The sequence below is a fragment of the Ferrovum myxofaciens genome (assembly GCF_000735045.1).
Taxonomy (GTDB): Bacteria; Pseudomonadota; Gammaproteobacteria; order Burkholderiales; family Ferrovaceae; genus Ferrovum; species Ferrovum myxofaciens.
Genome location: NZ_JPOQ01000009.1, coordinates 1 through 55335 on the forward strand (window position 1 = coordinate 1; position 55335 = coordinate 55335).

The window sequence follows — 55335 nt, forward strand, 5'->3', positions numbered from 1 at the left end:
ATGTGAAACGGCGTAGCCGTATCAGCAGACCTCTCGCGTTGAAGCAGGAAACATCTCTCGCAAGGGATATGCGGCTGGTCTTCGTAGATCAGGAATCCCTACCCTTCCCGTGCTTGCACGGCAGCCTCAAGGCTGAGGGCGGGGAGGATGTCAACGTCCGGGCATCAGGTTGCGCATGCCCCGCATCATTTTGGTCATTCCCCCCTGAGAGAGCATTTTCATCATTTTCTGCATTTGTTCGAACTGGGCCAGGAGACGGTTGACTTCCTGTACCTGCACTCCGGAGCCCAGTGCGATGCGTCGTTTGCGTGATGCCTTGAGGAGCTCGGGTCGCCGCCGCTCGAGGGGGGTCATGGCGTTGATAATCCCTTCGATCCGGCGCAACGCATGGTCATCGGGGGCGGCGGTGCCGGGCGCGAGGCCCCGGCTCAACTGAGCCGGCAATTTGTCCATCATGGCTCCAATTCCACCGGCTTTGCGCATCTGTTGCAATTGGGATTTGAAGTCCTCCAGGTCAAAACTCTGTCCTTTCTTGAGTTTCTTGGCCAGTTTTTCTGCTTCTGTTTTGTCTACGGAGCGTTGAGCCTCTTCGATCAGACTCAGGACATCGCCCATTCCCAGAATGCGCGAGGCCATTCGTTCCGGATGAAAGGCCTCGAGCCCGGTCAATTTTTCACCCACCCCGATGAACTTGATGGGACGTTGCGTCACATGGCGTACCGACAGGGCGGCCCCACCCCGCGCATCGCCATCCAGTTTGGTAAGAATGATCCCGGTGAGGGGCAGAGCTTCCCCGAAGGCGCGCGCCGTATTGACCGCGTCCTGTCCTTGCATGGCATCCACCACAAAGAGTGTTTCCACGGGGTGGATGGTTTGGTGAAGCCGCTGAATTTCCTGCATCATGGCTTCATCGATGGCCAGACGTCCGGCGGTATCCACGATCAGAACGTCATGGTAATGATGGCGGGCATGATCCAGGGCTGCGAGCGCAATCTCTTCAGGTGCCTGATGAGCGAAAGAAGGGAAGAAATCCACCTCAATGGATTGAGACAGAATCTGGAGTTGTTCGATGGCCGCAGGCCGGTAAATATCGCAACTCACCAGGAGAACTTTCTTTTTTTGCTGTTCCTTGAGCCACTTGGCCAGTTTTCCCGCAGTGGTGGTTTTACCCGCACCCTGCAAACCCGCCATGAGAATGACGGCGGGGGGCTGGGTAGCGAGATTTAGCCCCTCGTTCTGTTCCCCCATGAGGCGGGTCAGTACTTGATGGACGACTCCAATGAAGGCCTGGCCCGGCGTCAAACTGCTCAATACCGCCTGTCCCAGGGCTTCGCGGCGCACCGTATCGACAAATTCCTTGACCACGGGCAGCGCCACATCGGCTTCCAGCAGTGCAATTCGGACTTCACGCAGGACATCCTGAATATTGGATTCGCTCAAACGCGCCTGTCCGCGCAAGGTTTTCAGAGCGCCTGTCAGACGTTCGGTAAGTTGATCGAGCATGGAAGGAGAAGCCTCATTAAAGGTTGGGAGTGGTAAACTATCGACACTATGGTCAATACCTCCCTCTATTTTATCACTGCAGCGCTTTATCTTCTGCTGGGGCTGCGGGATCTCGTTTCCCGACAGCCGGTGCCGGTGGAAACCACCAATTGCCGGTCATCGTGGCGCGCTCAGGGTTTGCTCTTTTTGACTCTGGTGGTGCATGCCGCGTTATTGCACCGGGTTCTCTTTGCTTCCCACCAGATGGTTTTGTCCCTGGGAAATTCACTGTCCCTGGTGGGTGCGGCAACCGTTGCCATGTATTGGCTGGCCAGTTTTCGCTGCCGTCTGGGTGTCCTTCAGTCTGTCCTGATGTTGATCGTTGCAGGACTGGTGCTGGCTCCCCTCGTTCTGCCTGCCGAAAAACCGGTGGAATACAGCCATTTGCTGACCTTCAAGATTCATCTGGTGGTTTCCTTGATGGCCGATGGATTGTTTGGCGTGGCGGCCCTGCACGCCGTACTCATGAGCGTCATGGAACAGCGCCTGCACAACCATGATCGCCCCTTCACTCCGCTGGGGGCTCTGCCTTCATTGGTGGCCATGGATGCGCTGCTCTTTCAGATGATCTGGGTGGGTTTCCTCCTCTTGACGGCGACCTTGGTCAGCGGGATTTTCTTTTCCGAAGCCCTCTTCGACAAACCGCTGGTATGGAATCACAAGGTGATTTTTTCCCTGCTGTCCTGGATCATCTTTGCCGGGCTGTTGATGGCCCGCCAACTTTGGGGGATCCGCGGGCGGCGGGCGGCGCGCTGGACCCTGGCAGGGTTTGTCCTGCTTTTGGTGGGGTATCTGGGCAGCAAGTTTGTGGTGGAGATCCTGCTTCATCGTGGATGAGCTCTCCTGGGGCTGGATGTTGGCAGGACTGGTTTTGCTGCTGGTCCTGTCGGGGTTTTTCTCCATGGCCGAAACCAGCATGATCGCGCTGGATCGCTATCGCCTCAAGCACCTGGCGGCGCACCGTGCGGGTGCCCGCCGGGCCCAGTCCCTGTTGCAACAAACGGAACGTTTGCTGAGCATGTTGTTGCTGGGAAACAACTTGCTCAATGCGGCGGCGGCCTCCATTGTTACGGTGCTGGTAATGCGCTGGGTTGGAGGCGGCGGAATGACTCTCACCATCAGTACGTTACTGGTGACGCTGGTCATTCTGGTGTTTTCCGAAATCACGCCCAAGATCATCGGTGCCACCTGGCCCGAGCCCATTGCGCTGCGCATCAGTTTCATTCTGGTCGGGTTATTATGGGTGTTTTCCCCGATCATTTGGTTCATCAACCTGTTCGTGCGGGCATTGCTGTTCCTGATGGGCTTGCGTCGACGTTCCCAAATCCGGGCACAGGGGTTGGGCCTGGATGACTTGCGCCTGCTGGTGCTGGAGGGTGGGGGATTTTTGACGGGCAACCATCAGGATTTGATCCTCAATCTGCTGGAATTGAACCAGATGACGGTGGAGGATGTGATGACGCCCCGCTCGCGCATCGAAGGGGTTGACATCGATGCGGATATGGTTGAAATCATGGCGCAGTTGGGGACGGCTCGCCATACCCTCCAGTTGTTGTATCGGGGGACACCGGATGCGGTGGTGGGCGTGGTTCATGTGCGCAAGATTTTCAATCTCTTCCAGCAAGGAGGAATCACCCGTGAAGGTCTGATGAGCGTGATGCGCCAACCCTATTTCATTCCAGAGGGAACGGCGTTACTGACCCAACTTCAGAACTTCCAGAAAACCCAGCATAAAGTTGGGCTGGTGGTGGATGAGTATGGAGAATTGCTGGGGTGGGTCACCGTGGAAGACATTCTGGAAGAAATTGTTGGAGAGTTCAGCGGGCGCTCCCATCACCGGGATTTGTTTACCCGCGAGAGCGCACACACGGTGTTGGTGGATGGAGACTGTTCCTTGCGGGATCTCAACCGGAAAGTGGGTACACTCTTTCCGGTCACCGGTCCTAAAACCCTGAATGGGCTGATCCTGGAAATTCTGGAGGACATTCCGGAGCCAGGAACAGCCCTCAAGGTGGCGGGTTATCCCGTGGAAATCGTGCAGACCCAGGACCGTCGGGTGCGGGTAGCGCGGGTACATGTGACGGAGGCGAACTCTGCTTCTGCCGCAGCACCCCAGGAGGCAGGGGAGTGATGCCGTTTCTGAATGGGTTGGTGGCTGCCCTGTTGGGGTTTGGGTTGGCCCATTGGGGGCAAGGGCACCTGAATCGCTGGATCCATGGGCTCGATGAGGCCCGGATTCCCTGGATGAATCAGCAAACGGTCTGGGTTCATGATTTCAGGACCCGTCATCCACATCTTTTCCCTGGTTTGGTGGCATCCAGTGCTCTGACCACGCTGTGGCTGGGCCGGGCAGACCTGCAAGGCTGGGCCTTTGTCGGGTTACAATGGGGGCTGTTGTTGCTGGCGTTCATTGACCTGGAAACCCAATTGCTTCCCGATGGGCTGACTCAACCCTTATTGTGGTCGGGCTTGATTTTTCACGGGCTAGGAGGGGGAGTTTCCCTGGAACAGGGCCTCTGGGGCGCGGTATTGGGGTATTTGATGCTGGCCGGGGTGTATTGGGGTTTTCGTGGGTGGACGAAGCGGGAAGGCATGGGACTGGGGGATGTCAAGTTGCTGGCGGTGATTGGGGCCTGGATGGGCGCTGCACAATTGCCCTTGATCTTGATGGGGGCCGCATCCCTGGGCGTGGTGGGGGGGCTGTGCCTGGGGTGGCGCAAGGGAAGAAATATCGCCTTCCCCTTCGGTCCCTTTATGGTTTTGGCTGCCGAATGTATTTTGTGGATGAATTTGCAAGGGAGAGGAGCATGAGCAAGTTTATTGTGGGCGTGACCGGGGGCATAGGGGCTGGAAAATCCACGGTGGCCAGTTTATTTGCCCGGTATGGGGCCGGACTGGTGGATACGGATGCCATTTCCCGTCAAATGACCGCCCCGGGGGGCGCTGCCATCCAGGCGATCCGGGAGAAATTCGGAGAAGCTTTCATCAGTGAGGATGGCAGTCTGGATCGGACGGCCATGCGCAATCATGTATTCAATCACCCTCCCGCGCGCAAGCAGTTGGAAACCATCATGCATGGACGGATCCGGGAAGCGGTTCATGCGGCACTGGATGCGGCAACTCAGCCCTATGTCCTGCTGGTGGTTCCGTTGCTGATCGAGGTGGGTTCCTATCGCCCTCTGCTCTCCCGGGTATTGGTGGTGGATTGTGAGGAAGACCTTCAGGTTCGGCGGGCCTCCCAGCGGCCGGAAATGACGCCGGAGACGGTGCGGGCCATTATGGCCGCCCAGACCGATCGTAAAACCCGCCTGCGCGTGGCGGATGACGTGATCGACAACAACGGAGACTTGCAAAGTCTGGAGACGGTGGTAAAAAAACTCGATCATCAGTACCGCTTCATGGCTGGAGAACAACTTCGTTCCCTGAATGTTTCCTGAATCGGCGGGGGACTTGCATATCTCCCTTGTTTGCGTCAGAATCTCAAGATTGCTCCGAGGGGCCCCCCGGTGATCCTTTACGACTTTCCGTTGAGTGAGCAGGTCCGTGTATTTTTGCGCCTGACCACGCTGTTCCGGCATGTTTTCCATTTCTTGCAGCGGGACGATCCACTGGATCATCACGCTGCCCTTCTTTCTCTTTTTGAAATTGTGGATGCAACGGCCCGTGCCGACGTCAAGTCCGACTTGCTACAGGGACTGGAGCGGCAACGAGGGATATTGTCGTCTCTGCGACGCAACCCGGATGTGGATGCGGGCACGCTGGACAAGACCTTGAGGGACCTCGATGAGGCCATCGAGAGTTTGCATGCGTCCAAGGGAAAGTTTGCAGAATACCTGCGCAATCATGAAGGTCTCATGGCCATCAAGCAACGGGCCAACCTTCCCGGAGGGGTGTGTGATTTCGACATGCCCACCTATCATTACTGGTTGTCCCTGCCGGTGGAGGTGCGTCGAAGCCATTTTAGTGCCTGGGTCGCCCCCCTGCTTTCCACACAGACCGCCTTGGAACTGCACATCCGATTGATGCTGGAAAGCGGCAAGTCCTTCCATCTGGAGGCGCGCAACGGACTCTATCAACAGAAAAAGGTGGGTGCCGATGCGCGCCTGTTGAGAGTGGGCGTCGAAGAAAAATTTCAGTGTGTTCCAGAAATCAGCGCCAACAAATATCAACTCAACATTCGCTTTCTGGAGATGGACGAAACCACGCGCACTGGCGTCGTGTCCACCCTTGTCCCCTTTGAACTCGTTTTTTGCAGTTTCTAGCCGGAGGGCGGGTTAGGCCGGTTGAGGCGTGGGGAGCAAAGTGGCGCGAATCTTTTGTAAAGCCCGAACCTCGATTTGACGCACCCGCTCGGCTGAAATTCCCCATTCGTCGGCCAGATCATGGAGCGTGATGGGGGGGGCGTCTTCGTCCCGCAACCAGCGGTCCTCGATGATCTTGCGACTGCGGGCGTCCAGTCGATTCAGGGCCTCCTGCAGTCCTTCATGGCTATTTCGAGCATTTTCATTGGCTTCCAGGGTTTCCCGTGGTCCTGCTCCTTCGTCGGCCAGATAGGCCACGGGACTGACCCAGTGTTCGTCATCTTCCGGTCCGGGGTCCAGCGAAATATCCTGACCTGCCAGGCGAGTTTCCATTTCGCTCACATCTTCCGGGCGAACTCCCAATTGTTCTGCAATTTTGCGGGTTTCCTGCGGAGAAAGGGAACTGAAGCCGGGTTTGAGACTGCGCAAACCGAAGAACAACTTGCGCTGTGCCTTGGTGGTGGCGATTTTAACCAGACGCCAGTTGCGGAGGATATATTCATGAATTTCCGCCTTGATCCAGTGTACGGCAAAGGAAACCAGACGAACCCCGCGCTCGGGATCAAAGCGTCGGACGGCCTTCATGAGACCCACATTGCCTTCCTGGATCAAATCCGCCTGGGGTAAACCATAGCCTCTGTACTGGCGGGCAATGGAGGCCACCAGACGCAGATGGGAAAGGATCATGCGTTGTGCTGCGCCCAGATCATGGTGATCGCGCAGGCGCCGGGCCAAACTGGTTTCCTCTTCGGCACTCAGCAAGGGAACCCGTGCAATCCTTTGCAGGTAATCTTCCAGACTTCCCGAATGGGTGGGAGTCAGATAGTGGTCAGCGGTTAATTCCATGGACTCATATCCTCCTTGACAAGGGTATTTTAGCACTCTTTGCGTGAGAGTGCTAAGTGGCTCGTGAGTTCCCTTGACCCAGCAAAGATGCAAAAATCCCTCCCAGAGTAGAGAGAAGGATGAGCATACCCCCGTCCCGCAGGTCCAGGGGAGGGAGGTCGAGGGTGATTTGGAATAAAGCCCCGAATGCATGGATGAGGGGGGTGATCAGCGTGAGTGCCCAATAGATGCCCGCCCAGGCCAAAAGACCGGCGCTCGCTCCCAGCAGGGCGCCGTAGTAGGCGAAGGGGCGACGCTGGTAGGAAGGGGGAGCGCCCAGCAGGTTCAGCAGGGAACGCATCTCCTGTTGACGTAACGCTTGTTGATGCGCCTGGTGGGCAATGAAGAGAAAGGAGAGAATAGCGAAAAGAAGAGCACAGAAACCCAGAATCGATTCGGCCAGTGTGCTGACGGTTTCCAGTCGTTCGGCCCAGAGACGGTCACTGCGGATTTGGGCGACCCCCTCTCGATGGGAGAATTCCTGCTCCAGTTGATTGAAACGGGAGGGGCTGGGGTCGCGCAGATGCAACACAAAGGCGCCCGGCAGGGGATTTCGATTCAAAACCTTAAGTGCCGGGGCGAGGTCGGGGGAGTGACGCAAGGAATCCAGTGCCTGGTCGGGGGAGATGTATTCAAAGGCGCGGATCTGGGGATTGGCGGCCAGGGAATCCCAAAGTGCGTGCATCTGGGTTTCATTGGCCTGATCGGTCATGAACAGGGTCAGAGTAGGTTCGGGAAGCGTGTGTTGGACCCAGTGGTTGATTTTTTGCCAGAAAAATCCGGTACTCAGAGCCAGGGCGATCAGCATGCCCAAAAAAAGTATGGATACCCCATGGCGCAGGGGTTGACCCAGGATAAAAGACCGGGCCTGTCGGAAAGCACGGGCGTGATGATGGAACCAGATCCTCATGTGTCGATCTCGATACGGTGGGGGGCAGGCGTGCTCAGCGTGAGGGTACGCGCCTTGGGCGAAAGCAGGTTTCCCCCCGGCAGGCTGGCAACCACCACGGTCACCCCGCCCTGATGGAAACTGCCCAGCAAATTTTCCAGCGATTGCCGTTGTTCCTGAGGCCAGCCATGGTAAAAGTCATCCACCAGTAATAATACCGGATACCCGCTGATGGCCCGGGCGACCATCAAGCGTTGACGGGCATTTTGGGATAACTGCCGGGCTCGCAGGGAAGACTGGTTTCCCAATCCCACGCGCTGCAGCGCATTCTGCGCCCGGGTCAAGCATTCCGCTTGGGGCAGTCCCTGGATTTCCAGAGGGAGGGCGACATTGTCCAGCAGGGAATGCCCTTCCAGAAAAACGGGGTCGGGAAAGATCAATCCCATGCGTTGGCGCAAGCGACTGCGCGCCGAGGCCCTCAGTCGATAAAGGTCCTGTCCATGGAAGGTCAGGGTGCCCGAGGTGGGTTTCTCCAGGCCAGACATCATGCGCAGCAGGGTGGATTTGCCACTGCCCGGGGGACCCACCAGATTCAGCCACTCCCCCGCCCCCAGGGACAAGGAGAAGTTCTCGAACAGATTGGGGTGTTCGGGGTAACGTTTGAAAATCTCCTTGAATTCCATCATTCGATCAGGGCATCCACATAGGCATCCGCGCTAAAGATATCCAGATCTTCCGGTCCTTCGCCCACGCCCAGAAAACAGACGGGAATGGGCCGTTCACCGGCAATGGCCGCAATAACCCCCCCCCGTGCGGTGCCGTCCAGTTTGGTGATGATCAGACCGGTTAATTGAAGGGCATCGTCAAAGGCTTTAACCTGGGTCAGGGCATTTTGACCGGTATTGGCATCGAGGACCAGCAGGATTTCGTGGGGGGCGGTGGGGTCGGCTTTGGTCACCACCCGTTTGACCTTCCGAATCTCATCCATCAGGTGTAATTGGGTGGGTAGCCGTCCCGCCGTATCCGCCAGGACGATATCGATGCCCCGCGCGCGCGCAGCCTGGATGGCATCGAAGATGACCGCCGCCGAGTCTCCCTTTTCCTGAGTGATGACGGGCACATGGTGGCGTTCACCCCAGGCCACCAATTGAGCCACGGCGGCGGCGCGAAAGGTATCTCCGGCGGCCAGCAGCACCTTTTTATCCTGATTCAGGAAATATTGGGCCAGTTTGCCGATGCTGGTGGTTTTTCCGGCGCCATTGACTCCCACGAACAGAATGACTTGAGGACCCTCTGCCGGCGGCGGGGACAAGGACCGCTCCAGAGGGCGCAGAAGCGCCATCAGTTCACCCTTGAGCAGAGGTTTCAAGGCGTTCCCCTCTTCGATGCGCTGCCGCCGCGCTTCTTGTTGCAGGGCGTGAATCAGGCGCCGGCTGGTGGAAACCCCCACGTCGGCAAGGATCAGGGTCTCTTCCAGGGTTTCAAACCACTGGTCGTCCAGTTTTCGCCCGAACAAACCAGAGAGCCCCTGCTGCAATTTATCCCGACTCCCCCGCAATCCTGCCTTGAGACGACCCAACCAGGAAGGTGACGGGGAGGGAGAAATGTCCTGGGGGGCTTTTTTGAACAGACCAAACATTGGACAATAGCCATCTGACGGAAAAACAAAAGAGGATTTTACCCCAAATGAAAGGAGAAGTTCGGATTATCGGGGGGCAGTGGCGGGGTCGACGGCTGGCATTTCATGACCGTCCCGGACTGCGTCCAACCCCCGCTCGAGGCAGGGAAACCCTGTTCAACTGGCTAGGACAATCCCTGGTGGGATGGCACTGCCTGGATTTGTTCGCGGGCAGCGGTGCCCTGGGCTTTGAAGCAGCCTCCCGGGGGGCTGCGCAGGTGGTGCTGGTGGAGCAGGATCGGTTGGCCTGCGTGGCCCTGCGTGCCAATGCCCAACGTTTGGGAGCGGAGGGTGTGACCGTCCGGCAAGTTCAAGCCCATGAGTGGTTGGAAACCAGTGGGACGACTTATGATCTGATTTTTCTGGACCCGCCCTTTGACAGTGAGGAAATGAGTCGGGTATGGTCTGCATTGTCCACCCATTTGCGTCCAGGAGGGTGGATTTACTGTGAATCTTCCCGAGGTATGTCAGAATCGGACCTCTGGCGCGAGGTTCGGTGCACGAAAGTGGGGCAGGCTCGGTTACAATTGTTTCAACGGCGCTGAGTGAGTCGATCCGGCCTGCGGTCGGACGAACGCGTACTTTGATAGAGGATCCATGGGCCAGCATACATTTATCCGTGCCGTTTATGCCGGAACCTTTGACCCGATGACACTGGGACATGAGGATCTGGTGCGGCGCGCCTGCGGGTTATTTGATGAAGTGGTGGTGGCGGTGGCAGACAGTCGCCCCAAACGCCCTTTGTTTACCCTGGAAGAACGGGTGGAAATGGCGCAAGCCTCCCTGGCCCGTTTTGAAAGGGTGGTGGTGGTGGGTTTTTCCGGCTTGCTGGCAGATTTTGTGCGTTCCAGGCAGGCCCGGGCATTGATCCGGGGGCTGCGCGCCGTTTCCGACTTCGATTTTGAATTTCAAATGGCCGGAATGAACCGACGCCTGCAACCAGAGGTCGAAACCTTGTTTTTGACGCCTGCCGAACAGTATCTGTTCATTTCGTCCACGATGATTCGTGAAATTGCCGGGCTGGGTGGAGAAGTGTCGGAATTTGTCAATCCACTGGTGCATCAAAGGTTGTTGGATAAACTGAAAGCAGTTGGGTAACCGAGGACAAGTATATGGCGTTGATGATTACCGATGAATGTATCAATTGTGATGTCTGTGAACCGGAATGCCCCAACGAGGCAATTTCTCAGGGAGCCGAGGTTTATGAAATTGATCCGGGCAAGTGTACCGAGTGTGTCGGACACTACGATACGCCTCAGTGTCGCGAGGTGTGTCCGGTGGATTGCATTCCCATGAATCCGGATTATCGGGAAAGCAAGGCAGAACTGGAAAAAAAATATAAGCGCTTGATGAGTGCCAAATCCTGAAGGGGAACCGCCGATTATGAAAACCAAGGCACCCAAGGGTGTGAAACAATGGAAGTTGGGATTTGCACTGGTCCTGTTGGGAGGAGTGTCCGCCCTGGCCCATGGGGAGACGCCGGGGGCGGTGGGGCCGGTTCCGGCCCCAGCACCGGTCATCGCCACTGCGCCGGTTCCTGAAACCGTTCGTGCACGGCCACTGCCGATTCAGGAATTGACAGCGCGTTGGGTTTACCAGTTGTTATTGGCGGAAATCGCTGCCCAGCGTGGTCATCTCGGTCTGGCGACCAAGACCTACCTGGATCTGGCCCGCACCACCAAGGATCCGCGCGTTGCCCGTCGGGCTACGGAGGTGGCGTTGTACGCCCATGATTTGCCCGCCGTTCAGACTGCCCTGACGTTATGGTTGAAAGAAGATCCCAAGTCGCCTTCGGCTCGTGAAACCCTGGGTGGGCTGATCCTGTCCCAGCCCAATCTGATCGATGCCCTGCCCATTCTGGCTCCGTTGATTGCCGTGGATCGCAGCAGCGCCGGTGATGATTTTCTGGGTTTGGATGTCGTTCTGGTTCAGCATCCAGACCATGTCCATGCCCTGTCATTGGCGCAACGTTTGACGGAACCCTATCCGGACGTCCCTGAAGGACATTATCTGGTCAGTACGTTGGCGGCCCAGGACGGAAAAATTGACCTGGCGCTGACGGAAATTCGCAAAGCCCTGCAACTTCGTCCCGACTGGGAGATGGGCGTGGCGCTGGAGGCTCAGCTTCTGCAGAAGAGCGATCCTGCCCAGGCACAGAATCTGTACCAATCCTTTCTTGCCAAGCATCCTGAAGCGCGCGAAGTGCGCTTGCAATACGCGCGTTTCCTGGTGGAGCAGAAGGACTACGCCGGGGGGCAACGGGAATTCCAAACCCTGCTGCAGGCCGATCCAGGTCAACCGGATTTATTGCTGGCCGTGGGGTTACTGGATATGCAGTTGAAGGATTATCCCACCGCCGAGGAAAAATTCAAAAAGGTTCTGGCGGGAGAATACCGCGATCCTGACCGGGTCCGGTTTTATCTGGGACAGGCCGAAGAGGAACAGCACCATTGGGAACAGGCCATTCAGTGGTACGAGGCCATTTCCTCCGGGGAGCAGCATCCCCTGGCCCAGATCCGGGTGGCCTTGATCCTGGCGCAGCAGGGGCAGACCCAGAAAGCTCTGGATATGCTGAGCCGTATGCCCGCCCCTTCTTCTGAACGGTTAGAGCAGAGAACTTTGGCGCAGGAACAGATTCAGCGCGATGCCGGCGATGATCAAGGCGCTTTCGATACCCTCAGCCAGGCTCTGGCCACCCTGCCGGATTCCACCGACCTGTTGTATGAGCGGGCCATCGTGGCAGACAAGTTGAATCGGTTCGATGTTCTGGAAAAAGATTTGCGCCGCGTGATTGCCCTGCGTCCGGACTATGCCCATGCCTATAATGCGCTGGGGTATAGCATGGCCGAACGCAACATACGTCTTGACGAGGCAGGCGACCTGATCCGCAAGGCGCTGTCCCTTTCTCCCGACGATCCGTTCATCATCGACAGTTTGGGCTGGGTGCAATACCGTGAAGGACATTTCCATGAATCCGTGGATACGCTGAAACGCGCCTTTGCCGCCGATCCTGACCCGGAAATTGCTTCCCATCTGGGAGAGGCGCTCTGGGCTTCAGGAGATCAGACCGATGCCCGTCAAATCTGGGAAAGCACCCTCAAGGATCATCCGGATAATGCAGCATTGCTGGCGACTGTCCATCGCTTCCTGCATTGACGTGAGTGTCATGAAAAAGGGGACGTGGACGGTTCTTTGGTGCGCGCTCTCCCTTTTGAGTGGTTGCGCTCTGTGGAGTCCCGGTCCCCAAGGGGATTTGACTCTGGGACAAGGCACGGTGCAGAGTTGGCGACTGGAAGGGCGCATCGCCGTGCGGCAACCGACGGGGAGCGAGAGCGGCCAGTTGGAATGGCAGTTGCGCGGAGGGATGGAACAGCACCTGGAGTTGCGTTCGCCTCTGGGTACCACCGTAGCCCTGGTGGACAGTTCCCCCTTGCAAACCCATTTGATCCTGTCGGATCATCGTGACTATCGTGCCGGCGATCCTGAAACGTTGACACAAACCGTTCTGGGGTATGCCCTGCCCCTGCAAGGGTTGCCCTGGTGGTTGCGCGGCCAGGCGGATCCCGGTTTGCCCGCCCAGGTCGAACGGGATGCCGAGCATCATCCACAGCGCCTGTCCCAGCAGGGTTGGGTCATGACCTACGCCGACTGGCGTGCCGTGGGCGGTGAATGGTTGCCGGGGACGATTCGCTTGGTGCGGGAGGATTTGCAGATCCGGATCAAGGTTGATCACTGGGTGCTGGAACAGAAGGAATGAACGGGGGCCGAAAAAGCGAAGGAGCCTGGTGGCAGGCACCCGCGCCTGCCAAACTCAATCTTTTCCTGAAAGTCACAGGACGGCGTGCGGACGGCTACCACACCTTGCAGACGCTCTTCACTTTTCTGGATTTTGGGGATACGCTCGACTGTGAAGTGCTGGATTCGGGGCGGATCGAGCGGGCGGAAATGATTCCAGGAGTCCCCGAAGTTCAGGATCTGACCCTGAAAGCGGCGCGACTGTTGCAGGAACAGGCCGGCGTGAGATTGGGCGCACGGCTGCGTTTGCACAAGCGTATTCCCATTGGCGGCGGGTTGGGTGGCGGTAGTTCGGATGCGGCGACAACCTTGCTGGTTTTGAATCAACTTTGGGGAATTCATTGGGCACGTGCCCGTCTGGCCCGTCTGGGGCTTGAATTAGGCGCGGATGTGCCGGTTTTTATCGGCGGAGAAAGTGCATTGGCGGAGGGGGTGGGGGAAGCCTTGGCGCCGGTGCCGGTGCCGGAACGCTGGTACGTCATTGGCGTGCCGGGCGTTTCCGTGTCGACCCAGGCCGTGTTCTCCTCTCCGGATTTGACAAGAAACTCATTACCCGTCAAAATACGGGACTTTTCTGGAAGGAAGATCGGCAACGATCTGGAGCCTGTGGTCCGGCGTATGCACCCTGAAGTGGCGCGTTTGCTGGATTGGATGGGGGAATTTGGAGTTGCCCGGATGAGTGGGTCAGGCGGTTGCTGTTTTCTGGATTTTTTGACCTGCCACGAGGCAAACCAGGTGTTGAAGAGGTTCCCTCCGGAGTATCGGGGTTTTGTGGCACGCGGACGACAAGGTCATCCGTTGTGCACGACAGGGTAGTGCTGCAGGGGAGTCGCCAAGTGGTAAGGCACCGGATTTTGATTCCGGCATTCGTAGGTTCGATCCCTACCTCCCCTGCCATCCATTCAGTTTAGCCGTCGTTTGTCAGGAGTTTCATGTCTTCTACCGATTTGATGGTGTTTACCGGCACCGCCAATCCCAAACTCGCAAGCGAAGTCGCGGCTTACCTCAACATTTCCGTGGGGCGTGCCACCGTGGGGCGCTTCAGCGATGGAGAGGTCATGGTGGAAATCCTCGAAAATGTGCGGGGACGGGATTGTTTCATTCTCCAGTCCACTTCTGCACCCACCAACGACCATTTGATGGAAATCATGGTGATGTGTGATGCGTTGAAGCGTGCCTCCGCAGCCAGGATCACGGCGGCCATTCCCTATTTTGGTTATGCCCGTCAGGATCGGCGCCCCCGTTCGGCCCGGGTGGCCATTTCGGCCAAGGTGGTGGCGAACATGCTGCAAGGCGCAGGCGTGGATCGGGTATTGACCATGGATTTGCATTCTGATCAGATTCAGGGTTTTTTTGATATACCCGTGGACAACGTGTATTCCACGCCGCTTTTGCTGGGGGATATCTGGCGTGCCGGTTATCAGGGTCTGACCGTGGTTTCTCCCGATGTGGGCGGAGTGGTACGTGCCCGGGCCTTGGCCAAACGTCTGGAAGCGGATCTCGTCATCATCGACAAACGTCGTCCCAAACCCAACGTGGCTCAGGTCATGAATGTAATTGGCGATGTGGCGGGGCGGACCTGCATCATTCTGGATGACATGGTGGATACGGCCAATACACTGTGCGCCGGAGCGCAGGCCCTCAAGACCCATGGGGCGGAGCGGGTCCTGGCCTATATTACCCACCCGGTTTTGTCGGGCGGTGCCGCCCAGAGGATCGACGAGTCTGCTCTGGATGAAGTGGTGGTGACAGATACCATTCCTCTGGTGGGCGCTTCTCTCGCCTGCAAAAAAATTCGCCAGATCGGCATCGCAGAACTCATGGCAGAAACCATGCGCCGAATCAGCGATGAGGATTCGGTCAGTTCCCTGTTTATGGAATGATATTTTTGTACGTCCCTCCGGCTGGTCGCGGTCGGGGGTTTTAAACACTCAATCACTAAAGGACGAATCATGGAAATTACGATTACACATCGCACTGCGCAGGGCACCGGAGCGAGCCGCCGCCTGCGCCGGGCCGGCCGGGTACCCGGTATTTTATACGGGGATAACCAGGAAGCACTGGTTATCGAGTTCGATCATAACGAACTTTTTCACAAGTTGCGTCAGGAAGCCTTTCATTCTTCCGTGATTTCCCTCGATCTGGACGGGAAGTCCCATCCGGCCTTATTGCGCGATGTTCAAAGACACCCATTCAAATCCCTGATCCTGCATGTGGATTTTCAACGGGTGGATGTGAATCGCAAGTTGCACACCAAGGTTCCGCTCCACTTCATCAACGGCGATAACTCTCCAGGGGTCAAGCAGTCCGGGGCCATCATCAGCCATATCCTGACGGAAATCGAAGTTCTTTGTTTGCCGGGCGATTTGCCTGAGTACATCGAAGTGGATCTGCATGATCTGACGGTGGCTCATCCTTTCCATCTGGCTGATCTGAAAGCGCCGGCTGGCATCGAATTTGCCGCCCTCCATAAAGGCGAAAACCCTGCGGTGGTGGCGGCGGTTCTACCCCGTGCAGCCCGTGCCGAGGAAGATCTGGTGCCGGCAGTGTCGGTGGCGGATGTTCCCGCCATCAGCCAGAAAGCGCCTGCCGATGCCGCCAAGGGAGCAAAGAAGTAAGCGCCGTCTCTTTATTAACCGGCATGAATGGGTGAGGGAAGGTGCCCATCCGTCTGATCGTTGGGTTGGGAAATCCGGGGGCGGCCTATGAGGACACTCGCCATAATGCCGGGGTTTGGGGAATCGAAGCCCTGGCCCGGCAATGGCGTCTGGATTGGCGCCGCGAATCCCGCTTCCAGGGGCGGATGGCCAAGGTTGAAAATCCTTTTTCCAGTTGGTTGCTGTGTCCTGAAACCTTCATGAATTTGAGTGGGCGGTCGGTGGCCGCCCTGGCCAATTTCTATCGGATCGAAGTGCCGGAAATTCTGGTGCTGCACGATGAACTGGACCTGCCCCCTGGGGTGGCCCGCTTGAAACAAGGCGGAGGGTCCGGGGGACACAATGGATTGAAGGATCTCATCATTCAGTTGGGGCGTCCCGACTTCTGGCGTCTGCGCATCGGTATCGGTCATCCCGGACAGCGCCAACCGGTGGCGGACTATGTTTTGCACCGTCCCTCGAGAGAGGAGCAGGCTGCCATCGAGCAGGCTCTGGAACGTGGCCTGTCTGTTCTTCCTTTGGTGATGACGGGGCAATTTCACCCGGCCATGAACGAGTTGCATAAACCGCTGCCCCCTCCTTGAGGAGTATGGAATATGAGTTTGAAATGCGGGATCGTTGGATTACCCAACGTGGGGAAGTCGACCTTGTTCAACGCCCTGACCAAGGCGGGAATCGCCGCCGAGAATTACCCCTTTTGTACCATCGAGCCCAATGTGGGCGTCGTGGAGGTTCCGGACCCTCGTCTGGTGGCCTTGGCAGACATTGTTCGTCCTGAACGGGTGGTGCCTGCCGTCACCGAGTTCGTGGATATCGCGGGATTGGTGGCGGGGGCCTCGAAGGGGGAAGGTTTGGGGAACCAGTTTCTGGCCAATATCCGGGAAACCGATGCCATTGCCCATGTGGTGCGGTGCTTTGAAGATTCCAACGTGATTCATGTGGCGGGACGGGTGTCGCCTCTGGAGGATATCGATACCATCGATACCGAGTTGGCCCTGGCCGACCTTTCCACCGTGGAAAAGGCTTTGGTTCGAACCCAGAAAATGGCCCGTGCCGGGGATAAGGAGGCCATACAGTTACAGGGGTTGCTGACGCAGGTGGAGGCACGATTGAATCAGGGACATGCGGTACGGGCCCAGGGATTAGACGAGGATCAGTTGCAAGCCCTGAAACCTCTGTGCCTGATGACGGCCAAGCCCCTCCTGTATGTGGCCAATGTGCTGGAGGACGGATTTGCCCATAATCCGCTCCTGGCGCAGGTGGAGGAGCGTGCCCGGCGCGAGGGCGCCTGGGTTGTGCCGGTATGCGCGGCGCTTGAAGCCCAGATGGTGGATTTGGAACCAGAGGACAAAACCTTGTTTCTGGCGGATATGGGAATTGAAGAGCCCGGATTGGATCGGTTGATTCGGGCGGCCTACCGTTGTCTTGGACTGGAAACCTATTTTACGGCGGGCGTCAAGGAAGTGCGGGCCTGGACCATTCCGGTGGGAACCACCGCGCCGCGAGCCGCTGCAGTCATTCATAACGATTTTGAGCGGGGTTTCATTCGCGCCGAAGTGATTTCCTATCCGGATTTTATTGCCTGTCGGGGTGAAACCGGGGCCAGGGAAGCCGGGAAAATGCGTCTCGAGGGTAAAGACTACCGGGTGCAGGATGGGGATGTCATGCACTTCAGATTCAATGTGTGATTCATCTCTGTATTGTAATGAAACAGTTGGGACCTGGATTTTAGAGTAGGATGAAAGGTGTTTCTGGTGGGTGATATTCCCATCAATGTTCGGGAGGTGGATCATCGAAACGATACACATGGAAGGCAAGGGGAAGGGGGCCGTATTGCTGTTACATGGCTTGTACGGAACGCCCCAGCAACTCCAGTATATTGGCCGCAAGTTATGTGTGGTGGGGGGGTATACCGTGCATATTCCCAATATTCAAGGCTATTCGGTATTTGATGAAGCCGTGCCCAGTGGCACGACACCCTGGACCTACTGGAGTGAGCAGGTAGAGGCGAATTTCGATTTATTGCGCCGGGAACATGATCAGGTCAGTGTGGCAGGTTTGTGTATTGGCGCCAATCTGGCTCTGAACCTGGCAACCCGGCGCAGTAGTGATCTGCATGCGTTGTGCCTGTATTCGGCACCCCTGCGTTATGACGGCTGGAATGTGACGCGCATGCGTTGGCTCAAGTATCTGGGTTATTACACGCCGTTCCGTTATTTTGTGTCTTTGGCAGAGCGACCGCCCTATGGCCTGAAGGATGAGCGAATTCGTCAATGGGTAGCGACCCAGATGGAAAAACGAGGAACTTCTGCCATCGGTTCCTCCCGTTCTCCCCTCAAGGGGGTCTTCGAAACCGAGAAGTTGATGAAGTCGGTACGTCAAAACTTACACAAAATCCATGCGCCTACCCTTATAATGCATGCTGTCGAGGATGATCTGGCCAGTCCGAAGAATGCGGATCAGATCGAGGGGGGGATTTCTTCCCTTCAGGTGCGCAAGGTTCTTCTTGATAATTGTTATCACATCATTACCATGGATTTTGAAAAGGAGCGGGTAGCCCTGGAATCGTTGGCTTTCATAGCGCAACAATCAGATCGACATGACCTGAAACAGCGCCCTAAGTTGCGGTTGGCGGGCTAACAAAACATGAGTTCATTACCCATCATACAAAAAATGCTTGTGGAGGAGTTTGGACTGACCCAGGAACAGGTTCAGCCAGATTCCAAATTGGAAGAATTAGGCGTGGATTCGCTGGCGACGGTGGAGTTCATGTTCATGCTGGAAGATAAATTCGATTTGAAAATGACGGGAGAACCGGTGCCCTTGAAGACGGTGGGAGACATCGCCCGTGAAGTGGATACCTTGGTGGTTCAACAGGGCATCAGTCTGGACCAGGCAGACTGATTACCCATATTCCAATCGGTTCTTGATGGATTCGCTTTCATGAATACAGAATCTGCAGGCGTGCAACGCGTTGTCGTGACGGGGGTGGGAGTCCTCAGTCCCTTCGGAGAAGGCGCTGAAGTACTGGTCCGGGCCTTGGAAGAGGGGCATTCCGGTGTCCGTTTTCTGGAAGTTCCCTGGGCGAAGTCTTTGAACTCTGCCTTGGCCGCGCCGGTTCTGATTCCAGTGGAATCCCGTTTTACCAAGTTGCGTCGCTTGACCCTCGATCGGGTGGCTCAATTGGCCCTGTTGGCGGCGGGTGAAGCACTGACCCAGGCGGGTCTGGATTTTTCCGGGGACGAAGGTCTGCATTGCGGACTGTTCTGGGGAACCGGGATTGGGGGGGCCACCACCCTGGAGCAGGCCTATCATGAATCTTTTCTGGATGCTCAGGCCCGTCCCCGCCCCACCACCATCGTGGCTTTCATGGCCAATGGATCTGCGGGGCAGTTGAGCATTGAATTCAAGATCCGTGGTCCCAGTTTCACCTACAGTTCGGCCTGTTCCTCCTCTGCGGTGGCACTGGGTGAAGCATTCCTGGCGGTACGGCAGGGACGCGTTCGCTATGCCCTGGCCGGGGGAAGCGAGGCCCTGCTGACCCTGGGGGTGATGAAAGCCTGGGAATCGCTTCAGACTCTGGCCAAACCCGATCCCGTGCATCCCGAAACCTCCTGTCGTCCTTTTTCCAGGGATCGTTCCGGATTCATTTTGGGAGAAGGGGCGGGCGCGCTGATTCTGGAATCCGAAAGTTCGGCGCAGGCTCGGGGGGCCACCATTCTGGCGGAAATCGTGGGGTACGGAAATACCACCGATGCGGGACATATTACCCAGCCCGATGCCGGGGGACAGGCCCGCGCCATTCAGGAGGCCCTGCACATGGCCCGTCTGGCACCGGATCAGATAGATGCCATCAATGCCCATGGTACGGGGACGGTGGTAGGGGATGGAGTGGAAACCCGGGCGCTCAAAATTGTTTTTGGAGATCACGCGGCCCATATTCCCATTAGTGCCACCAAGGCCCTCCATGGCCATTTGATGGGGGCTGCAGGTGCCGTGGAAATGGTTGCTGCCCTGGGTGCGTTGCGGCGGGGCATCGTTCCGCCCACGGCCCATTGGACCACGCCGGATCCGGCCTGTGATCTGGACTATGTCACCGAAGGTGCCCGGGCCTTGCCTGCATTGAATACCATCATGAGCAATTCCTTCGGCTTCGGGGGGAATAATGCGGTCCTGATCGCTCGACGCTACACGGTATCTCCCTGAGGTTTCTGGTGCTGATCTTCTGTTACACGAGGGATTCGTAACTATGATATAACCATGACAGAACACTCAGGGGCACCAACCATGGCAGCAGTGGCCAATCATCGATGGACCATCAGTGCAGAAGTGATGGAATACGCCATCCCCCCCATCAGGGATATGCTGATTTTGGGACGAAATTCTCCGGTTGGGTGTATTGCCCTGCGTCGTGCCCTGGAATTGTTGATCAAAAGTCCCTACGAACATATCGAAATTCCGGATGATCTCGTTCTGAGTGATATTCTGGTACGAAGCGCCCTGTTGCGCAGGGTTCCCAAGGAAGAATTGATCCGTTTCGTGCTGAAGGACATCCGGCCCATGATGGGGTCAGAGGAAGTGCTTCACGTGACACTGGAGATCAAGGTTCAGGTTCAGACGCGCGCCCATGAAGACACTCAAACTGGTTGATTGTTTGCTGAAGGATGTGCCGCGCAGGCTCGATAGCGAACGGCCGGAAGGCTCGGAAGGTCCTTTCGTGGCGGTGTTTTCCGAATCGGTGAGCAGCGGAAAATTTTGTGGATTGGCCTCCCCGGCGGATAAAGCGGCTCATCCCGGCTGGATTTATGCGGATCTGGTGGAGCACCATACCACCCATGTTTTGTCTTTCAAGAGTTCGGTGGCCCATGCGTTGCGGGAAATGGATCAATGGAAGGTGGATGCCCTGCCGGTGCTGGATCAGAAGGGAGGATTCATCGGCCTGGTGACCCGCACCTGTATCATGCGCGCCTTGTTGCAGCAGGAATCCCGTCTGCTGCGGGAAACCCATCGCCTCAACCAGGAGATTGTGCATGACAAGGAGGAACTGGCCTCCTGGACTTTCCGACTGTCCAGTTTGCACGAAGCCTCCCGCACCCTGCTCAGGGTGCTTTCCCATACTTCTCTCGAAGCCGATCTTCTGCAACACGGGATCGAGGCCCTGACCCAACTGCTTCAGGCCCGTTACGGTGCCATCGGCATTCTGGACGGGAAGGGCGAACTGCTCAGTTTTCATCATACCGGAATGACCGAGCAGCAGGTGGCTGACATCGGGTCTTTCCCTGAAGGACGGGGCTTGCTGGGGGTTGTCATTCGCGAGGATACGGTGCTTCGTCTCCCGGAACTGTCCAGGGATCCGCGCAGTGCGGGATTCCCCCCGGGGCATCCGGTGATGCATTCCTTGCTGGCTGTCCCGATTTCCCATGGAGGCAAGGTCTATGGGCGTATTTACCTGTGTGAAAAATGGGAGGGGAAGGAGTTCATCGAAGAAGATGAATTGCTGGCCAAGAGTTTTGCCAATTCCCTCTCTATGGTGCTGGAAAATGCCCGTGAAATGCGCGAGATGCAACAGGCCCAACAGCATCTGGATTATCTGGCCCATTTTGATGTGCTGACCGGGTTGCCCAATCGGGGGCTGATTGAAGACCGTCTGCGTCAGGTACTGGCCAACAGCCAGCGTCATGGCCGTAAAATGGCCCTGATGTTCATCGATCTGGATAATTTCAAGGGGGTCAATGATACCTACGGTCATGCGGCGGGAGATGAGTTGTTGAAAGCCCTGGCAGGGGTATTGATGAATGCCCTGCGCGAAGGCGACACGGTGGCGCGCCTGGGGGGAGACGAATTCATCATCCTGTTGCCTGAGGTGGACTCGGTACAGGATGTGGCCACAGTGGCAGAAAAGATCGTGGTAGCCGTGCGGGAACCCATTCGTTTGCCGAAGTCCGATCATGAAACCTGTGTGACGGTGAGCGTGGGGATCAGCATGTTTCCGGAAGATGGTCATACGCCTGAATCCTTGATGTCACGGGCAGATGTGGCCATGTACCATGCCAAATCCGTGGGCAAGAATGCCTTCCGGTTTTTCACGACTTCACAAAACCTGGCGGTCCAGCAACGTTTGCGCCTGGAATTTCATTTGCGTCAGGCGCTGGCGCGGGGAGAATTGTTTCTGGAATATCAACCACAAATCGATATCCAGAGCGGTCGGATCGTGGGTTTCGAAGCATTGCTGCGCTGGGCCAATGAAGAATTGGGGTTGGTGGCCCCCCTGGAATTCATTCCGGTGGCCGAGGAAACCGGAGTCATCATTCCCATTGGCACCTGGGTCCTGCATAGGGCCTGCAGGCAGGCCGGAGAATGGCGCCGACAAGGGTATTTTCTGAAGGTGGCCGTCAATGTGTCGGCCTGGCAGATCCATCATGATGGGGAATTTTTCAATACGCTCAAACAGTGTCTGACGGAATCCGGCATACCCGGAGAGGCCCTGGAATTGGAAATCACCGAAAGTCTGATGATCCAGAAGACGGAAGCCACCCTCGGTTTGCTGGAACAAATCAGAGGTCTGGGGATACGCTTTGCCATGGATGATTTTGGGACCGGCTATTCCTCCCTGAGTTATCTGAAACAGTTGCCCCTGGCCGTGGTCAAGATAGATCGGGAGTTCATCTGCCACATCATCCATGACCCAAACGACGCAGCCATCGTGGCTGCCATACTGGCCATGACCCAACATCTGGGGTTGAGAGTGGTTGCGGAGGGCGTGGAAACCCAGGAACAGGTGGATTTTCTGAGAGAACACGGATGCCAGGAAGTTCAAGGGTACTACTACGGTCCACCGGTGTCTGCTTCCGATTTTGCCGCCTCCTGGTTAAATTTCATGCTTTCCGGAAAGTATGCGGCAGAAATGTGACGTGGGCCGTATAATCACGGACCAATTTCAGAGGCACGTACAGGTCATGCGGTTATTCTTCTTGATGCTTTTTTGGTTGGCCGGGGTGACTGCGGCTTTCGCCGATACCCCCTTGGTGGCGCCTTTCATCGCAGCCCGTGCCTATACCCTGGTGGAGGTGGAAAGCAACCAGCCCCTGGCCAGTTTGAACCCCGATCAGCGGATGGAGCCCGCCTCACTCACCAAACTCATGACCGCGTATTTGGTCTTCAAGGCTCTGCGGGAACAGAAAATCAATCCGGAACAGCGGGTGTTTCCCTCCACTCATGCCTGGCATATGCCCGGTTCCCGCATGTTCATCCAGGCAGGCAAAGCGGTGAGCGTCACGGATCTTCTGCATGGTTTGATTATCCAGTCGGGTAATGATGCGGGGGTGGCTCTGGCCGAAACCGTGGGAGGAACGGAAGAAAAATTTGTGGAACGGATGAATGCCATGGCCCATGCCATGGGCATGGAGAATACCCATTTCGTCAATGCCACGGGGTTGCCCGATGACCAGCATTACAGTACCGCCCGTGACCTGGGGATCCTGGCACAAGCGCTGATTCGGGATTTCCCTGAGTACTACCCGCTCTATGGGCAGAAGGAGTATACCTATGACGGGATCACGCAACCCAACCGCAACCGTTTGTTGTGGATCGATCCCTCCGTGGATGGGTTGAAAACCGGACATACGGATTCTGCAGGTTTTTGTCTGATTGCTTCGGCGCGGCGCGGCGAGCGGCGCTTGCTGGCGGTGGTACTGGGAACCAATAGCGATCTGGCCCGCACCAATGAAAGTCAAAAGTTGCTCAACTGGGGGTTTCAGGCTTTCGAATCCCGTACTCTTTTTCGAAAGGGGGTGCCGGTGCGTGTCCTGGATGCTTACAAGGGGGGGAAGTCCACGGTTTCCGTGGGGTTTGCACGGGATATCTGGGTAACCACGCCCATTGGACATGAAAAAGAGACCCGGGAAGTGTTGACCACCCTGCAGCCCGTGGTGGCACCGGTGGATGTTGGCCAGAAAATGGGGGCCCTGAAAGTCTATTATGCCGAGCAGTGGGTGAATGGGGCAGATTTGGTGGCGTTGGAAAGTATTCCGGCCGGGAATGTTTTTACACGCACGTGGGATACAGTGAGGTTGATGCTGAAATGAGCCAGGTTTACCTGAATGGTGTCTTTCTGCCTCTGGAAGAGGCGCGGGTTCCGGTGCTGGATCGGGGTTTTCTGTTTGGGGATGGGGTTTATGAGGTGATCCCGGTGTATGGGCGAAAGCCCTTGGCGTTGGAGGCCCATCTCGACCGTTTGGAACATTCCCTGGCCGGGATTCGTCTGGACAACCCTCTGGTGCGAACCGCCTGGGTGTCCCTGCTGGAACGTCTGATTCAGGAAGCGACCACGGACGACCAGTCCCTCTATCTTCAGGTGACTCGCGGCGTGGCTCCGCGGGACCATGGCTTCCCCCTCCAGGTTCCTCCCACGGTATTTGCCATGAGCAAGCCTTTGACGCCGGTGCCGCCGGCATGGGTGCAGGCAGGGGTGGCCGCGGTGACTCGGGTGGATGATCGGTGGCTGCATTGTGATTTGAAGACCACGGCGCTGTTGGCCAATGTGCTGTTGCGACAGCAGGCGCTGGATGAGGGCGCGGTGGAATGCCTGTTGTTGCGCACCGGTTTTCTGACCGAAGGGGCGGCCAGCAATGTGGTGCTGGTGGTGGAGGGAGTGCTGTGTTCTCCGCCCCGGAACCATCTTCTCCTCGCCGGAATCACGCTGGACCTGGTGCTGCATCTGGCGGTGCAACTGGGGATTGCCCATGCCGAACGCCCCATCCGTGAAGAGGAGTTGCGTTCCGCCGAAGAAATCTGGATCACCTCCAGCACCCGAGAAATGGTTCCGGTAACCAGGCTAGACGGAAAGCCTGTGGGAACAGGTCAACCCGGCCCCATTGGGCTGCGTTTGCTGAGTGCCTATCAGGCGTTGAAAAGTCATGGCTGAGGTCCCCCGTGAGGAGATATTCGAGTTTCCCTGCGAATTTCCTCTCAAAGTGATGGGATTGAGAACGGAAGGGTTTGCCCAGACGGTACTGGATATCGTCCTGCAGTTCGTTCCGGATTTTTCTGCGGAAAATCTGGAGATGCGGGCCAGTTCCGGGGGAAAATACCTGAGTGTGACCTGTACCTTCAGGGCGACCTCGCGGGAACAACTGGACGGTTTGTATCGGATTTTATCCGGCCATCCGGACGTGGTCATGGTACTGTAATTGAACAGTTTTCCCGCTGGCCAAAGGGAACGGTTTGAACGCTGGGTCACCCGTAGTTTCCCTGCCCCGCTGGCCTATGAAACCGTTTGGCAGGCCATGCGTGACTGGACTGCTCAGCGCCAGGCGGATACCCTGGATGAGTTGTGGGGACTGGAACATCGGCCGGTTTACACGTTGGGCCAGGCAGGGCAACGGAGTTACCTGCACCACACCGGGAGGATTCCCGTGGTGGAGACGGATCGCGGCGGTCAGGTCACCTATCACGGCCCGGGACAGGCCATCGTGTATTGTCTGGTGGATCTGCGTCGGCGTGCACTGGGCATCCGGGCGCTGGTGCACCATTTGGAAGAAGCCGTGATTTCGATCCTGGAGCCCTACCAGATTCAGGCTCAAAGACGAAGTGGAGCCCCTGGAGTCTATGTGGGGGAAGCCAAAGTGGCGGCCCTGGGGCTGCGGGTGAGCCAGGGTTGCTGTTATCATGGGGTGGCCCTCAATGTGGCCATGGATCTGGAGCCTTTTGCGGGCATCGATCCCTGCGGGTTGAAGGGCACCCCGGTGACACAGACAAGGGATCTGGGAGTGACAGAAACGCTTCCCGTATTGCGCGCAGCGCTCATGCAGAAAATACGGCAGCAACTGGATGGGGAGGAGGGCCGGTGAGTATGAAGGAAAAGGGGGCGCTCAAGACAGCGCGCATCCCCATCAAGGTTCAACCCCAGGCACTCCAACCCAAGCCTGCCTGGATCCGTGTCAGGATTCCCACGGGGGAAAAGTTTCAGGCGGTGCGTACCCTGTTGCGGGAAGAGAAATTGCATACGGTGTGCGAAGAAGCGGCCTGTCCCAACATCGGGGAGTGTTTCAGCGGGGGAACCGCCACCTTCATGATTCTGGGGGATCGCTGTACGCGCCGTTGCCCTTTCTGTGACGTGGGTCATGGACTACCCGATCCGGTGGACCCCCAGGAGCCCCAGCGTTTGGCGCGCAGCATCCGGCGTCTGGGGTTGCGTTTCGTGGTGGTGACCAGTGTGGATCGGGATGATTTGCGCGATGGCGGGGCAGGGCATTTCGTGGCCTGTATTCAGGCCATTCGGGCCGCTTCTCCCGCCACTCGAGTGGAAATCCTGGTGCCGGATTTTCGGGGTCGCCTGGAAACGGCGCTGGAACTGCTGAGTCAGGCACCGCCCCAAGTATTCAACCATAACCTGGAAACCGTTCCCCGTCTTTATCCTTCGGTCAGACCGGGAGCCGATTATGGACATTCCCTCCACCTGCTGCGTTCTTTCAAAGCGTTGCATCCCTCGGTGGCAACCAAATCCGGACTCATGCTGGGATTGGGTGAAACTCTCGAGGAAGTGCGGGCGGTCATGGCAGACCTGCGGGCGCACGGAGTGGAGATGCTGACTCTGGGGCAGTACCTGCAACCTTCCCTCCATCATTTGCCGGTGACCCATTACTGGGCGCCGGAGGTATTCGAGCAACTGGGAGAGGACGCCCGGAGGCTCGGCTTCAGTCAGGTGGCCTCGGGGCCGCTGGTGCGTTCCAGTTATCACGCCGAAAGCCAGGCCACCGGCGCCCCGCTGACTCTCTGAACGTCATTTCGGGAAAATCCGTTCCACTTCCACCCATGCGGAACCTTGATTGACAAAGCCCAGTTTCCAGGCGGCGGTATAGGTGAGATCGATGATCCGGTCGGACTTGAAAGGGCCCCGGTCATTGACTCGCACCACCACCGATTTGCGGTTGGCCAGATTCGTGACCCGGACGTAGCAGGGGAGCGGCAGCGTGGTACTCGCCCCGGTCATTCCGTACATGTCATAGAGTTCTCCGGTGGAGGTTTTCTGGTTGTGGAACTTACGCCCATACCAGGAGGCCATCCCCTGGACTTTATAGGGTTTATTGGAGAGGTCGGGGACATAGACCTTGCCGAGGGCCGTATAGGGGCGGTTGGCAAACTTGTTCAAGGGCTCCTTTCTGGGCACGGCATCGGGAATGTCGGCCAGATCGGCGGGGGGATGAAGACCTGGACCATCGGTCTTATAATGTCCCCCCTCCTGAGGCGCATGGGACACGGGCGCAGGCGGCGGCGTGGTGCTGCACCCGGCCAGGATGACCAGGATCAGGCTCAAGCGCAGCATGTTCATGAGGTGTATTTTCTGGTGTGATGTCATTGTTTGACCAATTTTCGGTGGTGATGCACGCTCATCAAGAACCCCACACTGCTGAACAAGGTGACCAGGGAGGTACCTCCGTAACTGAGAAAGGGCAAAGGGACCCCCACCACGGGCAAAATTCCACTGACCATGCCCATGTTGACGAAAGTATAGGTGAACAAAGTCATGGACAGCGCTCCTGCCATGAGGCGGGAAAAAGGCGTGGATCCCTCGTTGGCGATGTAAAAGCCACGGGTGATCAACACCAGCATGGCCCCCAGAAAAACCAATTCTCCCATTAAACCGAATTCTTCGCCAAACACGGCAAAAATGAAATCCGTGGTGTGCTCCGGCAAAAAATCCAGATGGGACTGAGTACCCTGTAACCAGCCTTTCCCCAGCACTCCCCCGGAACCGATGGCGATCATGGCTTGCAGGGTATGGTAGCCTGCCCCCAGAGGATCCTGAGTGGGGTCGAGAAAAACGAGGATGCGGTTTTTCTGATAACCGTGCAAGAGGGGCCAGATCAGCGGAAGAGCCGCCAGGGCAAGGGCGCTCAGGAGTCCCATCACTTTCCAGGGCAAACCGGCAAAATAGAGGATGTAGAACCCGGAACTGGCGATGAGGAGCGCGGTGCCCAGATCGGGTTGACGCAGGACCAGGCCCACCGGAACCAGGAGCATCAGGCCCGCCACCACAAAATCACGCCAGTTCAGGGTGCGGGAACGCCACTCGAAAAAGGCGGCCAGGGCCATGGGCAGAGCCAGTTTCATCAATTCCGAGGGTTGCACATGCAAGGGGCCAAGGTGCAGCCAGCGCCGGGCGCCATGACTGACTTCTCCAAACAGGGCGACGGCAATCAGGGCCAACAGGGCCAGCCCATACAAGGGGAAAGCCAGACGTTCCAGGATCTGGGGATTGGTCCGGGCCACCAGTCCCATCACCCCGAAGGCCAGTGCCAGATTGCGCACCTGACTCAGTACTTTGCTCAATTCTTCCCCTGAGGCGCTATAGAGCACAATCAGGCTGAACAGGACGAGAAACAGGGTCGTATGGAGCAAGGTCCGGTCCATGGGCGCGATCCAGAGGGTATAGGCGCGCTTAATCATGGGGTACGGCAGTGGGGGCGGCAGGGGGTGGCCGTTTGCCCAGCAGATAATAGTCGAAAACCTGGCGCGCAATGGGCGCAGCCGTGGAGCCGCCGTGACCGCCGTTTTCCACCAGAACGGCCACGGCCAGACGGGGGTGATCTGCCGGCGCATAGGCGATGAACAGGGCATGGTCGCGATTATGTTCGGTCAGAGCGCTGGCATTGTACTTTTCGCCCTGGCGGACGCCGACCACCTGAGCCGTGCCGGTTTTCCCGGCCATCGAATAGAGGGCGCCCGCCCCGGCCTGAGCAGCGGTTCCGCCGGGTTTCATGACTCCGACCATGGCGTTTCGTACGGTTTCCAGGTCCTCCGGGCGGAAGGTGAGAGTCTGGCTGACTTTGGGTGCGATAAGGGTAATCTTGCCGGATTCTGCATGACGAATGGCCCGCACCAGATGAGGAGTCATGCGTTTCCCCTGGTTGGCCAGCATGGCCGTGGCCACCGCCAGTTGCAGGGGAGTCGCCAGTACATAGCCCTGACCGATACCGCTGATGACCGTATCCCCTGCATACCAGGCCTGATGATATTTTTTTTGTTTCCAGACGGTGGAGGGGTAAAGTCCGGCCACTTCCCCATCCAGGTCGATGCCGCTTTTTTGTCCAAATCCAAACAAAGTAAAGAAATCATGCATTCTGTCGATGCCCATTTCGTTGGCCAGACTATAGTAATAGGTGTCACAGGACTGAATGATGGAAATTGTCATGTCCACCTTGCCGTGCCCTCCCTCGCGCCAATCCCGGTAGTGATGGCTGCTGCCGGGAAAGGAAAAATAACCGGGATCGTACAGGACATAGTCGGCACTGCGTACCTTCAGTTGCAGTGCGGCCAGGGCCATGAAGGGCTTGACGGTGGAGCCGGGGGGGTATTGTCCGCGCAGGGCGCGGTCATTGAGGGGGTGGTCGGGGGAGGTATTGAGGTCATTCCAGTGCTCCTGATCGATTCCGTCCACGAATAAATTGGGATCAAAGCCCGGTTGACTGACAAAGGCCAGTACTTCACCCGTCTCCGGGTCGATGGCCACCAGAGCCCCATGCTGGAGTCCAAAGGCTTCCTCCGCCACTTGTTGCAGTTTGGCGTCGATGGTCAGATACAGGTCGTCTCCGGAAACCGGAGCAGTTTGAGCCAGGCTGCGCAGCCCATGTCCTGCGGCATCGGTTTCCACCTGTTCGGAGCCGGTCGTCCCGTGCAGGAGTGATTCGTAATGACTTTCGATGCCCTGTTTACCGATATGGTTGGTGCCTCGATACTGGTCGCTCAGGTCTTCATCCTCCAGACGGTCCTGATCCTCTTCGTTGATCCGGCTGATATAGCCGATCAGATGGGAGGCATGTAGGCCTAAAGGATAGGTACGGGTGAGGCGGGCTTCGATGTCCACCCCAGGGAAACGGTAGCGATTCACGGAAAAGCGCGCGACTTCTTCTTCCGTGAGATGGGTGCGGATGGCAACGGGAGTCAGCCCGTGACTTTCATCGCGCATTTTCTGGAACAACTTGCGATCCGAGGGGGTGATGGTTACTAAGCGGGTCAAGGCTTCCAGGGTGGCAGAAATATCCGGACAGAGATGGGGGGTGATTTCCAGATCAAATTCGTAACGATTCTCTGCCAGCACCACGCCATGGCGATCGAGGATCAGGCCTCGTTGAGGAACCAGGGGAACGATGGCAATTCGATTGGCTTCTGCCAGGGTATGGTAATGGCGCTGGGCCACGATTTGCAGCCAGGCCAGGCGGGCGATCAGGGCCAGGAACAGAACCATGACGAGCCACCAGGTGACGCCCAGGCGAAAGCGAAAATTCCATCGTTCCTGATGCGGATCGCGCAGGGGGGGCGACATGTCAGGGGGACTGCGGGGGCGCAGCAGGACGCGGGGCACGTTCCAGCAGGAGGGGCAGGAACGGCCACCCCAGGGCCCCCAGCAAGGGCTGGATCACCCACCAGGCCCAGTTGGGCCAGGAGTATCCCAGCAGGCCGTTCACCAATCCTTCCAGCCATTGGGTCAGCAGAAGCAACATCAGTACGTGCAGCACCTGGTTGAGGCGATAAAAGGACAGAATGCGCGGTCGATAGTACTGAACCAGAACGTAGAGGGTGGAATACGTCAGGGCGTGCACGCCCAGCACATGACTTTGTGCCACATCACTCAATATCCCCAGCAGGAAAGCGCTGCCGGCACCCATCACGGTGGGTTCAAAGACCCCCCAATAGATCAGGAGCAGCGCCGTGGCATCGGGACGTATCCACAGTCCCCAACCTTCCCAGGGCAGAAAAAGAAAAATCAGACTCAATCCCAGGCTGGTGCGAATCCACCCGCGCGAGGGAGAAACACGCAGGGTTGTCGCAGAGAGGGAGGTAATGGAGTCCATGTCAGGGTTTTTTATGAATCGGAGGATGGGGCGGGTTGTCCAGAGGGGGCAGATTCTGGAAAGCCGTATTGGGGGCCATGACCAGCACGTCGGGATAAGTATCGGTGCCGGCGTTGACGCGCGCAGTGATTTCGACAAATGCGGAAGAGGGATGGCGCGTGACGGAAGTCAGGGTGGCAACGGTCAATCCCCTGGGATACAGGCCGTCGATGCCGGAGGTGAGCAGAAGATCCCCGACCTTGACATCGGTTTGTGACGGGACATAGGGCAAGGAAAGTTCCCCTTGATGGCCGGTTCCCATGGCCAGGGTACGCAGTCCGGTGCGCTCGATTTCCACGGGAATGGTCAGGTTGCGGTTACTGATCAGGGTGACTTCGCTTTCGTCGGGGTAGACACGCGTGATTTGTCCCATCAATCCCTGATCGGTCAGGACGGGAGAGCCGGCCTGGATGCCCTGACTCTCCCCGCCTTCCAGCAGGACCTTCTGGACGAAGGGGTTGCGCGCGCTACTGATGAGTCGGCAGACTCGCCCGGTAAATCGGGGGGTGCTTCCGAGTTGCATCAGGGCGTGTAACCGGGTCAGGTCTCGGGTCAGGAGGGTGGCTTGTTGAACCAGTGCGGCTTGCCCCAGCAATTCATGACGCAGGGCATTGTTTTCGGCCTGCAGGCGTTCCAGGGTCGTCAGATGGCGACCGATTTCCCGTTCGGTCCAGAGGGGAACCCGGGCCAATTCCTGGAGCGGAAGGGTCCAGATCCGCAGGATCTGGTGAACCTTTTCCAGTCGGTGATAATGATGGTCGAGAAGAATGCACGCCAGGGCGAGCAGGCCATAAATCCCGCTCCGCAGCCAGAGGGGGGCGGCTGGTCGCGAAAACAGATCGTTGGGGCGGGATTTTAGGGTCGACATGCCAGACCGCAGTAGAACGCCATCAATCGGAAGTGAAGACCACGCCCAACTTGTCGATATCCTCCAGAGCCTGACCGCAGCCGCGTACCACACAGGTCAGGGGATCTTCTGCGATCAGAACAGGAAGTCCGGTTTCTTCGATGAGGAGGCGGTCGATGTCGCGCAGCAGTGCGCCCCCTCCAGTGATGACCATGCCGCGCTCGGCGATATCCGCCCCCAGTTCAGGAGGGGTTTGCTCGAGTACCTGATGGACAGTGCCGATGATGTTGTTCAGGGGGTCGGTGAGGGCCTCGAGGATCTCGTTGCTGGAAATGGTGAAGGTACGCGGGACTCCTTCCGACAGGTTGCGTCCCTTGACCTCGATTTCCCGGACCTCCGAACCCGGAAATGCGGAGCCGATTTCTTTTTTGATCTGTTCGGCGGTGGTTTCACCGATCAGCATGCCGTAATTGCGACGAATGTAGTTGATGATGGCTTCGTCAAACTTGTCCCCGCCCGTGCGCACCGAGGAAGCATAGACCAGGCCTCCCAATGACATGACCCCCACCTCCGTGGTGCCGCCGCCGATATCCACTACCATGGAGCCGGTGGCTTCGCGCACCGGCAGGTTTGCCCCGATGGCTGCCGCCATGGGTTCCTCGATCAGGAACACTTGACGGGCCCCGGCGCCCAGAGCAGACTCGCGAATGGCGCGGCGCTCCACCTGGGTGGACCCGCAGGGCACACAGATGATGATGCGTGGACTGGGTGAAAGCAGGCGGGATTCATGTACCTGGCGGATAAAATATTTGAGCATCTGCTCAGTGATGGTAAAATCTGCAATGACCCCGTCCTTCATGGGGCGGATGGCGGTGATGTTGCCCGGCGTGCGCCCCAGCATGGCTTTGGCAGCAAGACCGACGGCCTGGATGACTTTTTTGCCATGATTTTCGCGGTCATGGCGAATTGCAACCACCGAGGGTTCATTGAGTACGATGCCCTTGCCGCGCGAGTAGATCAGGGTATTGGCAGTCCCCAGATCTATGGCGAGGTCAGTGGAAAAATAACCGCGCAGAAATTCGAACATGATGCTCCCTTGGATACAGGATCAAAGCCCCTTATGATACGCGATTACACCATTCCTTTCCACGGGAGGTTCCTTGTCTGATTCGTTGAATGAAAGTTCCCTGCGTCATCTGGCACGTTTGGCCTGTATCGAACTGAGTGCAGAGGAGTTGGATCGCTTGCCGGCCCGGTTCCACAGCATTCTGGGTCTCATCGATCGCCTGCAGCAAGTGGATACCCAGGGAGTCAAACCCCTGGCTCAGTCCTTTGATCTGACCTTGCGTCTGCGGGACGATGAAATCACCACCCGGGACCAGCGCGCACAATTTCAATCCCTGGCCCCCGAAGTGGCGGACGGCCTGTATCTCGTTCCCCGAGTCATCGAATAAGGGCTTCTCATGAATCTTGATGACACCTCATTGCGCATGCTCTGCGCAGGATTACGCGAGCGTACCTTTTCCAGCGAAGAGTTGACCCAGGCTTACCTGCAGCGTATCGAACAGTACAATACGCGTCTGGGTTGTTTCATTACGGTGGACCCCGAACGTTCCCTGTCCCAGGCCCGTGCCGCCGATATACGCCTGGCGCGGGGAGAGGGGGGGCCGTTGCTGGGCATCCCGGTGGCGCACAAGGATATTTTCTGTACCGAGGGCTGGCTGACCACCTGTGGTTCGCGCATGTTGTCCAATTTTGTGGCTCCCTACGATGCCCATGTCATCCAGCGTTTCAAAGAGGCTGGCTCGGTCATTCTGGGGAAAACCAACATGGACGAATTTGCCATGGGGTCGAGCAATGAAACCTCTTTTTATGGTCCGGTGCACAATCCCTGGCAACTGACCCATGTGCCGGGGGGCAGTTCCGGGGGCTCTGCGGCGGCTGTGGCTGCCCGTTTGGCTCCCTTGGCAACGGCTACGGACACGGGCGGATCCATTCGTCAGCCTGCAGCCTTCTGCGGGATCAGCGGGCTCAAACCCACCTATGGACGGGTTTCCCGTTATGGCATGATTGCCTTTGCCTCCAGTCTCGATCAGGGTGGGCTCATGGCGCCCAGCGCGGCAGATTTAGCCTGGAGTCTGGGTACCCTGACGGGATTCGATGAACGGGATGCCACTTCGGTGGCGCGTCCAGAGGAAGACTTTGGTGCCCAACTGGAACACTCCCTGGAAGGATTGCGCATCGGTTTGCCCCGTCAGTATTTTGGTTCGGGCATCGCTCCCGGGGTGGCACAGGCCGTGGAGGAAGCCCTGCGCGTCTATGAATCCCGGGGTGCCCGACTTGTGGAAGTGGATCTGCCGCACAGCGAGCTGTCGGTGCCGGTTTACTATGTACTGGCGCCTGCCGAAGCCTCCAGCAACCTGTCCCGCTATGATGGCGTACGCTACGGATGGCGCGCGTCACAGTACGGCGATCTCAATGAAATGATCGCGCGCAGTCGGGCCGAAGGGTTTGGCGCAGAGGTCAAATTGCGCATTTTGACCGGTGCCTATGTGTTGTCCCAAGGGTATTATGATGCCTACTACTTGCAGGCCCAACGGGTACGCCGCCTCATCCAGCAGGATTTTTTACAGGCTTTTGAACAGTGCGACGTGTTGATGGGGCCCACCACACCCAGTACGGCTTTCCGTTTTGGCGACAAGGGCAGTGACCCGGTTCAGATGTATCTGTCCGACATCTTCACCATTGGAGTCAATCTGGCAGGCTTGCCAGGCATGTCCATTCCGGTGGGGTTCGATGGTCAGGGACTGCCTGTGGGGTTGCAACTGATCGGACCCCACTTCAGCGAGGCGCGCCTTCTGGCCGTTGCCCACGGGTATCAACAGGCAACCGATTGGCATGCCCGGGTTCCCGGGCGGGGAGAACAAGCATGAAGTGGGAAATGGTCATCGGGCTGGAAACCCATGTGCAGTTGGCAACCCGTTCCAAAATGTTTTCCGGTTCCCCCACGGCTTTTGGTGCGCCTCCGAATGTTCAGGCCAATGCGGTGGATCTGGCCCTGCCCGGCGTTTTGCCGGTTCCAAACCGGCAGGCCGTGGCCCAGGCCATCCGCTTTGGTCTGGCGGTGGGCGCACAGATCAATCCGCGTTCGTGGTTCGAGCGCAAGAATTATTTTTATCCCGATCTGCCCAAGGGATATCAGATCAGCCAGTACGAGGAACCGGTGGTCAAAGGCGGTGTGGTGACCTTTGCCCTGGAGGGCGTGCCTCATCAGGTACTCCTGACCCGGGCGCATCTGGAAGAGGATGCGGGCAAGTCGTTGCACGAAGATTTTCATGGGCGTTCCGGTATCGATTTGAACCGTGCCGGGACTCCCTTGCTTGAAATCGTGACGGAACCGGTGATGCGCAGCGCAGCGGAAGCGGTGGCGTATGCCCGTACGTTACATCAACTGGTGACCTGGATCGGGATATGCGATGGCAACATGCAGGAGGGATCGTTCCGGTGCGATGCCAATGTCTCGGTGCGGCCCCAGGGGCAGGTGGCGTTTGGGACGCGTTGTGAAATCAAGAATCTGAATTCCTTCCGTTTTCTGGAACAGGCCATTCTGCATGAATTTGAACGGCAGGTGGAGTTGTTGGAAAGCGGGGGGAAAGTGGTTCAGGAAACCCGCCTGTACGATCCGGAACGGGATGAGACACGCTCCATGCGTTCCAAGGAGGATGCCCAGGATTATCGTTATTTCCCGGATCCGGATCTGCCGCCTCTGTGTATCGATGAGGCATGGATCGAGCAGGAACGGGCTGCCTTGCCGGAATTGCCGGCGGCCCTGGCGCAGCGTCTGCAGACCCGGTTTGGTCTGTCGGTCTATGATGCCGGTTTGCTCACCGCCTCTCGGGAATGGGCCAACTATTTTCTGACCCTGATGGCGGAAGGCACCCTGGATCCCAAACTCTGCGCCAACTGGATGACGGGGGAGTTGGCCGCCACCCTCAAGCGCACCGGGCGGGAGGTGCAAGATTCCTCGGTGAGCGCCCCTCAACTGGCGGCTTTGCTGCGGCGGATCCAGGACGGCACCTTGTCGGGCAAGATGGCCCGGGAAGTGTTCGAGATTGTGTGGCAGGAGGGGGGAGAGGTGGATGCGCTCATTGCGGCCCGTGGTCTTTCCCAGGTATCGGACAGCGGGGTGCTGGAAAAATTGATCGATGAATTACTGGCGGCTCACCCCGCCCAGGTGGAAGAGTTTCGCGCGGGCAAGGACAAGGTTTTCGGGTTTTTTGTGGGCCGTGCCATGAAGGCCAGTGAGGGGCGGGCCAACCCGCAACAACTCAATGAGTTGCTGCGCCGCAAATTAAGTGGATCCTGAGCGTACGTGATGACCCGGACTGCATCCTCTGTTGGCATCGTCTTCCCGCAAGTGGCGTATTTCGATGTTCCTTTGCGCCTGTCCTCCGGCACCGTATTGCCCCACTACCAACTGGTGTATGAAACCTACGGGGTCCTCAACGAAAGGAAGGACAATGCCATTCTGGTTTGTCATGCCCTGTCCGGTTCCCATCATGTGGCCGGTCAATATGCCGGGGATCTTCATGGGGTGGGTTGGTGGGAAAACATGGTGGGGCCCGGTAAACCCGTGGATACGGAGCGGTTTTTTGTGATCGGGGTCAATAATCTGGGGGGCTGTCATGGTTCCACGGGTCCCTCCAGTTTGAATCCGGTGACGGGACAGCCTTATGGGGCGAGTTTTCCATTTCTGACGGTGGAAGATTGGGTCGAGTCCCAGGCCCGTCTGGCGGACCATTTGGGAATTTCCACCTTTGCTGCAGTGATGGGGGGCAGTCTGGGGGCCATGCAAGCCCTGCAATGGACGATTCGTTTCCCTGAACGGGTTCGTCATGCCCTGATCATTGCCGCTGCTCCTTGTCTTTCTGCCCAGAATATCGGCTTCAATGAAGTGGCGCGTCAGGCCATTACCAGCGATCCCCATTTCTACGGTGGAGATTTCTATGCGCAGGGAGTCGTGCCGGAACGGGGGCTGCGTCTGGCCCGGATGTTGGGGCATATCACCTACCTGAGTGATGATGCCATGATGACAAAGTTCGGGCGGGAATTGATCGGAGGAGCGCCCCATTTTTCCCTCGAAGTGGAATTCGAAATTGAATCCTACCTGCGCTATCAGGGAAAAAAGTTTTCGGAACGGTTTGATGCCAATACCTATCTGATCATGACCAAGGCCCTGGATTACTTTGATCCGGCACGCGCCACGGGCGGTGATCTGGCACAGGCGCTGCAGCCTGCGCGCGCGCAGTTCCTGGTTCTGTCCTTTACCACGGACTGGCGTTTTTCCCCCGCCCGCTCCCGTGAAATCGTCCAGGCTCTGCTGGATAACCGGGCGGTGGTGAGTTATGCGGAAATCGATTCCAATCAGGGGCATGATGCTTTTTTGATGGAAAATGAGGATTATTTCGCAGTGATGTTCGCCTATCTTGAACGGATTGCCGGGGAGTGCCGCCCATGATCCGCGCCGACTACGAACTGATTGCCCAGGGTGTGTCTGTGGATAGTCGGGTGCTCGATCTGGGCTGTGGGGATGGTCAGTTGCTGGCCCACCTCCAACGGGTTCGACGGGTCAGCGGCTATGGCATCGAAATCATTCCGGAACAGGTGGTGGCGGCTTTGCGCCAGGGTGTTTCGGTGTTGCAGGTCAATTTGGAAGAAGGGTTGTCGGGTTTTTCCGATCATTCCTTCGATACCGTGATCCTTTCCCAAACGTTGCAGGCCATGCGTCACACGGAAGAAATTTTGCGTGAAATGTTGCGGGTGGGGCGCGAAGGTATCGTCACTTTTCCGAATTTCGGTTACTGGAAACACCGCTGGCAGGTTTTGAATGGAACCATGCCCAAGTCTGTGGATATGCCCTACGAATGGTATGACACCCCCAATGTCCACCTGTGTACGCTCCATGATTTCGAGGCGTTGTGCGCCCGTAGCGGCGTACAGGTCATGGAGCGGCGGGTGATGAATCCCTCGGGTCATACCGTGGAACTCATGCCCAACCTGTTGGGTAGTCTCGCCTACTATCGTATCCGCTTCCGGGGTTGAGTGCCATGTATCCCTCTGGGTCGTAGGCAGGGTTTGATGCGCGCCGGTTTCCTGAAGGGGCGTGACGGCGTTCGGACCTTGGGGGTCCTTCTTTTGCTCGGGTTTTCCTCCGGCCTCCCGCTTTCCCTGAGTGGCGCCACCCTGCAAGCCCGCCTGACCATGGAGGGGGTTCCGTTGACGCAGATTGGCTGGATCACTCTGGCGGGGCTTCCCTATACCCTCAAATTTCTTTGGGCACCCTGGCTGGACCGATTTTCTTTGCCCTTTTTGGGACGACGGCGGGGCTGGATACTGGTGACCCAATTCATGACTTTGGGTCTGATCCTGGTTTTGGGGCACACTCAAAGTTCGGCTCCTCCCGCCTTGCTGGCCTCCATTGCCCTGGGGTTGGCGCTGGCCTCCGCCACCCAGGACATTGTGGTGGATGCCTACCGGACCGATCTCCTGCCTCCAGAGGCGCGGGGATTGGGTGCCAGTGCGGCCATGCTGGGTTATCGTCTGGCCATGCTGTGCGCGGGGGCCCTGGCCTTGGTGTGGGCGGCCAAAGTGGGCTGGGCAGGCACCTACGATGTGATGGCCCTGGCCCTGGGAGTGGGTATCCTCGGGACCCTCTGGGCGCGGGAACCCGAGGCTCCTGCGCCGGTGCAGGGATCCTGGCGCGAAACCATGACGGGACCGTGGCAAGATTATTTTGGCCGTCCCGGTGCCCGTGCCCTGCTGAGCCTGGTGGTGTTGTACAAACTGGGGGATGCCCTGGCCTTTGCGCTGTCTTCTGTTTTCCTTTTGCGCGGATTGGGTTTTGGTCTGGCTGAAGTCGGGAGCATTGGCAAGGGGGTGGGGTTGATGGCCACCCTGGGGGGCAGTTTTGTGGGCGGCATGCTGATGCTCCGTTGGGGAATTTACCGCAGCCTGTGGTATTTTGGCTGGATTCAGGGGTTGGCGACCCTGTCCTTTGTGGGATTGGCGGCCTGGGGGCATCACTTCCCGGCCATGGTGGGGGCGGTTTTTCTCGAGAACTTCACCAGCGGTATGGGAACCAGCGCCTTTGCCGCCCTGCTCATGAGTTTGTGCACCCCGCGCTATAGCGCGACCCAGTTTGCGCTGCTCTCGGCGCTGGCGGCCATCGGGCGGGTTTCCATGGGGCCGGTGGCGGGCTGGTTGTCGGAATGGGCGGGCTGGGAGGTGTATTTTCTGGTGGCGACCGTGGCGGCTCTGCCTGGGTTAGGGCTGTTGTGGGCTTTGCGACGGGATATTCGGGCCCTGGAGTGCAAAGGTCCTTGATTGAAATGCTTTAACCGACTATTGGAGTCATGGGAGATGGGAGTGAGTGATTTTTCTGAGCGTTTCATCGCCTTTGCCGTGGAGCGGCAGGTGATTCGGTTTGGTGAGTTCAAGACCAAGGCGGGGCGCCTGTCGCCCTATTTTTTCAACGCCGGGTTGTTCAATACGGGGGCGGCCTTGGCAACTCTCTGCGAATTTTATGCCGATGCCATCGAGGCTCAGGCGCCTCCCTTCGATCTTCTCTTCGGACCGGCCTACAAGGGAATTCCCCTGGTGGCGGGCATCGCCCTGACGCTGGCCCGCCGGGGACGGGATGTGCCCTTTGCCTACAACCGCAAGGAAGCCAAGGATCATGGGGAAGGCGGTGTTCTGGTGGGGGCTGACCCACAGGGGAAGCGCGTATTGATCGTGGATGATGTAATTTCAGCCGGGACCTCCGTGCGCGAATCGGTGGTTCTGCTCAACCAGGTCCAAGCCCTGCCGGCAGGGGTGGTGATTGCCCTGGATCGCATGGAACGGGGTCAGGCTGAACTGTCCGCCACTCAGGAAGTAACCCACCAATGGGGGCTCCCTGTCTGTAGCGTGGCGACCCTCGATCATCTGGTGGCCCATCTGGCCAGGGATTCAACCCAGATCGAGACCCTCGGGCGTGTGCACGCCTATCGCCAGCAGTATGGTATCAGCACACCTGCTGATTGAGGCGGGTCAGAATTTCCTCCAGTTTGTCGGGATCATGGGTGGAGAGCATGCGCTTCACCGGGTTCTGGAGGTCGGCCAGGCTGGTTTTCAGAATGACCTGCTTGACTTCGGGCAGGTGAGCGGGATGCATGGAGAATTCACGCAGACCGAAGCCGAGGAGCAAACGGGTCATGGTGGGGTTGCCGGCCATTTCCCCGCAGATGGCAATGGGTTTGCCGGCTTTCTGGGCGGTGCGCAGGGTATGGGCAATGAGCATCAGGACCGCCGGATGGAGCGGGTCAAAAAGATGCGCCACCGCATCGTCGGTGCGGTCGATGGCCAGGGTATACTGAATCAGGTCATTGGTGCCAATGGACAAAAAGTCCAGTTTGTCCAGAAACAGGGGGAGGGCCAGGGCCGCCGCCGGAACCTCGATCATGCCGCCAATGGGGAGATGAAGATTGAAGGGAATGGCTTGTTGGGTGAGTTCGGCCTTGGCCTGTTCCACCAGGGTCAGGGTCTGGAGCAATTCGGAGCGGCTGGAGAGCATGGGCAGGAGCATCTGGACCTGACCAAAGTGAGAAGCGCGCAGAATGGCGCGGATTTGAGTCAGGAAAATCTGGGGTTCGGCGAGGCAGTAACGAATGGCCCGTAGTCCCAGCGCCGGGTTCAGGGTGGAAACGATGCCGCTGGGTTCCACGGGTTTGTCGGCACCGATATCGAGGGTGCGAATGGTGACGGGCAGTCCACGCAAGGCCTCGGCGACTTGTCGATAGGCATGAAATTGTTCCTCTTCGCCTGGCAGGCTGGAACGGTTCATGAACAGGAATTCGGTGCGGAACAGGCCGATGCCCCGTGCGCCGCTTTTTTTGACGGCATCCACGTCTCCGGGCATCTCGATGTTGGCGAGCAGTTCGATGGGCGTTCCATCCAGTGTGGTGGCACGGGTGGTGCGTAGACGCTTCAGTTTTTGCCGTTCCAGGGACCATTGTTCCTGACGCAGGCGATATTCGGCCAGAATCTGGTTGTCCGGATTTACAATGACGACCCCCGCCATGCCGTCCACGATCAGGAGTTCTCCTTCGCGAATCATTTGCCAGGCATGGTGAAGGGCCACGACGGAGGGAATTCCGAGGCTGCGTGCCAGAATGGCGGTATGGGAAGTCGCCCCGCCAATATCGGTAATGAAGGACTGGAAGGGGTGTTCCTTGAACAGAACCATATCTGCCGGGCTCAGGTCGTGGGCCACCAGAATTCGGTCTGCCGCTTCGTGATGGGCGGGGAGGTTTGGCGCAGGTTGTCCGGTCAGTGCCTTGAGCACGCGTTCGCCCACTTGCCAGATATCGTCCCGACGTTGGCGCAGGTAGGGGTCCTCCATTTCTTCGAACTGACGGATCAGGTTGTCCAGTTGTTGTTTCAATGCCCATTCGGCATTGCAGCCCTGGGTTTGAATACACTGCTTGGGCGTGCGTGCCAGCATCTCATCCTTCAGGATGAGTCGATGTAATTGCAGAAAGGTTGCCATTTCGGCAGGGGCCCCGAGCGGGATTTGCCGTTCCAGTTCTTCGAGTTCCTGGGTGACTTGGTGCAGAGCCTGTTCGAAGCGTTGAATCTCGGCAGGGCGCTGCTCGGGAAGCACGATATAGCGGGTGACTTCCAGAGTGGTTTGGGAAAACAGGTGCGCCCGTCCGATGGCAATGCCGTGGGCGACTGCGCTGCCATGAAGCGCAAAACTCATCTCATTCTCCCTCGTCGAAACGGTTTTCGATCAAAGTGGCCAGCGCCTGGAGTGCTTCCGTTTCTTTTTCTCCGCAGGTTTCCAGCGTGACCCAACTACCCCGGCCTGCCGCCAGCATCATGACGCCCATGATGCTCTTGGCATTGACCTGTCGTCCATTGCGTCCGATCCGGACCTCACAGGGATAGGCCGAGGCGGTTTGCGATAATTTAGCGGAAGCACGGGCATGGAGCCCGAGTTTGTTGATGATCTGGATATCCTGGGAAGGCATGGCGGGTCTCTGGAAAAAGTCTTTCCATTCTATCAGGGCCGTTCGTTTTCGGGCAGTCCCAGACGATGGGCAGGAAAACGAAGGGCAAAAGTGCTGCCTTTGTCCGGCTGACTGTCCACGATGAGGGTGAGATCGTGATGCAGGGCGATTTGCTTGACAATGGACAATCCCAGGCCCGTCCCCCCGGTATCCCTGGAGCGGGCCTGATCCACCCGATAGAAGCGTTCCGTGAGACGGGGAATATGTTCGGCAGCGATGCCAATGCCCGTGTCCTGTACCGTAAAAATCCCCTCTTCCCCTTCTTCCCGCCAGGACAGTGTGATTTGTCCTCCCGGCGGGGTATAGCGCACTGCATTGGCCACCAGGTTACCGAAGGCGCTCGAGAGTTCCGATTCGATTCCCAGCAGGGTACGATGATCGAAATCACCCTGGGTATCGATGGTATGCTGCCCTTGGCTCAACTGGTGGGCAGTCAGCAGCATTGGAGTGAGCAAGGCGGAAAGGGGAATGGGGGTGAGCGGCGCGACTCCGGTTTGGCTTTCCAGACGGGACAGAGAGAGCAATTCTTCCACCAGTCGGCGCATCCGGTCGGTCTGGGTTTCCATGATCTGAAAAATGCGTTCCTGAGTGGCGGGCGGCAGTGGGTCACTGTCTTGCAGGGTTTCGATGAACCCCCCCACTACGGTGAGGGGAGTGCGCAGTTCATGGGAAACATTGGCCACGAAATCCCGTCGTACTTTTTCATCCCGTTCCCATTGGGTGATGTCCTGGGTGACCAGCATCCGTTCATCGATGCTGTAAGGAATGAGTTGCAAGGCCAGGGAGAGGTCCTGTTGGGCGCGTCGATGCAGGATACTGCGTTGGTCGGGGGCTGGTTTCTGGTCCAGGAAGTTCTGGAATTCGGTTTGGCGGATGAGATAGGACAGACTTTGACCTCGATCCTGCTCCAGGTAAATCTGTAAATGAGCTTCTGCAGCAGGATTGCACCAGAGAATACGGTGGGTTTGATCGAGGATCACGATTCCGCTGGGCAGCAGGGTCAGGACCTGCTGGAAACGTTCGATGGCCTCCTTCCGGCGGATCTGGTTCTCATCGATGCGCTTCTCCAGGGAATGCAACCGTCCGAAAACCTGTTCCCAGGTTCGTCCCGGCTGGTATCCCGGAGAGAGTTGCTGTTCCTGAAGCCAGTGGTGCAGGGTTTGTAACTTCCAGGCATCCCGTGCCGCCACGGCAGCCATGAACAGGGCCAGCAGTCCCAGGCCCCAGGCCCAGCCCCAAAGAGCGGTGATCCCGGCACATAAAACCAGAACCGTGACGAGAACCCCCAGGACGTATTTGACAAACGACCGCATGATCCATCAACCTGAAAAAAACTTGAAGACTAGAGAGTATCATCCACGCCGGGGTTGGGGGGGATCTGCTCAGGTAAGGGCTGTCAGGCGGTAACCCGCTCCCCGAACGGTTTGCAAAAACCGGTCATGATCGGTGGTTTCCAGGGCCAGACGGAGACGGCGGATGTGGACATCCACTGTGCGTTCTTCAATGAAAACGTGATCTCCCCAGACATGATCGAGAATCTGGGTCCGGGAATAGACCCGCTCCGGGTGGGTCATGAAAAAGTGGAGCAACTTGAATTCGGTGGGTCCCAAGGGGATCTCTGTGCCCCCGGCGTGCACCCGGTGGGTGGTGGGGTCCAGAGACAGGGTCTTGAAAAGAACCGGATCCTCTGTTATCTGGGGGGCGCGCCGACGCAACACGGCTTTGATGCGCGCATTCAGTTCCCGAATGGAGAAGGGCTTGGTGATGTAATCATCCGCGCCGGATTCCAGTCCGAGCAATTTGTCCGATTCATCCACCCGTGCCGTCAGCATGATGATGGGGACGCGCTGTGTCCGCTGGTGGGCGCGCAGGCGCCGGACCAAATCCAGTCCGCTCATGCCCGGTAACATCCAGTCCACCAGAATCAGGTCGGGAAGCATGTCCTGTACGCGGGAAAGGGCCTCCAGTCCGTTGGCGGCGACCTCGGTTTCGTGACCGGCCTGAGCCAGATTGAGGGTGATCAATTCCTGAATGGCGACCTCGTCTTCCACGACCAGAATATGGGCTCCCAAATTCGCCTCCATAGGGGGAATTAAATCGATATGCGTGTCCATGAGGAAGTGTTATACACCCCTCATGTGACTGTCATATTACAGCAAGACGCGGGCGCGCTTCTTCCCTTCAGGAGCGGTTTGACCCTTGCACCAGGGGAATGCGGAACAAGCGACATTCGAGGGCACCATTGTACAGGGGGGTACGGCGCGTGACCTTGAGATGCAGGGATTTGGGGAGCGTCAGGTCAGCGCTGAACAGGCAGGCCGTCCAGCCGGCATAACGCTGTTTCAGGGTATTGCCCAGGGCGGGATAGAACAGGGACAACTCTGCCTGTTCTCCGAGCCGCACCCCATAGGGCAGGTTGCTGAGGAGCAGCCCCGAAGGACAGGGAGGGGAAGACTCCAGCACGTTGACCTGCTTCAGGCTCACACACCCTTCCAGTCCGGCAGCAGCCAGATTGAGACGGGTGAGTTCCAGGGCATCGCCCTTCAGATCCTGGCCCCACAGGGGTAAAGGGGTAGGCGGCAGGACCCGGGCATGGGCTTCCTCGAGCAAGGCGGGCCAATGCTGGGTCACCGGCCACGAACGCAGATGTTCAAAGGCAAAGGAGCGGTTCAGTCCCGGCGCGCGCTGCAGACTCTGCTCCGCTGCCTCCAGCAGGATCGTGCCTGCGCCGCAGAAGGCATCCAGCAGGGGCAGACCCGGTTGCCACTGGGCCAGAGCCAGCAGGCCCGCTGCCAGGTTGCGCTTCAGGGGGGCATCCCCGGCCTCTGGTCGTGTCCCGCGTTTGAATAGCCCGTCGCCCGAGGTATCCAGAGACAGGGTGAAATGGGTGGCATCCAGAAACAGATAGACGCGGATTTCCGGTTGATGGGTATCGATGGAAGGACGCTGACCCTGTTGCGCGCGAAAGTGGTCGCAGATGGCGTCCTTGATGCGGAGCGTGGCAAAATCCAGACTACGCAAGGGAGAATGATGGGCCCGGGTATCCACCTTCAGGGTTTGTTCCACGCAGAACCAGTCACTCCAGGGCAAGGCCATGGCCTGATCGTAAAGATCCTGTTCGGAATGATAGGTGCCCTTGGCCACTTGCCAGAGAACCCGACTGGCGAGGCGACTTTCCAGATTGACGCCCATGGCCAGGCGATAACTTCCCGTGAAGCCCACGCCGGAGTCCCGGGGCGTAATATCCTGGGCCCCCAGGGAAGCCAGTTCCTGGGACAGTACGTCTTCCAGTCCGCGCGGGCAGGGGCAGAAAAAAAATTGGTTGAGAGGATTCATGGAAAGACTCAGAAGGGTTTGAAGACCGCCAAAATGACCACGGGGATGAGAACCAGTACCGGAAATTCGTTGAACCAGCGGTACCAGACATGGCCGTGGGCGCTGAGGTTCCGGGCAAAGGCTTTGACCAGGGCACCGCACCAGACATGATAGGCCACCAGCAAGGTTACGAGGGCCAGTTTGGCATACAGCCAGCCGCCCCGGTCATCCAGTCCAAAGGCCATGAACAAACCGGAAAGAAGGGTAAATACGCCACCCGGGGTGGTGATGCCCCAGAATAATTTGCGCTCCATGATCTTGAAGCGTTCCCGTCCCAGTGTATCCGATTCCGGGCATTGTGCGTGATAGACGAAGAGGCGAGGGAGGTAGAACAGTCCGGCAAACCAGGTCACCATGGCCATGATATGGAAGGATTTGATCGAAAGCAGCAGCACAGGTTTCTCGAAGGAAGGTCAGGAACGACAGATCAGACTAACCCAGTTGCGCAACAGGATCAAGCGTTGATGAAAGAAATGGTCGGCGCCGGGAATCACCAGAACGGGGAGGTCCTGGGGTTCGGCCCAGTGCAGCACCTCCGCCAGAGGCACGGTGGTGTCTCGCTCTCCATGTACGACAAGGGTTTGGGGCGGAACGGTGCCCACGGGAAAATGACCCACCGCAGGGGCCACCAGAACCAGACGCTGGCAAGGCAGAGTGCGGGCAACTTCGCTCATGACGAAAGCCCCAAAAGAAAACCCGGCCAGAAGCAAGGGCTCACCCGCCGTTTCCTGCAGGGCCAGCGCATGAAGGGCCAGCCAGTCTTCGGTTTCGCCCTGTCCCTGGGTGAAGTTTCCGGTACTGTTGCCCACGCCCCGAAAGTTCATGCGCCAGGTGACGTAACCCAGACCGGTAAAGGCGCGGGCCAGAGTCTGGGTGACCTTGTTATTCAGGGTGCCGCCAAACAGTGGATGGGGGTGGGCCACCAGGGCCAAACCACGGGCAGAGCCTGGGGGACGATCGATGACGGTTTCCAGAAGGCCGGCGGGACCGGGGATCAAACGGGTTTCAGAGGAGAAATCACTCATGCTCAGGGGCGAGGGGGTCGGGAAGACGCACACAGGTGTTCCGGAACTGTTCGGCACGGTCCACGTACACATCGGCATTGTGTGCCAGTCCAGCAATCTCCTCCGCGTTCAGGGTGCGGATGACCCGTCCGGGACTCCCCACCACCAGGGAGTTATCGGGGATCTGCTTGCCCTCGGTGATCAGGGCATTGGCACCGATCAGGCAGTTCTTTCCAATGACGGCATGATTCAGAACCACCGCCCGGATTCCGATCAGCGAACCGGCACCCACCGTACAGCCATGCAGCACCGCCCCATGTCCGATACTGACATTTTCTGCCACGGTGAGGGGGGCCCCAGGGTCGGTATGGAGCAGTGCACCATCCTGCACATTACTGCGTCGTCCGATATGAATGGGTTCATTGTCGCCCCGCAGAACTGCCTGGCACCATACGCTGGCCTCAGCCTCCAGAAAGACTTTGCCGATGAGGGTGGCGCTTTCTTCAATAAAGGCTGAGGGAGAAACTTGAGGGGCATCTGAGCCCAGACGATAGCGCATAGTCGGTCATCCATGAGTTGAGAAGAAAAGAGTGGACACTAATTGGCCGGACCATCCATCCAGATCATCCAGGCCAGCGCCAGCAAAATTCCAAAAAGGATTCCCATTCCCGTGATCAGGAAGATCATCCAGCGCTGGGTTTGATGATGTTGCTGACGCAACCGCGCCACTTCCTCTGCCAGGGCGTTTTGTTGGACGTTTTCCTCGAGGGCGCGATGAATCAGACGGGGAAGTTGGGGGACCAGGGTGACCCATTGCCCGCCTTCCCGTTTGACGGCCTTGACCAGTCCCCGCCAGCCGACCTGTTCGCTCATCCAGCGTTCCAGAAAAGGTTTGGCGGTTTTCCACAGATCCAGTTCGGGGTCGAGATCCCGCCCCAGGCCTTCCACATTCAGCAGGGTTTTTTGCAGCAGGACCAGTTGGGGTTGAATTTCCATCTGAAAGCGGCGGGAAACCTGAAAGAGGCGCAACAGTACCTTGCCAAAGGAAATTTCGCGCAGGGGTTTGTCAAAAATGGGTTCGCACACCGAGCGAATGGCCGATTCGAACTCGTTGGAGCGGGTATGGGCGGGGACCCATCCGGCTTCGATATGGGCTTCTGCCACCCGTTGATAGTCCCGTTGAAAAAACGCCAGAAAATTTTGTGCCAGATAGCTTTTGTCTTCGGTGGTCAAGGTGCCGATGATGCCAAAATCCAGGCCGATGTAACGTCCGTCCTCGGCCACCTGGATATTGCCCGGATGCATGTCGGCATGAAAAAACCCATCCCGGAAAACCTGGGTAAAGAAGATTTCCACGCCATCCCGCGCCAACTTTGGAATATCCACGCCCTGTGCGCGCAGTCGATCCACTTGACTGATGGGCATGCCGAACATGCGTTCCATGACCATCACTCGGGTATCGCAGTAATCCCAGTAGACTTCGGGGATGATGAGCAGGCGCCGGTCGGAGAAATTGCGGCGCAACTGACTGGCGTTGGAAGCTTCCACCATCAGGTCCAACTCGTCGGACAGATGCTTGCGAAATTCGGCCACCACTTCCACCGGGCGCAGACGCCGGGCCTCCTTGAACCCGTATTCGAGCAGTCGGGCCAGGGTGAGCATGAGGGCGACGTCGCGCCGGATGATGCGGTCCACATCGGGGCGCAGAATTTTAACCGCTGCTTTTTTGCCGTCCTTGAGAATGGCAAAATGGACTTGGGCCACGGAAGCGCTGGCAATGGGTTCGACATCGAATTCGGCAAAGACCTGGGAGAGCGGGCGTCCATAGATCTTTTCCAGAATTCGGACGGCTTCTTCTCCGGGGAAGGGCGGCACCTGATCCTGAAGGCGGGCCAGTTCGTCGGCAATGTCTGTGGGGATCAGATCCCGTCGGGTGGAGAGGGCCTGACCGAATTTGACGAAAATGGGCCCCAGTCGTTCCAGGGCCAGACGCAGGCGCAGTGCGCGGGGCGTACTGAAACGGCGCCAGAACAGCAAGGCACGACTGAGACGGCGCAGGGGGCCCAAACGGTCATGGGCCAGTACCAGTTCGTCCAGGCCGTAGCGCAGGACGACATAAAGGATGAAGACAACCCGCCAGACCCGCATCAGAGCAGTTTGCCCAGACGTTGTTCCAGGTGTCCGAGGTCTTCATCCAACTGGTGGACTTGCCGGGCGAACCGTTGCGCCTGGGTCCGACTGGGAAGCAGATGAATTTCTTCTGTGGCGTATTCCTGAAGCATTCTCTGGGAACGGGACAGCGTTTCCCGTGCCCAGGCGCCACCCTGTTTCAAAAAAATGCCCAAACGATGAGCGACCCGGTCTCCCATCACCCGACTCAGCAATTCTTCCAGATCCGGACGGAAATGTTTGGCCAGAAACCCGATTTCGGTGGCCAGGGCGCTGTTCCCTGAAAGATGCAGGTGGTGGAGCGCTTCCTCCGGGCGCAGAAGCAGCAGAGGCAGCGCAGAGGGCGACAGGTCGAGGGTCAAGGCGGGGGCAGAGGGGCGTTCCTGGTTCAACACCAGGGAACCGCGTTCATCGATGGTAAAGAACAGGGGCCAGGTACCCACGTTCAGGATGAGGGTCTGTCCGGCAAAGGGGCGAAGCCGTTCCAGGGCCCAGGGCGCTGTATCCAACAGGGCATGAAGCCCCTTCGACAGGGTTTGAGCCGGATCTCGTATCACTCTTTGTACCCCCGGTGCAGTGCCACCACGCCGGCACTCAGATTGAACCATTCGACATTTTCGAAGCGCGCCTGATTCATCAGGGCGCCCAGGGTTTTCTGGTCTGGATGCATGCGGATGGATTCGGCCAGGTACTGGTAACTTTCCTCATCCTTGGCGATCCATCGTCCAATTTTGGGAATCACCTGAAAAGAGTAGAGGTCGTAGAGAGGCTTGAGCGGTTCCCAGATTTTGGAGAATTCCAGGATCAGGGCACAACCGCCAGGTTTCAGGACCCGGTACATTTCTTCGAGGGCCCGCTCCTTGTGGGTCATGTTACGTAGCCCGAAGGCCACGCTGACGCAATGGAAGTAACCGGAGGGAAAAGGCAACTGTTCCGCATCACATTGCAGGGTGGGGAGCAGAAATCCCTGGTCGAGGGCGCGGTCCCGTCCGCGGTTGAGCATGGCAGGGTTGATGTCGGTCATGACAACCAGCCCTTCCTTGCCCGTTTTTTTCGCAAAACCCCGGGCCAGATCGCCGCTGCCCGAGGCCAGATCGAGAACCCGGTATCCGGAACGAACGCCGGAGATCTGCAGGGTGAACTTCTTCCAGAGACGGTGCATGCCCGCCGACATGAGGTCGTTCATCACATCATAGCGGGAAGCCACCGAATCAAAAACCGCAGCGACCTTGGCGGCTTTTTCATCTTCTGCGACGGATTGGAAACCAAAGTGGGTATTCGTCATGATCGTCAGTGGGCATCGCGGCTGGCGCCGGCGGCTTCCATACGGTTGAGGTAATCGGCCCAGTATTCCTCCTGGTGAAGACCCAGATCGAGGAGATAGTCCCAGGAGTAGATGCCCGTGTTATGCCCGTCGGTAAAGTGTATCTGGATGGCATAGTGTCCCACCGGAAGGATTTCCTGGATACCCACCTGACGTTTTCCGGTTTGCAGGGTTTCCTGACCGGGGCCGTGGCCCCGCACTTCTGCCGAGGGAGAGCGCACCCGGAGAAATTCAATGGGAAAATGATATTGGTGACCATCACTGAAGGTGATATCAAGGACCCCCGAGATCTGCTGGAGGGTGATTTCCGTGGGCCAGGGAGTGTCTGGAGCCAAACCTGCCATAACCATTCTCCACAATAAAGGTTAAAATCTCAACCTGTGATGATACCCTAAATGGTTTGTAATGTTCGATGTCTCAAAATGGCAGCAAATCCGGACACTCCTCGCTTCCTTGACCCCGGCGCGGGAAATTCGCGTGATTGCGGTGAGCAAAGGGCAAGGGGTGGCCGAGATTCGTGCTGCTGCCGAGGCGGGGGTGCGTCTTTTCGGTGAAAGTTATGTTCAGGAGGCCCTCGAAAAGCAGGCGCAGGTGGGACGTACCGACCTCGAGTGGCACTTCATCGGGCGCATCCAGCGCAATAAAACCCGTCTCATTGCGGCCCATTTCCATTGGGTTCATGGTGTGACGGAAGAAGGCCAGGCTCGGCGCCTGTCCGAGATTCGGGCGGGAGAAGGTCAGACTCCCCTGTCTGTTTGTCTGCAGGTCAATATCAGCGGGGAAGCCAGCAAGGGGGGCGTCAGTCCGGCTCAACTCCCGGAATTGGCCGAGGCGGTGGCGCAGATGCCGGGCGTGATACTGCGCGGCCTGATGGCGCCGCCGGCCCCATTGCTGGGGGGGGATGAGGCGACTCGTCGTCACTTTGCGGCGCTGCGCCAGCAACTGGAATGGCTGCGTGCGGCGGGCCATGCCCTGGATACCCTGTCCATGGGGATGTCGGGAGATTATCCGCTGGCCCTGGAAGAAGGCGCTACACTATTGCGACTGGGAACGATTTTATTCGGACGGCGGGAGAATTGAAGATGAGTATTCTATTTGTGGGCGGGGGCAACATGGCGGCGGCTCTGATCGGGGGACTGGTGTCCCATGGTCAGGCGCTTTCCGATATCGCCGTGGTTGAAGTGAATGAGGTGACCGCCGCGCAGTTGGGTGCCCGCTGGGGAATCCGGGTGTATTCCACCGTACCGGCAGATCTGGGGGGGGCCAGCACGGTGGTACTGGCCATCAAGCCCCAGCAGATGACCGAACTTCTGGGACATTTCCCCACCCTGCCTGGCGCGACACTTCTGGTTAGTATCGTGGCGGGCTGGACGACCTCACGCCTCTGCGCCGGTCTGAAGGGACATCTCAATCTGGTGCGTGCCATGCCCAATACCCCGGCGTTGATTCAAGCCGGGGTAACCGGACTCTTTGCCCTTCCCGAGGTGTCCGAAGAGGATCGGGCGCGGGTCCAGGCCATGATGCATGCCGTGGGAAGTGTTCACTGGTTGACCAAGGAATCCCAGATGGATGCGGTGACGGCTTTGTCAGGCAGCGGTCCGGCCTATGTTTTTTATTTGATGGAAACCCTGCAACAGGCGGCGCTTGATTTGGAACTTCCGGCGGAAATGGGTCATGCCCTGGTACTGGAAATGGTGCGGGGCGCAGCGCTTCTGGCGTGTTCTGAAAAGGATGCACCCGCCCGGTTGCGTCAGCGTGTTACCTCTCCGGGGGGAACCACGGCAGCCGCGCTGCGGGTACTGGAGGAGGGGGCCTGGGCACAGGTTCTGAAACAGGCAGTACAAGCGGCGGCTCAGCGTTCGCGGGAACTGGAGGATGTGGTTTGATGATCGATTGGGGTAGGTCGCTGGTGGATCTGGTGGGCACTTTTCTTGCCAGCATGGCTGTATTGCGCTATTTATTGGAAGGGGTCGTGCCGAAACGTCCCAACCCGCTCATGAAACTGGCCGTGACCTTGACGGAGTTTGCCTTGCACTGGATTCGTCCGGTGTTAACTGCCTTGCCGGGGCGGGATCGATCCGCCCTGTTCTGGGCCTGGTTCCTGAACCTGATCGTGTTCCTTTCCCGCTTGAGTCTGCCTGCCCTTGGATTGGGCGGCGGCGGGGTGGGGCATTTTCTGCCCTGGGGCATGGCGCTGGCCCTGGTGGAAGTGGTGCGTCAGATTCTGTATGTCTGGATGGCCGCCGTGTTTTTGTTGGCGGTGCTGAGCTGGATCAATCCTTATAGCCCTTTGTTGGATGCCGTGGAGGGATTGGTCCACCCTTTTTTGAGGGTGTTGCGGCGGTTTATCCGACCCCTGGGGAGTATCGATCTGAGCCCCGTCATTCTGATGCTTTTCTTTCAGTTTTCCTTGACGATCGGGGTGGGGGCACTGGAAATGCTGGTGCAGCGCCTCATGTAAAGATGACGTCGTACTGCTCCTGATTGGGATCGTTGGAGGTCTGCAGGGTAATGGGTTTGCCAATGAAGTCGCTGACATTGGCCAGGGTCTGGGATTCCTCGTCCAGAAAAAGATCGGTGACCAGCGGGTGGGCGATGATGCGAAACTCCCGTGCGTCGTATTGGCGGGCAACGCGCACGATTTCGCGCAGGATTTCATAACACACGGTCTGGGGAGTCTTGAGTTGGGCGCTGCCTTTGCAACAAGGGCAGGGTTCGCACAGCACATGGGCCAAACTTTCACGCGTGCGTTTCCGGGTCAATTCGATCAGGCCCAGGGAAGTGAACCCGTTGACCGTGATGCGGGTGCGATCCCGTGCCAGGGCTTTGCGAAATTCCTCGAGAATGGTCTGTTGGTGTTCCTCCAGGTCCATGTCGATGAAATCGACGATGATGATTCCCCCCAGATTGCGCAGGCGCAGTTGACGGGCAACGGCATGAGCGGCTTCGAGGTTGGTCTTGAAAACGGTTTCATCGAAGTTACGGTGCCCCACGAAGCCTCCGGTATTGATGTCGATGGTGGTCATGGCTTCAGTTTGGTCGATGATCAGGTATCCGCCTGATTTCAGGTCGACCCGGCGTGACAGGGCTTTTTCGATTTCTTCTTCCACGCCGAAGAGATCAAAGAGCGGACGGGCTCCGCTGTAATGCTCCAGGAAGGGAAGTGCCTGAGGACAATAATGTTGGGCAAATTCCATTAATTTGGCATGATTTTCCCGGGAATCCACCATGATTCGGTCGGTATCCTCCATCACGAAGTCGCGGATGACCCGCTGTCCCAGGCTGAGATCCTGATACAGAAGATAGGGGGCCGTGGCTTGACGACAGGCTGCCTGCAATTCGGTCCAGAGCTGGGTCAGGTATTCCAGATCATGGCGAAGTTCCTTGTCGGAGGTGGATTCGGCCACGGTGCGGACGATGAATCCCCCTTGGGTACAGTGGGGAATCAGGTTTTGAACCCGTTCGCGCAGGGTTTGCCGTTCATCTTCACTTTCGATCCGTTGTGAAACGCCGATATGATTTTCCTGGGGGAGATAGACCAGATAACGGCCTGCGATGCTGATCTGGGTGGAGAGACGGGCACCTTTGGTGCCAATGGGGTCCTTGATGACCTGAACCAGCAGGGTTTGACCTTCGGAAAGGGTTTTTTCAATGGGGCGGGGAGGGTTGTCCGTATGACGGGGGGTCCAGATATCGCCGACATGGAGGAAAGCCGCCCGTTCCAGCCCCAGATCCACAAAGGCCGATTGCATGCCCGGCAGGATACGGGCCACCCGTCCCCAGTAGATATTTCCCACGATTCCCCGTGCCGAGGAGCGTTCGACATGAATTTCCTGGGGGACGCCCAACTCCATGATGGCGATGCGGGTTTCCTGCGGAGTGATATTGACCAGGATCTGATTATTCACAGGGTTATCCTCAACTGTCTCGATGATAAGGGTGCCCTTTCAGGATCATGACGGCACGGTAGAGTTGTTCCACCATCAAAACCCGTGCCAGACCATGGGGCAAGGTCATGCGCGAAAGCGCCAGAGGCGCGCGCGAGTGCTGAAAAATGCGGGGATGAAGACCATCGGCACTGCCGATCACAAAAGCCAGGGAGTCCCCGGTCTGCTGAGCCTGCTCCAGTTTTTTGGCCAGTTCCAGGGTGGTCCAGAGACTGCCCCGTTCATCCAGGGCATGAAAAGGGGTGCTGCCCAGGGTGGTCAGAAGATCATCGGCTTCACGGGTCAACAGTTGTTCGCGCGTGCGTCCGTCCTGACGGGGGGCTGCCCTCAGTTCCACCACGTCCAGGGAGAATTCACGGGGCATGCGTGCTGCGTAGGTCCGGGATGCCTCAGTGACCCAGGCAGGCATGCGCTGGCCCAGGGTGAGCAGACGCAATTTCAAGGAGCAAGGTCCTGGGCGATGAGCGATGCTGGCCTGAGGGGGCCTTTCCACAGGGAAGACAAGTCATAATAATCACGGATCATGGGTTGCATGAGGTGAACGATGATGGAGCCCAGATCCACCAGGATCCATTCCCCACTCTGTAGACCTTCCATGCTCAGAACTTTTCTGCCGGCGTTGCGAACCTCATCTGCTACATGGTGTGCCAGTGCGCGGGTCTGGCGGGTGGAATCGGCGCTGGCAATGACCAGGGTGTCAAACAGACTGGTCAGCGCACGAACATCCAAAACTTCGATATTCTTTGCTTTGATGTCTTCAAGGGCGTTCAGTACGGTGGGCAGGAGAGAATTTGGAACAGTAGACAGGGATGGGTTCATGGGAGGCGATATAAGTGGTGGGTTTCAATGTAATTCAACACGGGTGGGGGCAACAAACCCTCCAGCGAGGGGAGGGAATGGGCCAGAGCATGACGGATCTGGGTGGAGGAAATGGGAACGGGCGGCATTTCCAGGCGAATCATTCGTCCTCCAAGGGAATTCTGGAGGTCTGAAACACTGCTCTGCCGTGCATTCCAGGCTTCGCGCAGAGGGGGGGTAAAGTGTTCCACGGGCAGGTCAAATCCTGGACGGCACAGCACGGCCACATGGGCCAGATCCAGCACGCGCATCCACTCTTTCCAGGTGGGGAGGTTGAAGAAGGCGTCACTGCCCAGAATCAGACAAAAGGATTGATCGCTGCCATAGGATGCGCGCAATTCCTCAAGGGTGTCCAGGGTATAGGTGGGGGTGTGACGGCGAACCTCCCGTGCATCCACTTCGATGAAGGGCTGCTGGGCAATGGCCAACTCGGCCATGCGCAGACGGTCTTCGGCGGAAGCCCGCGGTTCTCGCTGCCAGGGAAACCCCGCAGGAATCAGCAGAACTTTGGCCAGATCCAGTTGGGAACGGGCAAATTGGGCCATGGCCAAGTGCCCATCATGGATCGGGTCGAAGGTCCCGCCCAGTACACCAATCATGGATTTCATCCGGTGCGTGTTTCCCCGTGTCCCAGCACGATATATTTCTGACTGGTCAATCCTTCCAGGCCAACGGGGCCCCGTGCATGCAATTTATCCGTGGAAATGCCGATTTCTGCCCCCAACCCGTATTCAAAGCCATCAGCAAAGCGGGTGGAAGCGTTGACCATGACGGAGCTGGAATCCACTTCGCGCAGGAAACGTTGGGCATGTTCCCAATGGTGGGTGAGAATGGCATCGGTATGCTGGGAGCCGTACCGGGCAATATGATCGAGGGCAGCGTCCAGATCGGGCACGACCCGAATGGACAGGATCGGGGCCAGGTACTCGGTGGACCAGTCTTCTTCCGTGGCGGGGATGGCTCCGGGAATCAGCGAGCAGGTCGCTTCATCCCCCCGCAGTTCCACGCCTTTGGCCTGATACAGGGCGGCCAGGGGGGGCAGGATGGAAGAGGCAATGTCCTGG

Annotated in this window: 62 protein-coding genes, 1 tRNA gene and 1 pseudogene (1 of these 64 only partly in view); 36 read left to right on the forward strand and 28 right to left on the reverse strand. The window is 57.9% G+C overall.

Going from position 1 to position 55335, the window contains the following annotated elements; all coding sequences use genetic code 11:
• Positions 1-150: 150 nt before the first annotated feature.
• Complete coding sequence (gene ffh, locus IV91_RS0102025; protein ID WP_031595614.1) at positions 151-1503, reverse strand: signal recognition particle protein; 1353 nt, start codon at positions 1501-1503, stop codon at positions 151-153.
• Positions 1504-1551: 48 nt separating this feature from the next.
• On the opposite strand from ffh, the gene IV91_RS0102030 reads away from it, so the two are divergent.
• The 5 genes from IV91_RS0102030 to zapD all read left to right on the forward strand — a co-directional run bounded on the left by IV91_RS0102030 (position 1552) and on the right by zapD (position 5804).
• A complete protein-coding gene (locus IV91_RS0102030) occupies positions 1552-2379 on the forward strand; it encodes a cytochrome C assembly family protein (RefSeq protein ID WP_031595616.1) in 828 nt (275 codons plus the stop codon).
• Positions 2372-3673, forward strand: a complete 1302-nt coding sequence (locus IV91_RS0102035) for an HlyC/CorC family transporter (RefSeq protein ID WP_197456279.1) — start codon at positions 2372-2374, stop codon at positions 3671-3673. Before IV91_RS0102030 ends, IV91_RS0102035 begins: the two co-directional genes overlap by 8 nt.
• On the forward strand, positions 3673-4353 hold the full coding sequence (locus tag IV91_RS16605) for a prepilin peptidase (RefSeq protein ID WP_051861868.1): 681 nt from the start codon (positions 3673-3675) through the stop codon (positions 4351-4353). The genes IV91_RS0102035 and IV91_RS16605 overlap by 1 nt, the downstream gene beginning before the upstream one ends.
• The gene (gene coaE, locus IV91_RS0102045; RefSeq protein WP_031595621.1) at positions 4350-4979 is read left to right on the forward strand and encodes a dephospho-CoA kinase; all 630 of its coding nucleotides are present in this window, start codon (positions 4350-4352) and stop codon (positions 4977-4979) included. The genes IV91_RS16605 and coaE overlap by 4 nt, the downstream gene beginning before the upstream one ends.
• Positions 4980-5048: 69 nt before the next feature.
• On the forward strand, positions 5049-5804 hold the full coding sequence (zapD, locus tag IV91_RS0102050) for a cell division protein ZapD (RefSeq protein ID WP_031595623.1): 756 nt from the start codon (positions 5049-5051) through the stop codon (positions 5802-5804).
• 12 nt (positions 5805-5816) lie between these two features.
• Here the strand turns inward: zapD and rpoH are convergent, their stop codons facing one another.
• The 4 genes and pseudogenes from rpoH to ftsY form a co-directional block, all read right to left on the reverse strand.
• Positions 5817-6689 carry an RNA polymerase sigma factor RpoH gene (gene rpoH, locus IV91_RS0102055; protein ID WP_031595625.1) on the reverse strand — a complete coding sequence of 291 codons (873 nt, stop codon included), beginning with the start codon at positions 6687-6689 and terminating at the stop codon, positions 5817-5819.
• Between the two features lie 52 nt (positions 6690-6741).
• A complete protein-coding gene (locus IV91_RS0102060; protein ID WP_031595627.1) occupies positions 6742-7638 on the reverse strand; it encodes a cell division protein FtsX in 897 nt (298 codons plus the stop codon).
• Positions 7635-8303, reverse strand: coding sequence for a cell division ATP-binding protein FtsE (locus IV91_RS0102065; RefSeq protein ID WP_031595629.1), 669 nt, complete (start codon positions 8301-8303; stop codon positions 7635-7637). Before IV91_RS0102065 ends, IV91_RS0102060 begins: the two co-directional genes overlap by 4 nt.
• Positions 8300-9199: pseudogene (gene ftsY / locus IV91_RS0102070) on the reverse strand (signal recognition particle-docking protein FtsY); the annotation flags it as partial. The gene IV91_RS0102065 and the pseudogene ftsY, both read right to left, overlap by 4 nt.
• A gap of 56 nt (positions 9200-9255) precedes the next feature.
• Between ftsY and rsmD the strand changes: the two are divergent.
• The 21 genes from rsmD to lipA all read left to right on the forward strand — a co-directional run bounded on the left by rsmD (position 9256) and on the right by lipA (position 26524).
• On the forward strand, positions 9256-9840 hold the full coding sequence (rsmD, locus tag IV91_RS0102075; RefSeq protein WP_264753739.1) for a 16S rRNA (guanine(966)-N(2))-methyltransferase RsmD: 585 nt from the start codon (positions 9256-9258) through the stop codon (positions 9838-9840).
• Positions 9841-9892: 52 nt separating this feature from the next.
• On the forward strand, positions 9893-10393 hold the full coding sequence (gene coaD / locus IV91_RS0102080) for a pantetheine-phosphate adenylyltransferase (protein ID WP_031595634.1): 501 nt from the start codon (positions 9893-9895) through the stop codon (positions 10391-10393).
• 14 nt (positions 10394-10407) lie between these two features.
• Positions 10408-10662 carry a YfhL family 4Fe-4S dicluster ferredoxin gene (locus tag IV91_RS0102085; RefSeq protein ID WP_031595636.1) on the forward strand — a complete coding sequence of 85 codons (255 nt, stop codon included), beginning with the start codon at positions 10408-10410 and terminating at the stop codon, positions 10660-10662.
• Between the two features lie 16 nt (positions 10663-10678).
• Positions 10679-12451: a tetratricopeptide repeat protein gene (locus IV91_RS0102090; RefSeq protein ID WP_051861871.1), complete on the forward strand. Its 1773-nt coding sequence runs from the start codon at positions 10679-10681 to the stop codon at positions 12449-12451.
• A 10-nt stretch (positions 12452-12461) separates the two neighbouring features.
• Complete coding sequence (gene lolB / locus IV91_RS0102095; protein ID WP_160171514.1) at positions 12462-13052, forward strand: lipoprotein insertase outer membrane protein LolB; 591 nt, start codon at positions 12462-12464, stop codon at positions 13050-13052.
• Complete coding sequence (ispE, locus tag IV91_RS0102100) at positions 13049-13906, forward strand: 4-(cytidine 5'-diphospho)-2-C-methyl-D-erythritol kinase (protein WP_031595643.1); 858 nt, start codon at positions 13049-13051, stop codon at positions 13904-13906. Before lolB ends, ispE begins: the two co-directional genes overlap by 4 nt.
• 6 nt (positions 13907-13912) lie before the next feature.
• Positions 13913-13987: transfer RNA gene (locus IV91_RS0102105), tRNA-Gln, on the forward strand.
• Between the two features lie 35 nt (positions 13988-14022).
• On the forward strand, positions 14023-14973 hold the full coding sequence (locus IV91_RS0102110; RefSeq protein ID WP_031595644.1) for a ribose-phosphate pyrophosphokinase: 951 nt from the start codon (positions 14023-14025) through the stop codon (positions 14971-14973).
• A 69-nt stretch (positions 14974-15042) separates the two neighbouring features.
• Positions 15043-15708 (forward strand): 50S ribosomal protein L25/general stress protein Ctc, encoded by a 666-nt coding sequence (locus IV91_RS0102115; RefSeq protein ID WP_031595645.1) that lies wholly within the window; start codon positions 15043-15045, stop codon positions 15706-15708.
• Positions 15709-15749: 41 nt separating this feature from the next.
• Positions 15750-16331, forward strand: coding sequence for an aminoacyl-tRNA hydrolase (pth, locus tag IV91_RS0102120; protein ID WP_031595646.1), 582 nt, complete (start codon positions 15750-15752; stop codon positions 16329-16331).
• A 12-nt stretch (positions 16332-16343) separates the two neighbouring features.
• A complete protein-coding gene (ychF, locus tag IV91_RS0102125) occupies positions 16344-17435 on the forward strand; it encodes a redox-regulated ATPase YchF (RefSeq protein ID WP_031595647.1) in 1092 nt (363 codons plus the stop codon).
• A 118-nt stretch (positions 17436-17553) separates the two neighbouring features.
• A complete protein-coding gene (locus tag IV91_RS0102130; protein ID WP_051861873.1) occupies positions 17554-18387 on the forward strand; it encodes an alpha/beta hydrolase in 834 nt (277 codons plus the stop codon).
• Positions 18388-18393: 6 nt separating this feature from the next.
• Entirely contained in the window at positions 18394-18651 is a 258-nt protein-coding gene (locus IV91_RS15580; protein ID WP_035416987.1) for an acyl carrier protein, read from the forward strand.
• 39 nt (positions 18652-18690) lie between these two features.
• Positions 18691-19953 carry a beta-ketoacyl-[acyl-carrier-protein] synthase family protein gene (locus IV91_RS0102140; RefSeq protein WP_031595652.1) on the forward strand — a complete coding sequence of 421 codons (1263 nt, stop codon included), beginning with the start codon at positions 18691-18693 and terminating at the stop codon, positions 19951-19953.
• Positions 19954-20007: 54 nt separating this feature from the next.
• The gene (locus IV91_RS0102145) at positions 20008-20397 is read left to right on the forward strand and encodes a hypothetical protein (RefSeq protein WP_197456277.1); all 390 of its coding nucleotides are present in this window, start codon (positions 20008-20010) and stop codon (positions 20395-20397) included.
• Positions 20375-22657 carry an EAL domain-containing protein gene (locus tag IV91_RS0102150; RefSeq protein ID WP_035416988.1) on the forward strand — a complete coding sequence of 761 codons (2283 nt, stop codon included), beginning with the start codon at positions 20375-20377 and terminating at the stop codon, positions 22655-22657. Before IV91_RS0102145 ends, IV91_RS0102150 begins: the two co-directional genes overlap by 23 nt.
• Before the next feature lie 46 nt (positions 22658-22703).
• Complete coding sequence (locus IV91_RS0102155) at positions 22704-23831, forward strand: D-alanyl-D-alanine carboxypeptidase family protein (RefSeq protein ID WP_031595656.1); 1128 nt, start codon at positions 22704-22706, stop codon at positions 23829-23831.
• A complete protein-coding gene (locus IV91_RS0102160) occupies positions 23828-24670 on the forward strand; it encodes a D-amino acid aminotransferase (RefSeq protein WP_031595658.1) in 843 nt (280 codons plus the stop codon). The genes IV91_RS0102155 and IV91_RS0102160 overlap by 4 nt, the downstream gene beginning before the upstream one ends.
• Positions 24663-24935: a YbeD family protein gene (locus IV91_RS0102165; RefSeq protein WP_031595660.1), complete on the forward strand. Its 273-nt coding sequence runs from the start codon at positions 24663-24665 to the stop codon at positions 24933-24935. The genes IV91_RS0102160 and IV91_RS0102165 overlap by 8 nt, the downstream gene beginning before the upstream one ends.
• Positions 24936-25031: 96 nt before the next feature.
• On the forward strand, positions 25032-25595 hold the full coding sequence (gene lipB / locus IV91_RS0102170) for a lipoyl(octanoyl) transferase LipB (protein ID WP_082783060.1): 564 nt from the start codon (positions 25032-25034) through the stop codon (positions 25593-25595).
• Positions 25596-25597: 2 nt separating this feature from the next.
• Complete coding sequence (gene lipA, locus IV91_RS0102175; RefSeq protein WP_031595663.1) at positions 25598-26524, forward strand: lipoyl synthase; 927 nt, start codon at positions 25598-25600, stop codon at positions 26522-26524.
• 3 nt (positions 26525-26527) lie between these two features.
• On the opposite strand, the gene IV91_RS0102180 is transcribed toward lipA, so the two are convergent.
• From IV91_RS0102180 to IV91_RS0102205, 6 genes are read right to left on the reverse strand one after another with little or no spacing between them, the layout of a single operon-like run.
• The gene (locus IV91_RS0102180) at positions 26528-27076 is read right to left on the reverse strand and encodes a septal ring lytic transglycosylase RlpA family protein (RefSeq protein WP_051861879.1); all 549 of its coding nucleotides are present in this window, start codon (positions 27074-27076) and stop codon (positions 26528-26530) included.
• A 23-nt stretch (positions 27077-27099) separates the two neighbouring features.
• Complete coding sequence (gene rodA / locus IV91_RS0102185) at positions 27100-28194, reverse strand: rod shape-determining protein RodA (RefSeq protein WP_031595666.1); 1095 nt, start codon at positions 28192-28194, stop codon at positions 27100-27102.
• Positions 28187-30070: a penicillin-binding protein 2 gene (gene mrdA, locus IV91_RS0102190; RefSeq protein WP_031595668.1), complete on the reverse strand. Its 1884-nt coding sequence runs from the start codon at positions 30068-30070 to the stop codon at positions 28187-28189. The genes rodA and mrdA overlap by 8 nt, the downstream gene beginning before the upstream one ends.
• 1 nt (position 30071) lies before the next feature.
• On the reverse strand, positions 30072-30599 hold the full coding sequence (gene mreD / locus IV91_RS0102195; RefSeq protein WP_051861881.1) for a rod shape-determining protein MreD: 528 nt from the start codon (positions 30597-30599) through the stop codon (positions 30072-30074).
• A 1-nt stretch (position 30600) separates the two neighbouring features.
• Positions 30601-31506, reverse strand: a complete 906-nt coding sequence (gene mreC / locus IV91_RS0102200; protein WP_031595671.1) for a rod shape-determining protein MreC — start codon at positions 31504-31506, stop codon at positions 30601-30603.
• Between the two features lie 22 nt (positions 31507-31528).
• Positions 31529-32572 carry a rod shape-determining protein gene (locus IV91_RS0102205; protein ID WP_031595672.1) on the reverse strand — a complete coding sequence of 348 codons (1044 nt, stop codon included), beginning with the start codon at positions 32570-32572 and terminating at the stop codon, positions 31529-31531.
• 73 nt (positions 32573-32645) lie between these two features.
• Between IV91_RS0102205 and gatC the strand changes: the two genes are divergently transcribed.
• From gatC to pyrE, 7 genes are read left to right on the forward strand one after another with little or no spacing between them, the layout of a single operon-like run.
• Entirely contained in the window at positions 32646-32939 is a 294-nt protein-coding gene (gene gatC, locus IV91_RS0102210) for an Asp-tRNA(Asn)/Glu-tRNA(Gln) amidotransferase subunit GatC (protein WP_031595673.1), read from the forward strand.
• A 9-nt stretch (positions 32940-32948) separates the two neighbouring features.
• Positions 32949-34418 (forward strand): Asp-tRNA(Asn)/Glu-tRNA(Gln) amidotransferase subunit GatA, encoded by a 1470-nt coding sequence (gatA, locus tag IV91_RS0102215; RefSeq protein WP_031595674.1) that lies wholly within the window; start codon positions 32949-32951, stop codon positions 34416-34418.
• Complete coding sequence (gatB, locus tag IV91_RS0102220; protein WP_031595675.1) at positions 34415-35851, forward strand: Asp-tRNA(Asn)/Glu-tRNA(Gln) amidotransferase subunit GatB; 1437 nt, start codon at positions 34415-34417, stop codon at positions 35849-35851. The genes gatA and gatB overlap by 4 nt, the downstream gene beginning before the upstream one ends.
• Before the next feature lie 9 nt (positions 35852-35860).
• On the forward strand, positions 35861-37003 hold the full coding sequence (gene metX / locus IV91_RS0102225) for a homoserine O-succinyltransferase MetX (protein ID WP_031595676.1): 1143 nt from the start codon (positions 35861-35863) through the stop codon (positions 37001-37003).
• Complete coding sequence (gene metW, locus IV91_RS0102230) at positions 37000-37587, forward strand: methionine biosynthesis protein MetW (protein ID WP_031595677.1); 588 nt, start codon at positions 37000-37002, stop codon at positions 37585-37587. The genes metX and metW overlap by 4 nt, the downstream gene beginning before the upstream one ends.
• 36 nt (positions 37588-37623) lie before the next feature.
• Positions 37624-38868 carry an AmpG family muropeptide MFS transporter gene (locus IV91_RS0102235; RefSeq protein WP_051861883.1) on the forward strand — a complete coding sequence of 415 codons (1245 nt, stop codon included), beginning with the start codon at positions 37624-37626 and terminating at the stop codon, positions 38866-38868.
• Positions 38869-38910: 42 nt separating this feature from the next.
• On the forward strand, positions 38911-39567 hold the full coding sequence (gene pyrE, locus IV91_RS0102240; RefSeq protein WP_031595679.1) for an orotate phosphoribosyltransferase: 657 nt from the start codon (positions 38911-38913) through the stop codon (positions 39565-39567).
• Here the strand turns inward: pyrE and ptsP are convergent.
• From ptsP to IV91_RS0102300, 12 genes are all read right to left on the reverse strand, one after another.
• Positions 39548-41284 (reverse strand): phosphoenolpyruvate--protein phosphotransferase, encoded by a 1737-nt coding sequence (gene ptsP / locus IV91_RS0102245; RefSeq protein ID WP_031595680.1) that lies wholly within the window; start codon positions 41282-41284, stop codon positions 39548-39550. The genes pyrE and ptsP overlap by 20 nt on opposite strands.
• A 1-nt stretch (position 41285) precedes the next feature.
• Positions 41286-41555, reverse strand: a complete 270-nt coding sequence (locus IV91_RS0102250) for an HPr family phosphocarrier protein (protein WP_031595681.1) — start codon at positions 41553-41555, stop codon at positions 41286-41288.
• A 32-nt stretch (positions 41556-41587) separates the two neighbouring features.
• Positions 41588-42907 carry a phosphate regulon sensor histidine kinase PhoR gene (gene phoR, locus IV91_RS0102255; protein ID WP_031595682.1) on the reverse strand — a complete coding sequence of 440 codons (1320 nt, stop codon included), beginning with the start codon at positions 42905-42907 and terminating at the stop codon, positions 41588-41590.
• A gap of 69 nt (positions 42908-42976) precedes the next feature.
• Positions 42977-43666 carry a phosphate regulon transcriptional regulator PhoB gene (gene phoB, locus IV91_RS0102260; protein ID WP_031595683.1) on the reverse strand — a complete coding sequence of 230 codons (690 nt, stop codon included), beginning with the start codon at positions 43664-43666 and terminating at the stop codon, positions 42977-42979.
• A gap of 109 nt (positions 43667-43775) precedes the next feature.
• Positions 43776-44930 carry a THUMP domain-containing class I SAM-dependent RNA methyltransferase gene (locus IV91_RS0102265; RefSeq protein ID WP_031595684.1) on the reverse strand — a complete coding sequence of 385 codons (1155 nt, stop codon included), beginning with the start codon at positions 44928-44930 and terminating at the stop codon, positions 43776-43778.
• An 8-nt stretch (positions 44931-44938) separates the two neighbouring features.
• Positions 44939-45358: a CopD family protein gene (locus IV91_RS0102270; RefSeq protein WP_031595685.1), complete on the reverse strand. Its 420-nt coding sequence runs from the start codon at positions 45356-45358 to the stop codon at positions 44939-44941.
• Positions 45359-45382: 24 nt separating this feature from the next.
• Entirely contained in the window at positions 45383-45994 is a 612-nt protein-coding gene (locus tag IV91_RS0102275) for an alpha/beta hydrolase (protein WP_031595686.1), read from the reverse strand.
• Positions 45987-46532 (reverse strand): gamma carbonic anhydrase family protein, encoded by a 546-nt coding sequence (locus tag IV91_RS0102280; protein WP_031595687.1) that lies wholly within the window; start codon positions 46530-46532, stop codon positions 45987-45989. The genes IV91_RS0102275 and IV91_RS0102280 overlap by 8 nt, the downstream gene beginning before the upstream one ends.
• 38 nt (positions 46533-46570) lie before the next feature.
• A complete protein-coding gene (ubiB, locus tag IV91_RS0102285; protein WP_035416993.1) occupies positions 46571-48121 on the reverse strand; it encodes a ubiquinone biosynthesis regulatory protein kinase UbiB in 1551 nt (516 codons plus the stop codon).
• Positions 48121-48699 (reverse strand): ubiquinone biosynthesis accessory factor UbiJ, encoded by a 579-nt coding sequence (locus IV91_RS0102290; RefSeq protein WP_051861884.1) that lies wholly within the window; start codon positions 48697-48699, stop codon positions 48121-48123. Before IV91_RS0102290 ends, ubiB begins: the two co-directional genes overlap by 1 nt.
• A complete protein-coding gene (gene ubiE, locus IV91_RS0102295; protein ID WP_031595693.1) occupies positions 48696-49427 on the reverse strand; it encodes a bifunctional demethylmenaquinone methyltransferase/2-methoxy-6-polyprenyl-1,4-benzoquinol methylase UbiE in 732 nt (243 codons plus the stop codon). Before ubiE ends, IV91_RS0102290 begins: the two co-directional genes overlap by 4 nt.
• Before the next feature lie 5 nt (positions 49428-49432).
• Positions 49433-49810, reverse strand: coding sequence for a gamma-butyrobetaine hydroxylase family protein (locus IV91_RS0102300; RefSeq protein WP_031595695.1), 378 nt, complete (start codon positions 49808-49810; stop codon positions 49433-49435).
• Between the two features lie 61 nt (positions 49811-49871).
• On the opposite strand from IV91_RS0102300, the gene IV91_RS0102305 reads away from it, so the two are divergent.
• From IV91_RS0102305 to IV91_RS16610, 3 genes are read left to right on the forward strand one after another with little or no spacing between them, the layout of a single operon-like run.
• The gene (locus IV91_RS0102305) at positions 49872-50546 is read left to right on the forward strand and encodes a YggS family pyridoxal phosphate-dependent enzyme (RefSeq protein WP_031595696.1); all 675 of its coding nucleotides are present in this window, start codon (positions 49872-49874) and stop codon (positions 50544-50546) included.
• A 2-nt stretch (positions 50547-50548) separates the two neighbouring features.
• Entirely contained in the window at positions 50549-51352 is an 804-nt protein-coding gene (gene proC / locus IV91_RS0102310; protein ID WP_031595698.1) for a pyrroline-5-carboxylate reductase, read from the forward strand.
• On the forward strand, positions 51352-51927 hold the full coding sequence (locus IV91_RS16610; RefSeq protein WP_051861886.1) for a YggT family protein: 576 nt from the start codon (positions 51352-51354) through the stop codon (positions 51925-51927). The genes proC and IV91_RS16610 overlap by 1 nt, the downstream gene beginning before the upstream one ends.
• Here IV91_RS16610 and rng read toward each other — a convergent pair.
• The 5 genes in view from rng to IV91_RS0102340 are tightly spaced (at most 10 nt apart) and all read right to left on the reverse strand, a layout consistent with a single transcriptional unit that may run on beyond the window.
• The gene (gene rng / locus IV91_RS0102320) at positions 51920-53374 is read right to left on the reverse strand and encodes a ribonuclease G (protein WP_031595701.1); all 1455 of its coding nucleotides are present in this window, start codon (positions 53372-53374) and stop codon (positions 51920-51922) included. The two genes, IV91_RS16610 and rng, sit on opposite strands and share 8 nt — an antisense overlap.
• Positions 53375-53384: 10 nt before the next feature.
• Complete coding sequence (gene rlmH / locus IV91_RS0102325) at positions 53385-53855, reverse strand: 23S rRNA (pseudouridine(1915)-N(3))-methyltransferase RlmH (RefSeq protein WP_031595703.1); 471 nt, start codon at positions 53853-53855, stop codon at positions 53385-53387.
• Positions 53852-54232: a ribosome silencing factor gene (gene rsfS / locus IV91_RS0102330; protein WP_031595705.1), complete on the reverse strand. Its 381-nt coding sequence runs from the start codon at positions 54230-54232 to the stop codon at positions 53852-53854. Before rsfS ends, rlmH begins: the two co-directional genes overlap by 4 nt.
• On the reverse strand, positions 54229-54870 hold the full coding sequence (gene nadD / locus IV91_RS0102335) for a nicotinate-nucleotide adenylyltransferase (protein WP_160171515.1): 642 nt from the start codon (positions 54868-54870) through the stop codon (positions 54229-54231). The genes rsfS and nadD overlap by 4 nt, the downstream gene beginning before the upstream one ends.
• A 5-nt stretch (positions 54871-54875) precedes the next feature.
• Positions 54876-55335: the final stretch of a glutamate-5-semialdehyde dehydrogenase gene (locus IV91_RS0102340; RefSeq protein WP_031595709.1), read on the reverse strand. Its footprint extends 806 nt past the window's final position; the window shows 460 of its 1266 coding nt (coding positions 807-1266); its start codon lies off the right edge, out of view; its stop codon occupies positions 54876-54878.

Bases quoted from the DNA above. Each gene is read 5' to 3' on its own strand.
- ffh (WP_031595614.1), bottom strand. From the start codon at position 1,503: ATGCTCGATCAACTTACCGAACGTCTGACAGGCGCTCTGAAAACCTTG.
- IV91_RS0102030 (WP_031595616.1), top strand. From the start codon at position 1,552: ATGGTCAATACCTCCCTCTATTTTATCACTGCAGCGCTTTATCTTCTG.
- IV91_RS16605 (WP_051861868.1), top strand. From the start codon at position 3,673: ATGCCGTTTCTGAATGGGTTGGTGGCTGCCCTGTTGGGGTTTGGGTTG.
- coaE (WP_031595621.1), top strand. From the start codon at position 4,350: ATGAGCAAGTTTATTGTGGGCGTGACCGGGGGCATAGGGGCTGGAAAA.
- rpoH (WP_031595625.1), bottom strand. From the start codon at position 6,689: ATGGAATTAACCGCTGACCACTATCTGACTCCCACCCATTCGGGAAGT.
- IV91_RS0102060 (WP_031595627.1), bottom strand. From the start codon at position 7,638: ATGAGGATCTGGTTCCATCATCACGCCCGTGCTTTCCGACAGGCCCGG.
- IV91_RS0102065 (WP_031595629.1), bottom strand. From the start codon at position 8,303: ATGATGGAATTCAAGGAGATTTTCAAACGTTACCCCGAACACCCCAAT.
- coaD (WP_031595634.1), top strand. From the start codon at position 9,893: ATGGGCCAGCATACATTTATCCGTGCCGTTTATGCCGGAACCTTTGAC.
- IV91_RS0102085 (WP_031595636.1), top strand. From the start codon at position 10,408: ATGGCGTTGATGATTACCGATGAATGTATCAATTGTGATGTCTGTGAA.
- IV91_RS0102090 (WP_051861871.1), top strand. From the start codon at position 10,679: ATGAAAACCAAGGCACCCAAGGGTGTGAAACAATGGAAGTTGGGATTT.
- lolB (WP_160171514.1), top strand. From the start codon at position 12,462: ATGAAAAAGGGGACGTGGACGGTTCTTTGGTGCGCGCTCTCCCTTTTG.
- ispE (WP_031595643.1), top strand. From the start codon at position 13,049: ATGAACGGGGGCCGAAAAAGCGAAGGAGCCTGGTGGCAGGCACCCGCG.
- IV91_RS0102110 (WP_031595644.1), top strand. From the start codon at position 14,023: ATGTCTTCTACCGATTTGATGGTGTTTACCGGCACCGCCAATCCCAAA.
- IV91_RS0102115 (WP_031595645.1), top strand. From the start codon at position 15,043: ATGGAAATTACGATTACACATCGCACTGCGCAGGGCACCGGAGCGAGC.
- ychF (WP_031595647.1), top strand. From the start codon at position 16,344: ATGAGTTTGAAATGCGGGATCGTTGGATTACCCAACGTGGGGAAGTCG.
- IV91_RS0102130 (WP_051861873.1), top strand. From the start codon at position 17,554: ATGGAAGGCAAGGGGAAGGGGGCCGTATTGCTGTTACATGGCTTGTAC.
- IV91_RS15580 (WP_035416987.1), top strand. From the start codon at position 18,394: ATGAGTTCATTACCCATCATACAAAAAATGCTTGTGGAGGAGTTTGGA.
- IV91_RS0102140 (WP_031595652.1), top strand. From the start codon at position 18,691: ATGAATACAGAATCTGCAGGCGTGCAACGCGTTGTCGTGACGGGGGTG.
- IV91_RS0102145 (WP_197456277.1), top strand. From the start codon at position 20,008: ATGACAGAACACTCAGGGGCACCAACCATGGCAGCAGTGGCCAATCAT.
- IV91_RS0102150 (WP_035416988.1), top strand. From the start codon at position 20,375: ATGAAGACACTCAAACTGGTTGATTGTTTGCTGAAGGATGTGCCGCGC.
- IV91_RS0102155 (WP_031595656.1), top strand. From the start codon at position 22,704: ATGCGGTTATTCTTCTTGATGCTTTTTTGGTTGGCCGGGGTGACTGCG.
- IV91_RS0102160 (WP_031595658.1), top strand. From the start codon at position 23,828: ATGAGCCAGGTTTACCTGAATGGTGTCTTTCTGCCTCTGGAAGAGGCG.
- IV91_RS0102165 (WP_031595660.1), top strand. From the start codon at position 24,663: ATGGCTGAGGTCCCCCGTGAGGAGATATTCGAGTTTCCCTGCGAATTT.
- lipB (WP_082783060.1), top strand. From the start codon at position 25,032: ATGCGTGACTGGACTGCTCAGCGCCAGGCGGATACCCTGGATGAGTTG.
- lipA (WP_031595663.1), top strand. From the start codon at position 25,598: ATGAAGGAAAAGGGGGCGCTCAAGACAGCGCGCATCCCCATCAAGGTT.
- IV91_RS0102180 (WP_051861879.1), bottom strand. From the start codon at position 27,076: ATGAACATGCTGCGCTTGAGCCTGATCCTGGTCATCCTGGCCGGGTGC.
- rodA (WP_031595666.1), bottom strand. From the start codon at position 28,194: ATGATTAAGCGCGCCTATACCCTCTGGATCGCGCCCATGGACCGGACC.
- mrdA (WP_031595668.1), bottom strand. From the start codon at position 30,070: ATGTCGCCCCCCCTGCGCGATCCGCATCAGGAACGATGGAATTTTCGC.
- mreD (WP_051861881.1), bottom strand. From the start codon at position 30,599: ATGGACTCCATTACCTCCCTCTCTGCGACAACCCTGCGTGTTTCTCCC.
- mreC (WP_031595671.1), bottom strand. From the start codon at position 31,506: ATGTCGACCCTAAAATCCCGCCCCAACGATCTGTTTTCGCGACCAGCC.
- IV91_RS0102205 (WP_031595672.1), bottom strand. From the start codon at position 32,572: ATGTTCGAATTTCTGCGCGGTTATTTTTCCACTGACCTCGCCATAGAT.
- gatA (WP_031595674.1), top strand. From the start codon at position 32,949: ATGAATCTTGATGACACCTCATTGCGCATGCTCTGCGCAGGATTACGC.
- gatB (WP_031595675.1), top strand. From the start codon at position 34,415: ATGAAGTGGGAAATGGTCATCGGGCTGGAAACCCATGTGCAGTTGGCA.
- metX (WP_031595676.1), top strand. From the start codon at position 35,861: ATGACCCGGACTGCATCCTCTGTTGGCATCGTCTTCCCGCAAGTGGCG.
- metW (WP_031595677.1), top strand. From the start codon at position 37,000: ATGATCCGCGCCGACTACGAACTGATTGCCCAGGGTGTGTCTGTGGAT.
- IV91_RS0102235 (WP_051861883.1), top strand. From the start codon at position 37,624: ATGCGCGCCGGTTTCCTGAAGGGGCGTGACGGCGTTCGGACCTTGGGG.
- ptsP (WP_031595680.1), bottom strand. From the start codon at position 41,284: ATGAGTTTTGCGCTTCATGGCAGCGCAGTCGCCCACGGCATTGCCATC.
- IV91_RS0102250 (WP_031595681.1), bottom strand. From the start codon at position 41,555: ATGCCTTCCCAGGATATCCAGATCATCAACAAACTCGGGCTCCATGCC.
- phoR (WP_031595682.1), bottom strand. From the start codon at position 42,907: ATGCGGTCGTTTGTCAAATACGTCCTGGGGGTTCTCGTCACGGTTCTG.
- IV91_RS0102265 (WP_031595684.1), bottom strand. From the start codon at position 44,930: ATGAATCCTCTCAACCAATTTTTTTTCTGCCCCTGCCCGCGCGGACTG.
- IV91_RS0102275 (WP_031595686.1), bottom strand. From the start codon at position 45,994: ATGAGTGATTTCTCCTCTGAAACCCGTTTGATCCCCGGTCCCGCCGGC.
- IV91_RS0102280 (WP_031595687.1), bottom strand. From the start codon at position 46,532: ATGCGCTATCGTCTGGGCTCAGATGCCCCTCAAGTTTCTCCCTCAGCC.
- ubiB (WP_035416993.1), bottom strand. From the start codon at position 48,121: ATGCGGGTCTGGCGGGTTGTCTTCATCCTTTATGTCGTCCTGCGCTAC.
- ubiE (WP_031595693.1), bottom strand. From the start codon at position 49,427: ATGACGAATACCCACTTTGGTTTCCAATCCGTCGCAGAAGATGAAAAA.
- IV91_RS0102300 (WP_031595695.1), bottom strand. From the start codon at position 49,810: ATGGCAGGTTTGGCTCCAGACACTCCCTGGCCCACGGAAATCACCCTC.
- IV91_RS0102305 (WP_031595696.1), top strand. From the start codon at position 49,872: ATGTTCGATGTCTCAAAATGGCAGCAAATCCGGACACTCCTCGCTTCC.
- proC (WP_031595698.1), top strand. From the start codon at position 50,549: ATGAGTATTCTATTTGTGGGCGGGGGCAACATGGCGGCGGCTCTGATC.
- IV91_RS16610 (WP_051861886.1), top strand. From the start codon at position 51,352: ATGATCGATTGGGGTAGGTCGCTGGTGGATCTGGTGGGCACTTTTCTT.
- rsfS (WP_031595705.1), bottom strand. From the start codon at position 54,232: ATGAACCCATCCCTGTCTACTGTTCCAAATTCTCTCCTGCCCACCGTA.
- nadD (WP_160171515.1), bottom strand. From the start codon at position 54,870: ATGATTGGTGTACTGGGCGGGACCTTCGACCCGATCCATGATGGGCAC.